Here is a 55926-nt window from a genome sequence, read left to right as displayed (position 1 = left end):
AATAGCCAGTCAGCCCTAGGTTTATACTATGGTGATATGACCAATCGATGAACGCTAGGTTTAAAATTATATGCAATCAATTTGTATTTTTTGTGGCTCTTCCGCAGGTAATGACCCTGTTTATCTTCAAGTTGCACAATCTGTAGGTGAAGTTCTGGCAAAAAAAGGTCTGACGCTGGTCTATGGCGGCGGTAAAGTCGGGCTCATGGGCGCAGTTGCCGATAGTGTACTGGCGCATGGTGGGAAAGTGCTAGGTGTGATGCCTAAACATCTGGTTGATCGGGAAATTGCCCATAATGGCATTACCGAACTCTATGTTGTCGATAACATGCATGAACGCAAACAAAAAATGGCCGAGTTGTCTGATGGTTTTGTGGCATTAGCAGGCGGTGCAGGTACATTGGAAGAAATTTTTGAACAATGGACTTGGGCGCAATTAGGGATTCATCAAAAACCTTGTGCCTTTTTGAATACCAAAGGCTATTATGATCCATTGTTACAGATGATTGAGCATATGGTAGATAAACAGTTTACCAAAACACGCTATGCTGAAATGTTAACGCAATCTGATGATATTGAAGATATTTTAAAGGCTTTTGCCAACTATCAGCCACCCGAAGCAAAATGGCAAAATAGCAATGTCCAACCGTAATACGATTACTGTCGCTTCTGCCATTATTGCCAATCAGCAAGGACAATTATTGCTAGTGCGGAAAAAGAATACCCGTGCTTTTATGCAGGTTGGTGGCAAACTAGAAGTCGATGAAGCGGCAGAGCAAGCCTTGAAACGGGAAATTCTGGAAGAAATCGGGTGTGAGGTTTCGCAGTTGCGCTTTCTTCAGACCTATCATACACAGGCGGCCAATGAGCCTGATCATCAATTGGTGAGCCATACTTTTTTGGTCACGATCAAAGGTGAACCGAAAATTCAGGCAGAGCTGGCAGAAATGTTATGGCTGGATATAGAAAAACGTGATGATTATCCGCTGGCACCGTTAACCAAAGAATTGATTATTCCATGGTGGCAAGCTCAGTGTACTGCATCACATAAGCACATTGACTGAATCTGGCTACAGCCCAATTGTTCAAGTTGTTGCTGTAATGCAGCCAGACTGGCGCCGGTGGTGATTACATCATCCAGCATTAATACATGCTTGTAACGGCAGTGTTCGGTATTCAAATAAAATTGATCAAGCAGATTGCTCAGTCGGTCTGCACGGGATAAGCCGCGCTGCGCATGACCATCATGACGTGACACTGGTTGCCAGATTGGAATTTGCCAGTGATGCGATAAGGCTTTTGCCAATAGATAGCTAGGATGAAAACCACGCTGAATGAGTTTTTCGGTGGCAATCGGCATTGGTACAATCGCCTGAACCCGAGGTTTTGGCTTTTCTAAATAACATGCAGTTAAAAGTTCAATAAATTCAAATTTTCCCTGTTGTTTGAATTGATGGATGATACGATTGATCGGAAAGTCATAGTGACAACTGACAAAACATTCGATGTCATGTCGATGGATGTGCTGTTTTTGCCACGGCAAACCATCCCAGCACTGCTGACATACGCTATGCTGTATTGCACGCGATTCACCGCATAAACAACATGGCGCATACCTTTTCCAGTCCAAAAAACTTAAGTTAGACAAATGCATAACGTGGTGCTTCCGGTAACCAGCGTTGAATTAATGCTTCGGCTTTGTCCGGTGTTTGCTGAATCATCTCTGAAGCAATCTGATGTGCTTTGACCAATAAATATTCATCACGTTGTAGATCGGCAACTTTAAAATTCAGATTACCGGTTTGTTTGGTGCCGAGAATATCACCCGGACCCCGCAATTCCAGATCACGTTCGGCAATTTCAAAACCATCATTACTTTGTCTTAAAATATCCAGACGCGCCTGTCCGTTTTGTGAAAGCGGTGATTTATACAGCAATACACAGAAACTTTGTTGTGAACCCCGACCGACACGTCCCCGCAATTGGTGCAATTGTGATAATCCCAGCCGCTCGGCATTTTCAATCACCATAATTGAGGCATTGGGAACATCTACACCGACTTCGATTACTGTCGTGGCAATTAACAGTTGTAATTCATTGTTTTTAAACTGCTGCATGACGGCTTGTTTTTCTTCGGGTTTCAGTTTGCCATGTGCCAAGCCAATTTTTAAATCGGGAAATTTTTCTGTCAATTCATTGAAAATCACTTCGGCTGCCTGTGCATCCAGACTTTCCGATTGTTCCACCAATGTACAGACCCAGTAAGCTTGTTTGCCTTCTACGCAATTTTGATAAATACGTTGTAACACTTGCTCGCGTTTATCAAGTGGCATGGCAACGGTTTGAATCGGTGTTCGACCAGGGGGTAATTCATCAATGATTGAGGTATCCAGATCACCATACGCACTCATGGCAAGCGTGCGGGGAATCGGTGTGGCGGTCATCACCAGTTGATGCGGTGTCAGACCCAGATTACCCTTATCGCGTAAAGCCAATCGTTGATCCACGCCAAAGCGATGTTGCTCATCAATAATCACCAAGCCAAGTTTTTGAAATTGTACCTGTTCCTGAAACAGGGCATGTGTGCCGACCACAATTTGCGCTGTTCCGTCATTGATCTGTGCCAGCGCTTTATTTTTCTCTCGAGTTTTAAGTTTTGAGGCCAGAAACACCACATCAAACCCCAAAGGCACAAACCATTTGGCAAAATTGATAAAATGCTGTTCTGCTAGAATTTCGGTAGGTGCCATAATAGCCACTTGCCAGCCTTCTTCCAGTACATGTGTCGCTGCCATGGCAGCAACCGCGGTTTTTCCGGCCCCCACATCGCCCTGTACCAGACGCAGCATGGGTTTATCTTTTTGTAAATCGGTCAGAATTTCCTGTGTCACCCGACTTTGGGCGGCAGTGGGTTGAAAACTTAATTGTGCCAGAAATTGTTTTAGGATGGCTTTGCTGGGTTGTATTTTGGCAGCATGGATCTGCTGCATAAAATGCCGTCGTTGTAATAGGCTAAGCTGATGTGCAACCAGTTCCTCAAAAATTAAACGCTGCTGGGCGGGATGGCGGGCTTCACGTAATTGTTGTACGTTACTGTTGACTGGTGGATGATGAATATAGTCAAGTGCCAGTTTTAAATCATATTTTTTTGCCAGGCCTTCGGGGATGAGTTCTGGTAAATCATTGGCATAGTGTTTTAGGCAATAATCAATGATTTGTCGTAATTTTTGCTGTTTTAAACCGTCGGTGGTGGGATAGATCGCAGTGAGTTGCTGTTTGGGTTGCGGTACCTGATCATTGATGTTCTGGATTTCCGGATGGTAAATTTCCAGTCCACGCGATCCCAGACGTACCTCGCCAAAAACTCGGACAATATTTCCCATGGCGAGTTGGTCCATCAATGCCTTATAAAAATGGTAAAACCGTAGGGTAATCTTGCCGGTACCATCTTGTAGTAGTACCGCCATGGATTTACGTTTTCCTGCCGGAAAATCGACTGATTTGACTTCACCCTGTAATAATACAGTGCGTCCAACATGTGCTTGTTGGATATTGATAATGGTGCTGCGATCTTCATAGTCACGGGGCAAATGAAAAAGTAGGTCGTGTGATGTCAATAAATTTAATTTTTCTAATTGTTGGGCGGCTGCTTCGCTTACGCCAGAGATTTGGCGAATCGGAATATTCATAAGAGTTTCAATTCCATGCAGTTTTGGATCAACGCAGTTCAGGCAAATTTTATCTATTACTATACTACAAAACAGATTTCAAGGATTATTGAATATTGTCACATTAAATGCTGTAGGAAAAGCCAATTGATGCTGCAAGTTTTAAGGTTATTATTGTTTAAATACTACACGAAAGTGAATCAAGGAATAGGTTTACTGTACTGTGTTTAAAGAAAATTCGGCATTTCGCCATAATAATCATAAGTTGATGGAGCTGGGAATCATATTCAATTTAAAGGGAAGATTAATGATTAAGCGAAAGTGGCAGCTTGGTACAATGCTAATCATGATGGTGATCATGCAATGTATCCATGCAAAGGAGGTGACATGGTGCGTCTATGATGTTGCCGGAAATCGTGGGGATACCATGCAATTGATGAAAGACTATGTCATTGCAGCAAAGTCGTGGAATATGTCGATTGACGCCAAAGTCTATCAAAATGAAGAACAGGCTGTGCAGGACTATAACAATAAAAAATGTGATGGTCTGGTTGCATCAACTTTTATTACCAAATCATTGAATAATTTTACTGGTTCAATCGGTGCAGTGGGTTTAATTCCCGATAATCAGGTGGCCAAAAGTTTATTTATGACGCTGGCTAGTCCCACAGTTGCCAGTTCCATGTTGCAAAATGGCCATGAGGTGGTGGGCTGGATGCCGCTAGGTAATGCTTATTTTATGGTGAAGGACAATCGCTTAAACTCGATTACCCAGCTTGCAGGGCGGCGTTTGAGTGTCTTGAAATACGACCTTTCCCAGCAGCGCATGGCAAAACGGGTGGGTGCGCAACCTGTGGTGATTACATTTGATAATGCAGGGCAGAAGTTTATCAATGATGAAATTGATATTTTGGCTGCACCCATCTATGCCTACCAGCCTTTACAATTGAATCAGGCTTTGGGACATCGGGGCGGCGTCATTAATTTTCCGGTTTCTTATATATCCATGAATTTTATCATTCGGCAGGCGGCTTTTCCAACTGGTTATGGACAAAAAAGTCGTGACTGGTTTAAGGCACGAACACCACGCATGATGCAAAATGTTGTGCAATGGGAAAGGACATTACCCAATAAATATTGGTACGATATTCCCGCTGCGGATCGTAGTGCTTATCAACGTTTGCTGGTACAACTGCGAAAGGAATTTATCAATAGCAGCGTGTATGATCCGGCGTTAATCAATATAGTATTTAGGATTAATTGTATGTTTAATCCGCAGTATTTTGAATGCAAATTAAAATAAATCAATCGCTTAATTTTTATGGTTGATTGAAGCTGACACAGGCTGTGTCATAAAAACAAAGACAGATAGGGAGTAACAATAATGAACGGGTATCAATCTATCCTCATCGGGCTGATGGTAACGATGAGTGCCTCGGCATATGCTGCGCCAATTGATTTATGCGTTTATGACATTATGGGGGCAAATGGCGATACCATGGCTGTTGCAAAAGATTATGCACTGGTGGCGAAACAGTGGGGCGTCGAAATTCAGGCTAAAGTTTATCTCAATCTTGAAGCGGCCCAATCCGATTTTGAGCAAAAAAAATGTGGTGGTTTGGTGGCGGATAATTTTGCCACTAAAAAATATAATAACTTTATGGGAACTGTCGGAGCCATTGGCGCAATACCAAATTATAGCATTGCCCAGAAAGTGCTTAGTGCCCTTGGTAGCCCCAAGCTGGCAGCAAAACTTAAAAATAAGGATTACGAGGTGGTAGGCTATATGCCATTTGGTCTGGCATATTTTATCAGCAAGGACCGCAGTATTGATTCCTTGCAAAAACTCAATGGCAAACGTCTGGGTGTACTTGCTTCAGATCCGTCACAACGCCGTATGGCTCAAAAGGTCGGAATGAAGCCGGTATTGATGACCTTTGATAATGCCGCATCAAGATTCCGTGCAGGAGAGTTTGATATTGTGCCGGCTCCTCTTGTGGTATATCAGCCCTTTGAGGTTGAAAAAGTATTGGGTTCAGGTGGTGGGATTGCCAATTATCCTTTGGCATTTATGTCGATGAATTTTATTCTTGCCAAAGGGGATTATCCGGAGAATTTTGGTCAAAAAAGCAGACAATGGTTTTCAGAGAAATCGGGACAGTATATGAAAACCGTACTGCGCTGGGACAGTACTGTACCCAAACGCATGATCTATGAAATTCCAGAGATTGATCGTTCCGGTTATGATCTATTGCTATCACAAATGCGTAAAGAGTTTGTTGACAATAAAACCTATGATCCGTCAATGATTGTCTTGATCAGACACTTGCGTTGTGCACAGGACCCAGCATTTATCGAATGTAAAAAATGATGTTCAAGATGGAAGGATTTTTTGTTATTGATTTTGGATAGATATTTAAAAAAGCGGCAAGTTTTTCACTGCCGCTTTGCATTTATGCTTATTTGGCTTTTTTACGTAAGCGCGACGATTTTTGCCGGGCAAGCGCATCTAAGGCCTGTTTCAGTTCATCATCATCAAAGGTGGTGATATGTTCCAGCATATGCAAGGTATCTTCATCCAGAATTAGATGTGCATCCTGTGCGATATTACTTAAACGATCATCAAACTCAATCATGCCTTCCTGATTGGTGCAGATAATGCCTTGTTGGGTCAGTACTTTGAGGAAACTTTGGAATAATGCCTTATCAAAAAATTCAGGTGAATTGAATTCATAAAGCACAGATAGACGTTGTCCCAATAAATGACTTAATTCCTCGACCTGTCTGGCGGAAATTTTGCCACTACCACGCTGGTTAATTAATGCCAGCGTCATAAAATAACGCTCAAGACTTTGTTTGACTGGTGTTGCCAGCACAAGCAGTTGTTTATGTTGCTCGCTATTTGGGGTTGGGCTATATAAAGTATTGCGACCATCATCGAGAATGAGTTTCGCCTCAATCAGTGCATCACAATATTGCTCAATCACCGGATCAAGCGCCTTAATATCCCACTTTAAAAATAATTCTGCTTTGAGGAAAGGATAAAGTGCCCGGATGACATTGATCAGATCATCACGTAATAAACGACCATTATGTTCAACCAGTGCTGCAATCAATGAAGGCAGAATAAACAAATGCAAAATATTATTGCGGAAATAGGTCAATAACACCGCTTGCTGATCTTCAATGGCAATAATATCGCCTAGCACATGTTTAATGCGTTTGATCAGTTTGAGTTTTAGACCGTAAGCAATAATTTCCTTGCCGGACAATGGCGTAATTTCGGTACGCTCATCATAAGGTAAAGCTTTGCTCAATGCCTGATAGGTTTCCAGTTGTGAAATACAGGCATCTTCGTCCAGTGTATGTTTGGGCGTAGCAAGAAGGATTAAAGACAATAACGACACCGGATTGATGATCGCTGCCCGGTTAATATTTTCCATGATGCGATGCGCGGCAATATTGACTGCTTCAGAAACTTCTGGCGGTAAGGCATCCTTGTTGGATTTAATCTGCACATCTTCGACATGTTGCTGTTTTAGAATTTCATCAAGAAAGACTGGTTCACCAAAATTGACGTGGACTTTACCGAAAATACGTTCAATTTTACGCAAAGTTTTGATGATACCAAAAATGGATTCGGCTTCTTTGGGTTGTCCCTGCATTTCGCCGACATAGGTTGCACCTTCCATCAGGCGTTCATAACCAATATAGGTTGGAATGAATACAATCGGTTTACCACGACCACGTAGATGGCTGTGGACAGTCATGGCAAGCATGCCGGTTTTTGGTGGCAGCAAGCGTCCTGTGCGTGAACGTCCACCTTCGATAAAGTATTCCAGTGGCGTATTGCGCGATAAAATACTATATAAATATTCTTTAAATACAGTTGTATAAAGCTGTGCACCAGAGAATGAACGGCGAATAAAGAAGGCGCCACCACCACGCAGAATTTGCCCGACAAATGGCAGGTTCAGGTTATCACCGGCAGCAATATACGGTACCATCAAGCCACGTTTAAAAATCACATACGACAGCAGTAAGTAGTCGATATGGCTACGGTGACAAGGCGTATAAATAATTTCATACTTATCTGCCAATTCCCGAACGGTACTGAAATTATGTACATCAACACCGTCATAGAGCTGCGTCCACAAACGGGTTAAGGTACTTTCGGCAAAACGTACAGTAGAATAAGAATAATCGGATACGATCTCATTAAGATGACCAATGGCACGGCGTTCTGCTTCTTCAACGCTGATTTTGCTACGGATACTTTCTTGTAGAATGGCTTCTTGTACATCACGGGATTTAATCAGACTCTGCATCACATTACGGCGGTCAGAAAGGTCTGGGCCAAGGACAGCTTCCCGTTTGCTATCTAGATATTGATTAAGATTACTGACCACATAGGTTGCAGGTGACAGATTTGGATAATGCACTTTGGCATATTGGGTTAATGCTCTTAAGGATTGTGCTTCATGGAATTCAATATAGGTCTGACGGCCATGTACACCGATATTCACCAGTTGCTTGATTTTACCCGGTGTTGACCAAGAATCTGTAAAGAGCAGTTTTAACCATGAATCTTCTTTATCCGGTTCACGTCCCCACAAAATAGTCACAGGAATCAATTCGACATCCAGTTCGGGATGTTGATCCAGTGCTTCAATTAACCGCAATAAACGTGGTGGCAGGGTATGTGCAGGCGGATTTAATAAATTATTCTGGTTGCGATGTTGCAGGAAAATCACCGACTTTTTTTCTTGTAGATCAGCAAGCTTAAGCGGATGTAAGGCACGCGGCAGATTTAACCGTTTGGTTTCATTATCCAGTAATACTGCATTACTACGGGAATAATTCTGTAACACATACAAGGTAATTTTTTGCTGTGGTGCTTGAGTTTGCTCGGTTTGTGTATTGTCTACGACAGCGAGTTGTGATGTAACTTTTGGTGGTTCGCCGAGTAAATGTGGCTTGACCACAAGATCAAGTAATTTACTTGATAATCGACGTGATAGTTTTGAAAAACCAGAGTTATCCACCAGCGGACTCCTTGTATCTACACAGTGTAAATGATGAAAAGCATATTTTGCCGAGTTTAACTTAAAACCGAATGCTGTTTTATGCCAATTAAGGACAATATATGTTGCCAGCAATATGCTGTGCGATTATATAAAACTTCTATTCCTTATGGGGATTTATTCTTACTGACTTTTACAATTGTCAAAAAAATACTGCAATCTATGCAATTTGTGGCACAATAAAACGCATCTCGTCCACAGTTGCAGTGCTGCAATAGCATTAAAGGTGATTTATGACTTCACTTACCCAAGAGTTGATCGACTTACTGACATTAGAACGAATAGAAGATGGACTATACCGAGGACAAAGCAAAAATCTAGTAGGTAAACGTGTATTTGGTGGTCAGGTCCTTGGGCAGGCTTTACAGGCAGCAGCTTATACCACTGATCGACCTGCACATTCATTACATGCCTTTTTTTTATTTGGCGGTGATGTCAATGCGCCGATTGTTTATCAGGTTGAGCGTTTACGCGATGGCAAGAGTTTTGTCAGTCGCAGTGTCAAAGCCATTCAGCATGGACGTACCATTTTTCAGGCCATGGTATCGTTTGCCCATGAAGAAGAAGGCTTGAATTATCAGATTGCAGAACCAGAATATCCAAAACCGGAGCAGTTAAAATCGGAAGAAGAACTAAAATCTTCCATGATCAATTTTGTTCCGGAAAATTATCGACAGGCATTCTTACGGCGCCGCCATATTGAAATCACTCCGATCAATGCAACCAATCCGTTTGATGCACAGCCCGAAGCACCTTCACAGGCACATTATTTGCGTACATGGGACAAAATTACTGGTGAAGATGATCAAATTGCGATGCATCAGGCGATTGCTGCTTTTTGTTCGGACTTTACCTTGATGACAACTTGTCTACGTCCACACGGGCTATCGTGGATTTCACCTAGTTTGCAGGTGGCAAGTATTGATCATGCCATCTATTTTCATCATCCTTTTCGGGTGGATGACTGGTTATTGTACGATATGGATGCAACTCAAACTGCATCTTCACGTGGCTTAAACTTTGGCCGTATGTGGCAAAATGGACAGCTGGTATGTAGTACAGTGCAAGAAGGTTTAATCCGGCTTAGAGAAATTGACTTAAGTCGGGCTTAAGCATATTTTGGATAACAATATAAAAATTCTTTTCAACGGCTTTATTTCACAGCATGTTATAGTGCGATAAAGCTCCAAAATCGTCTAAAAACAATCCTTATGCTGAAATCATTAAATACACAAATCCTTGTTGCGGCAGTACTCGGTATAGCCTTTGGCTGGTTACTTAGTTTATCGCCACAAAGTGACTGGTCAGGTAATAGCCTCTATGTATTATCCTTATTAAGTAGCTTTTTTATCGGGCTGCTAAAAATGTTGTTAATACCGCTGATTTTTTCATCAATTGTGGTGGGCGTAGCCAATCTTCAGGCGGTGGGCAATTTTGGCAAGGCTTGGAAAATCACGCTATTGTGTTTTTTTACCACGACTACTTGTGCATTGTTGCTGGGCTTGTTGTGTGCACATGTTTTTCAGCCGGGAGTTGGTCTGGACATTTCACTGTTTAAAGATGCGATGGATGCCCATCATACGCCTGACACCTTATCGCCCAGTGCATTCTTTACCAATTTTCTGCAAAACACACTGATTAATCCGTTTAAAGCCATGGCTGAAAATAATGTATTGGCTGTGGTGATTTTTGCATTATTGCTCGGTGCAATCATTGTGTCCGGGCGAGGTAAATTTCAGCAGGTGCATGATTTATTTCAGCAAGTATTCGATATGATGATGCAATTGGTGAAATGGGTGATGGTCATTGCACCACTGGGTATTTTTGCCTTGATGGCAAAATTGATTGCCACTGAAGATTTTGCTGTGCTGGGTAGTCTGGCAAAATTTGCCGCAGTGGTTACCGGTACAACAATTTTTCATGGTGTAGTGGTATTGCCTTTATTACTCTGGATTTTTGGACGAGTATCACCGCTTCGCTTTTTCCGGGTTGCCAGACCGGCATTGATCACGGCATTTGCCACCAGTTCCAGTTCTGCCACCATGCCATTATCAATGCAATGTGCACAAAACCTAGGGGTTCGACCACAAATTGTCGGTTTTGTGGTGCCATTGGGCGCGCAACTGAATATGGATGGTACGGCATTATATGAAGCCGCCGCTGCATTATTCATTGCCAATTTGATGGGATTGGAACTTTCGATTACCCAGCAATTTATTGTGTGTTTAACAGCAATGCTGGCATCGCTCGGTGCACCGGGGATTCCTAGTGCAGGTATGGTCACTATGATTATGGTATTGCAATCGGTAGGATTACCCGCAGAAGCAATTGCTATTTTACTGCCGATAGACCGTATTTTGGATACTGTCAGAACAGTCGTCAATGTTCAGGGAGATATCATGATTAGTGCCGTGGTACAGCATCATATCGGTGATGATGATTCTTCGCTACAAGCACCGACTTAATTTTTGCATATGCCCGACCTTGATCGGGCATTTTATTTAGATCTAGGCTGCGGCATGTGTGCCAGTTGATTCAGCCCGTTTTGCAGCTGGTGATTGGTTTAGGTATTCAATCGCAACCTCGGTATTGGCTTCATGTAATGGATTGTACCAAGGCATTAAATAACCGGCTTGTTGCGAGATCAACCACAATGGACTAGGTAATAATCCACCTTGACTACGTCTGGCAATTTTAAACCATTCACGCCAGATCCATGGTTTAAAAATGGCTGGTTTATGTTTTGCTAATCGTGGGTCTTGTTTCATAATATGCGCAGCACCATCTACCCAGATACCGAGTACACCGACAATTACCACCAGACTTAAATAATAACGTGCGATATAACCACCGCCCAGATGGCGATACAGGTCAAACGCCACTGTACGATGTTCAACTTCCTCGGCACCGTGCCACTTCACCAGATCGACCATTTCCGGATCGGCTTGTAATTGCTGCCATAAGGTATTTTCCAGAGCATATTTACCCATCACACAAGTCATATGCTCAACGGTGGCAATGATTCCCAAACGGAACAAATCCCATTGATCTTCTAGTGGTTTAGGTACATTTAAGCCAAGGGGTTGATCTGCCAGTAATTTGGTAAACAGAAAATCCATAATTTTGATGTTACGGTTGACATCAATATTGCGAACGCTGAGATATTCACCATTAGCAGATTGATGTGCTTTGGCATGCATGGCTTCCTGACGAATAAAGGCTTTTACATCTTCTTTAAGCTTTTCGTCGGTGATTTGTGGTAAGACTTTATTATAGAGTCGGCAAAACCAGAACTCGCCTGCCGGAAGAATCATATTAATTTCATTAATAAAATAACTGGCAAAAGGCTCATGCGGAATCCAGTCCACAGGTGTATCTTGCCATTCAAACTTTACTTTACGCGGTTTGATATGGTAAGAAATTGAAGAGCCAATGGTTTTTTTCTTGAACCAGGACAATATACCCATTCTGATCACCTAATATTTTCGATTATTGTATCCATAAATTTATTTAACGATGATTCCGGTCAAATTCAAAAGGAATAGGGGACAGGAGTTATCATTATGGGACGAGATGATTTCCAGATTGAAAAATCGTTCAGGAATCATGCTGTTCATCACGAGGAGATGCTGATGGAATCGCAGGCTCGGGTTGTTCTTGATCAGTCAATGGTAAGGTGAAATTCAGTCGTCCTGCCATAACCCCTGCCAATTCGGCCAAACCCTGTTTATCCAGTGAGGAAAATAGTTGAATTGAAAAATTCAGTTTAGATTGTTTTAGTTCTTTTTGGACCTCGAGTAAGACTTTATTGGCTGGACCGCGGTTCAGCTTATCTGCTTTGGTCAGCAAAATATGCACAAAGAGATTACGTGAATGTGCCCATTCCAGCATCATACGGTCAAAATGCTGTAAAGGATGACGAATATCCATCAACAGGATCAAGCCTTGTAGACTTTCACGGTGAATCAGATAATTTTCCAGCTCTTTTTGCCATAGCAGCTTCATATCTTCCGGTACAGCCGCATAGCCATAACCGGGCAAATCCACCAGTCGCTGATTGGGATTCCCCAGACTAAAAAAGTTAATCATCTGGGTACGGCCAGGACGTTTTGATGCCCGTGCCAATTGTTTCTGATTGGTGAGGGTATTAATGGCACTGGATTTGCCAGCATTGGATCGGCCTGCAAAAGCAATCTCATACCCTGTATCTTCGACACAAATTGATAGCTTGGGCGCACTCATTAAAAATTCAGCCTGACGTAACCAGTTTAATGCCTGTGCTGTATAAAGACTGGTGGCATCAGAGGTTTTTTTCTCATAGCTGATTTTTTGTTTCGGTGCTAGCTTGGCTTTGGTGTCTTTCGATTTCTGGTATTTGTGCATATCATCAATACAAATAAATTAAATAAGGCAGTAACTATTATAGGTCAATATGGGATAGGTAGCGAATGGCAATTCTGATTAGCTGATATTAATCGCCTTGATTTCGGCAAAATCTTTATCTTTAGTCAAGCTATATAATACGGGGTGATGCAATGCATCTTGTAATTGGTATTGATTTAAATATTGGTAAAACTGCTCAAGGGCCTGATCCAGTACCGATTTCAAACCACAGCTAAAGCGTAAAACACAAGCAGGTTCCAGACAGTTAATGGCTTTTTCATCATGTTCCAGCGTACGGACAATTTCACCAATGGGCAGCGTGAGTGCCTGAGGTGCCAGACGGATACCACCACCTTTACCGCGCGTGCTGATAATCCAGCCTTGTTTTGCCATAAAATGCGTGACTTTCACCAAATGATTTTCCGATATTTTAAGCACGTGCGCCGCCTGAGCGATGGTCACTACACCATCACTCGGTTGTAAAAGGTACATTAATAGGCGTAAACCGTAATCGGTAAATTTATTGAGTTGCATATAGTGATTATAAGCCATTTAAAACAAAAAGAGTGCCGAATAGCACCCTTAAATAGAGCCAGTACAGTTTAATGATAACTTAATGGTGCGGTGACTTGCACTGTATCTCCGACTTGTACATGCTCAAGAAGAGCATTTGATACAGAGGGGACATCTGCATCAACCAATTCGCGTTTAACCTGAATATTATATTCAGCATTATCTTGGGCCTGTTCAAAGCTAAACTGTTGTGGCTGTTCAATACCCTGATCGGCAATAGCAACTTTTACCGAGATAAATGCGCCAGTTTGTGCTGGTGTAATCGCAAGTCCATCTGTTGGGATTAGAGTAAATGTCGTGTGCTCACCATCTTGTTGTTTGGCACTGACTTTAAATGCTCTCCAGCCAGACCAGCCACCTTCTTTGGTTGCAACTTCGTGATAAAGCTCTTTTTCACGATTAATCAGAATATCGGCCAGTTGTCCATATGCCTGCTCCCATGCGATGATGACATCATGATCCATCGGTAATTCTAGTACTTCACTGATTGAGTGTAATAAATTCGTACCGACAATGGCATATTGGTCGGGATGAATATCTAGTGAAACATGCTTAATGGCAATCCGATCTACGGCTTTTAACAACTTGCTTGGGTCTTCAATATTTTCTGCATACGCCAGAACTGCTGCTGCCAATGCCCGTGGCTGACGACCTGTGGCTTGATGGCTTAAATTAAATACATTTTTAAGTTCAGGGTGATTTCCCAACATACGTTTATAGAAATAACTGGTCAGTGCCACCCCATTTTCACGGAGGACAGGGACAGTGGCTTTTACAGTTGCAATGGCTTGCTCATTCATGGCTGGCACCTTTGGTTGTTGGTTATTAATAAGATGTATTTAAAATACATCTTTAAAGGTGTATTTGCAATATATCTTTAATTTATGCGGAGGATTTTATTTTAAGAGTTTGAAAAGTATAGCTTTATTTTTAAAGTGAAGATGAGTTTAAGGAAATATTAATCAAATAAATTATTTATTGGAAAAGGATAAAATAAATACTATCTCACCAATGGTTTTATCATTGGCAAGATAGCAAACATACTATAAAAGTTTTTCGATTTCCTCTTTTGGTAGCATTCCACCTCCAGTTGCCCAAACAATATGGGTTCCCTGTGCAAATTGCTGTGCCGTAATATCTTTAAGCAACCCTTGTTGTTGTAAGCGGGCAAAACCGACACTGCCTGCGAGCGCAGAGGGTTCCAGAATGATATTTTCAGTCTTATATAGTTGTCGCAACCAATACAACATTTCATCATCGGAAAGGCTATAAAGAAAATCTATGCTACGTGCCAAGGCATGTCCAACAAAACCAGAAGCACGACCTACTGCCAGTCCATCAGCAATGGTTAGGTTACTTAATCCAATGTCCTGTACCGAGATATCATGATGTAAACTGGTGTACATTCCAAGTAGCATACAAGGCGAATTGGTGGGTTCGGCAAAAATACATTTAACATGATCACCAAAAGCATGCTTTAAACCAAATGTAATACCACCTGGTGCGCCGCCAACCCCGCAAGGTAAATAGACAAATAAAGGATGTTCAGCATCGACAATAATATGCTGTTGTTCGAGTTGCTGTTTTAAACGCTGACTGGCAACTGCATAGCCGAGAAAGAGCGATTGCGAGTTTTCATCATCAATAAAGTAACATTTTGGATCGGCATCGGCTTCACGGCGTCCTTGCAAGATTGCCTGTCCATAATCGCCCTGATGTTCGATGACATTCACGCCCATACTGCGTAATTTGTCTTTTTTCCATTGCTTGGCATCATGTGACATATGCACACTGCACTGGAAGCCTAGTGTGGCTGCCATAATGCCAATGGATAAACCTAAATTACCTGTAGAGGCGACAGCAATTTTATATTGAGCAAAAAATGCCTGCAATTCAGGTTCGGCAAGTTTAAGATAAGAATCTTCAAGCGTAATTTTATGCTGTTGTAATGCCAGTTGTTCGGCATGATAAAGCACTTCATAAATGCCACCACGGGCTTTGACTGAACCTGAAATCGGCAAATGACTGTCTTTTTTTAGATAAAGTTTTGGCGTGATGTCGACTTGAAATGCGTCTGCCATAGTTTTGGCAAAGCTAGGTATTGCCACTAGTTCGGATTCGATTAAACCCTGTGATGCTGTGGTTTCAGGGAATTTAAGCGCAATATAGGGTGCAAAGCGTTGTAACCGCTGTGCTGCATCTTCAATATCCGCGCGATTGAGCGTTGTATCATGTTGCGCTTGGTCAAAGCTGACCACATGCGGATTTTCCCAACTCACTTCACGTTGTGCAGCAAGTGCCTGTAAAATTTCATCATGCTGTAAAGCATTTTGAATTTGATTAAATTGCATAAGGATGTCCTAACGTTTACCAAAGAGAGAACCTAAAATTCCACGAACCAAAGTTTGACCTGTTTTTCCACCCAAAGAGCGGGCAGCACTTTTTGCAAAGGTGCCGACCAGATCCTGTGTCAGTTTTTCACGTTCTTTCTGAGCTTTATCTGCTTGCTTCTGTTGTTCTCTAGCCAGACGTTCTTGCTCCTTGGCTTGTTGTTTTGCCAAGGCTTCTTGTTCTTTGGCTTGCTGTGCAGCTTGTGCTTCTGCCTGTTTTTGCTGTTCACTTTCGCTGACCTTGCGTTGCAACATTTCGTAGGCACTGTCACGATCAACTTCATTTTCATAGACACCGGCAACAATGCTTTGCTGCATTAATGCTTGACGTTCTTCCGGTGTCAAAGGTGTAAATGATGAGTAGGGGGGCATCACCCAACCACGCTCGACAATTTGCGGTGTTCCTTGTTCATCAAGGCAACTGATTAATGCCTCCCCAACGGCAAGCTGGGTAATGACTTCTGCTACATTAAAATTAGGATTGGCGCGGAATGTGTCTGCTGCGGTTTTAACTGCCTTCTGATCTTTGGGGGTAAATGCCCGTAAAGCATGTTGTACACGATTTCCCAGTTGTCCAAGCACACTTTCTGGTAAATCCAGCGGATTTTGAGTGACAAAATAAATCCCGACACCTTTGGAGCGAATCAGACGCACGACTTGTTCAATTTTCTGTTGTAGTGCAGGGCTGGCATTATCAAACAGTAAATGCGCTTCATCGAAGAAAAATACCAGTTTGGGTTTATCCAGATCACCCACTTCAGGTAATTTTTCAAATAATTCTGATAGCATCCATAATAAGAAGGTGGCATAAAGTTTTGGTGTGTTCATCAACTTGTCGGCAGCAAGCAAATTAATATAACCATGCCCGTTGCTATCAGTCTGTAAGAAATCCAATATATCCAGACTTGGCTCACCAAAGAACTTTTCGCCACCCTGATCAGCCAGTGCCAGTAAATTACGTTGAATCGCACCGAGACTGGCAGGTGACAAATTGCCATATTCATTTTTAAGACTGGCAGCATTTTCACTGACATAGCTGATCATGGCCTTTAAATCTTTAAAGTCAATCAGCAATAGTCCCTGATCATCAGCGACACGAAAGACGGCGGATAACACACCTTCCTGTGTATCATTTAAATTAAGGATACGGGCTAATAATAAAGGACCAATTTCCGAAACAGTGGTGCGAATCGGATGTCCTTGTTGACCAAACAGATCCCAGAAGGTCACAGGGGATGCAGCAAAAGGAACGCTATCAATGTTGAGCATTTTCAGCCGTTCTTCAAACTTTGCATTGCTGCTTCCGGCTTTGGCAATACTAGAGACGTCACCTTTGGCATCTGCAAGAAATACTGGAACACCAATACGCGAGAAATTCTCAGCCAGTACCTTTAAGGTGACGGTTTTACCTGTTCCTGTTGCACCTGCAATGAGGCCGTGACGGTTGGCAAGTTGAGAATATAAAACAATTTCTTTTGTAGTATCGGTACTTTGTTTGGCAATAACGAGTGGTGTTCCCATAAAATCCTCAAAGCCTGTTTTGATGTGTTTATAACATACTGCAAAGTTTTAGCTTATTCCATGTACATGGATAAAAAAACTGTTTAAAACTTAAAGCTGGGCAAGGGCTTGTTGAATATCCTCAATTAAATCTTCTGGTGATTCTAAACCGATACAAAAGCGTACCAGCCAGCCGTCAGCCAGATGAGCGGTTGAGCATTGACGCATCTCTTTGAGATTGTAATACATCACCAGACTGGTTGGACCGCCCCAGCTAAATCCCAAACGGAATAGCTTTAAGGCATTGCAAAATTGCTGAATTTTTTTCAAATCGTATTCTGTTTTAAAGATCACACTGACCAGACCTGCACCTTGCCCATCTTTACAAATGTGTTGCCAATACGCATGACCTGCATGATTGCTGAGTGAAGGATGTAGAACCTGTGCAAATTCGGTGCAGGCCACAAGGTAAGTGAGAATCATTTGTGTATTGTTTTGGTGCTGTTGATAACGCAACGACATACTAGGCAGGCTGCGATTAATCTGTGCCACATCATCCCCAGACACAGAAATACCCTGTAAAGCATGCATATGTAAAAGCTGTTGATGTAAAGTTCTGTTTTTGGTGCAGATACTGCCCATTAATATATCACCACCGCCACTTGGATATTTGGTGAGCGCATGCACACTGATATCGACTGCCAGATGCTGATCATCCAGATCAAATGCACAAAATGCCAGACCGGCACCCCAAGTATTGTCCAGTGCAGTGAGAACCTGATGTGCTTGTGCTTTTTTAATGATACCAATGACATCGGGAAATTCCAGCGTAACCGAACCCGCGGCTTCAATCCAGATCAGTTTAGCCTTGTCGCCAAATTCGATACTATCAACATCAGTTGGTGTATAAACCTTTAAAATAATGCCATATTTTTTATTCAGCGCATTTAAGTGTGCATGGTTTGGATCGTAAATATTATCCGGAATCCAGACTTCATCACCAGAATCGAGTAAAGCGCTATTGACCAGATTGATGGCAGATAAACCACTGGGTGCCAGTAAACAGTGATCTGCGCCTTCTAATAAGGCAATTTGATCGGCCAGCGTATAAGTGGTCGGTGTGCCATGTGTGCCATAACTATAATCATAATCATCGGTCCAGTGGCGTTGGGTGAGGGCATCGGTATTTTTGAAAATAATGGTTGATGCCCGATAAACCGGTGCTTGAACAGTAGGAATATATTGTGGTGCCTGACGTATAGGCTGGCTAAAAAGTGTCTGTTTTTGCAAAGAAGTTTTGGGCATTGTAAAACCATGTCAATAGATTATTTCATAATGTTATTAAACAATATTTTTCTAAAAGAAAAACATGAGTTGGCTTCAATTTTGCAATCCTTTTGTAAACTGAATTATAAACGGAAGATTACAATGAAACCGCATCTTAGAGTGCATTATTTTCAGCATATCGCAGGTGAAGGATTCGGCAGTTGTGAACATTATTTACGTGAACATAAAGCACAAATCACTGCGACAGAATTTTTTGCCTTGCCGCCTGAACAGAAACTAGATATTGAGGCTTTGCCCCACGTCGAGGATATTGACTTGCTCATTATTATGGGTGGGACGATGAGTGTCAATGATGAAGCAATATACCCGTGGCTTGTGACCGAAAAAAGATGGTTGAGACGATTTATCGCACTGGGGAAACCTGTCATTGGCTTATGTCTGGGAGGGCAAATGATTGCCAATGCCCTAGGGGCAAAAGTGACCCAAAATCCTGAGAAAGAAATTGGCTGGACACAGGTTCTTGCAGTTGATCCTTATCCCGAGCAATGTTTTCAATTGCCCAAAACATTTGAAATCATGCAATGGCATGGTGAAAGCTTTAGTTTGCCTAAAGGTGCAAAATTATTGGCAACAAATGCAGCTTGTGTGAATCAGGCCTATCAAATTGGGCGCAATATCATTGGGTTTCAGTTTCATCCAGAAATTACACCACATGCGCTTAGTATTTTCTTAGAAGATGATGAAGAAATATTAAGATTCACAGGGCAAAATGCAAATCTGAAAGATGACTTGACATTGGCAACGCTGCCAGTCGAAGCACACCGCTATAAAATGGGGAATGATATTTTAAATCGTGCTATCGATTATGTTTTAACAAATCAAATAGATATACCAGAAAATATAGAAGATGATTTAAAATGGGTGGCGCATGGATAGTGGTGTTGAGAAAATAATCTGTCGAATAAATAATATTCGATTTCGGTAGTTGCTTTAGTGTGCAATGGTCGCTATAATAAGCGACCTTTTTAATTTAGAAGGTCATCGCACACAATATTCAACCAAATATGGTTGGTGTGGATGAATCGTGACAGTCGTGGCATCGATCATGACCTTAGTGATTTTCACTGCCCTTGACACTTGCCAATAGGTGAGGTGCGTCATGGGTGATTCTTTATATTTTAAGCTTGGAGTTTACTGGTATGTCTAACCAGAGAATCCGTATCCGTCTTAAGTCTTTTGATCATCGTTTAATTGATCAATCTGCTCAAGAGATCGTAGAAACTGCTAAGCGTACAGGCGCACAAGTGTGTGGTCCTATTCCGATGCCTACTCGCATCGAACGCTTTAACGTTTTAACTTCACCTCACGTGAATAAAGATGCACGTGATCAGTACGAAATTCGCACTTATAAGCGTTTGATCGACATCGTGCAACCAACAGACAAAACTGTTGATGCATTAATGAAGTTGGATCTTGCAGCGGGTGTTGACGTTCAGATCGCATTGGGATAAGGCTTGTCGGATGATTAAATCCCAAAAAGATTTAGTCAGCTGTATTTTAAGAGGTTTACACATATGGCTATTGGTCTAGTCGGTCGCAAGTGCGGTATGACCCGCATTTTCACAGAAGCCGGCGTCTCTGTGCCAGTCACAGTGATCGAAGTCGATCCAAACCGTATTACACAAATCAAAACACTTGAGACTGATGGTTATCAAGCAATTCAAGTGACCACTGGTGAACGTCGCGAATCTCGCGTAACAGGTGCACAAAAAGGTCATTTTGCTAAAGCTGGAGTTGCTGCTGGTCGTTTAGTGAAAGAGTTTCGTGTAAATGAAGCGGAACTTGAAGGTCGTGAAATTGGTGGTACGATCGGTGTTGATTTGTTCGCAGTGGGTCAAGTTGTTGATGTCACTGGTCAATCAAAAGGTAAAGGTTTTCAGGGTGGTGTGAAGCGTTGGAATTTCCGTACGCAAGATGCTACGCATGGTAACTCTGTATCTCACCGTGTATTAGGTTCTACAGGTCAAAACCAGACACCTGGTCGCGTGTTCAAAGGCAAAAAAATGGCTGGTCACTTAGGTGATGAACGCGTAACTGTGCAAGGTCTTGAAATTGTATCTATCGACACAGAGCGTTCTGTTCTGGTTGTTAAAGGTGCTATTCCTGGTGCAACTGGCGGTGACGTAATTGTACGTCCTACCATCAAGGCCTGAGGGGAAATAACGTGAATTTAAAAACTGTTTCCGGCTCTGCGGTTGAATTGTCAGAAGTTGCTTTCGGTCGTGAGTTTAACGAAGCGCTTGTACACCAAGTTGTTACAGCTTACTTAGCTGGTGGTCGTCAAGGTTCTCGTGCACAAAAGTCACGTGCTGATGTATCTGGTGGCGGTAAAAAACCTTTCCGTCAAAAAGGTACTGGTCGTGCCCGTGCTGGTTCTATTCGTAGCCCAATCTGGGTTGGTGGTGGTAAAACATTTGCTGCACGTCCACAAGATTGGTCTCAAAAAGTTAACCGTAAGATGTATCGCGGTGCAATGCAATGTATCCTGGCTGAACTTGTTCGCCAAGAGCGTCTGGTATTGGTTGAAGACATTCAAGTGTCTGCACCAAAAACCAAAGAATTGCTTGCAAAACTGAATGACTTGAATGCAACTCGTGCATTGATCGTAACAGATGCTGTAGATGAGAATCTATACCTTGCAGCGCGTAACCTTCCGCATGTAGATGTGGTAGATGCAACTGCAATCGATCCTGTAAGTTTGATTGCGTTTGATAAAGTTGTCATGTCTGTTGCTGCTGCTAAGAAAATTGAGGTAGAACTCGGATGAACAACGAACGTATCTATCAAATCCTTAAAGGACCTGTATTCTCAGAAAAAGCACAAGTTTTAGGCGAGACTGCTGGTGTTCAAGTGTTTAAAGTTGATATTAATGCAACTAAACTTGAAATTAAAAAAGCGGTTGAAAAACTTTTCGGTGTTGAAGTTGTAAAAGTAAATACAACAATCACTAAAGGTAAAACTAAACGCTTTGGTCGTACATTAGGACGTCGTTCTGATGTGAAAAAAGCATACGTCACCCTGAAAGCTGGCCAAGATGTAGAAATGGCTGACTTGGGCGATACCGCTGAAACGACAGCGGAATAAGGACGAAAATTATGCCAATTCATAAATGTAAGCCAACGTCTCCAGGGCGTCGCTTTGTAGAAAAAGTGGTTCATAGCCACCTTCACAAAGGTAAGCCATTTGCAGCGTTGACAGAAGCTAAAAAACGTACTGGTGGTCGTAATAACAACGGTCACATCACGACTCGTCACGTTGGTGGTGGTCATAAACAACAGTACCGTATTGTAGACTTTAAACGTAATAAAGATGGTATCCCAGCGGTTGTAGAACGTATCGAATACGATCCAAACCGTACAGCTCACATTGCTTTACTTAAGTATGCTGATGGCGAGCGTCGCTATATCATCGCACCTAAAGGTTTACGTGCTGGCGATACAGTTCAATCTGGTAACGATGCACCAATTCGTACAGGTAACTGTTTACCACTTCGTAACATGCCATTAGGTTCTACTTTACATAACCTCGAACTTAAAATCGGTAAAGGCGCGCAATTAGCACGTTCTGCTGGTACATCTGTTCAATTGTTGGGTCGTGATGGCTCATATGCAATTGTTCGTTTACGTTCAGGTGAAATGCGTAAAGTGCATGTTGAATGCCGTGCTGTTATTGGTGAAGTTTCTAACCAAGAAAGCAACCTACGTTCATTGGGTAAAGCTGGTGCTTCACGCTGGCGTGGTGTTCGTCCTACCGTTCGTGGTATGGCGATGAACCCAATCGATCACCCACATGGTGGTGGTGAAGGGCGTAACAAAGGTATTCAACCTGTAAGCCCATGGGGTCAAAAAGCGAAAGGGTACAAAACACGTACCAATAAGCGTACGACTAAGATGATTATTCGCGATCGTCGCGTTAAGTAACAAGTAAAGGAATCTGACAATGCCTCGTTCTCTGAAAAAAGGCCCATTCGTCGATGCGCACTTGTTCGCTAAGATTGAAGCGGCTGTTGCTAGTAACTCTCGCAAGCCGATTAAAACTTGGTCTCGTCGTTCGATGATCCTCCCAGATTTTGTTGGTTTAACAATTTCTGTTCATAATGGTCGTAACCATGTTCCAGTTATTGTAACTGAGCATATGGTTGGTCATAAACTCGGTGAATTCGCGCCAACTCGTACCTATCGTGGTCACGGTGTTGACAAGAAATCTAAACGTTAAGGTGCTAATAATGGAAGTAACTGCAAAATTACGCGGTGCCGCCATCTCGGCACAAAAAGCACGTTTAGTTGCTGATCTTATCCGTGGTAAGTCAGTTGCGCGCGCGCTAGACATTTTAAACTTCAGTAACAAGAAAGCAGCTGTGCTGGTTAAAAAAGCATTAGAATCTGCAATCGCAAATGCTGAACACAATAACAGCTTAGATGTTGATGACCTTAAAGTCACTACAGTTTTTGTAGATGAAGGTATAAGTCTGAAACGTATCATGCCTCGTGCAAAAGGTCGTGCGGATCGTATCACTAAGCGTACTTGTCACATCACTGTTAAGGTAGGGGTTTGATATGGGTCAGAAGGTTCATCCAATCGGTATCCGCCTAGGTGTTGTGAAACGTCATAACGCTAACTGGTATGCGAATCCGAAACAATATGCTGATTATTTGCTTAAAGATCTTCAAGTTCGTGAGTTTTTAACTAAAAAACTTAAGAGCGCGATGGTAAGCAATATTCTTATCGAACGTCCTACTGGTGCTGCTAAGGTAACAATTAGCACTGCTCGTCCAGGTATTGTTATCGGTAAAAAAGGCGAAGATATTGAGAAATTACAGCGTGAACTTACCCAAATTATGGGTGTGCCAGCGCAAGTAAGTATCAACGAAATTGATCGCCCTGACTTGGACGCACGTTTGGTTGCAGAAGCGATTGCTTCACAACTGGAAAAACGCGTAATGTTCCGTCGTGCTATGAAGCGTGCGGTACAAAACACTATGCGCGCTGGTGCAAAAGGTATCAAAGTTGAGGTTTCTGGTCGTTTAGGTGGTGCAGAGATTGCTCGTACAGAGTGGTATCGTGAAGGTCGTGTACCTTTGCATACACTTCGTGCAGACATCGACTATGCAACTATGCGTGCAGAAACAACTTACGGTACGATTGGCGTGAAAGTGTGGATTTTCCGTGGTGAGATTCTAGGTGGCATGAAACAAGTCATGAACCCTGCTCCTGCTGAAGAACGTCCAGCTAAACGTGGTCGTGGTCGTGGTGAAGGTCAGGAGCGTCGTGGACGTCGTAATGACCGTGCTGCAGACAAGGGAGAATAATCCATGTTGCAACCTAAACGTACTAAATTCCGTAAGGTGCACAAAGGCCGTAACACTGGTCTAGCGCATCGTGGTAGCACAGTATCTTTTGGTACAATTGCGCTTAAATCGGTTGAGCGTGGTCAAATGACAGCGCGTCAAATTGAAGCTGCACGTCGTACCATTAGCCGTCGTGTAAAGCGTGGTGGTAAGATATTTATCCGTGTATTCCCGGACAAACCAATTACTCAAAAGCCTCTTGAAGTGCGTATGGGTAAAGGTAAAGGTAGTGTGGAATACTGGGTTTGCCAAATCAAGCCAGGTAAGATCCTGTACGAAATGGAAGGTGTGAACGAAGAATTAGCGCGTGAAGCATTCACTTTGGCTGCTGCTAAACTTCCGTTTAAAACCACTATCGTGACTCGGACGGTAATGTAATGAAAACTAAAGATCTACGTGAAAAATCGGTAGAAGAATTGAAAGCTTTGCTTGATGAGCAACAGCTTAACCAATTCCGTCTTCGCATGGCGAAAGCAACTGGTCAATTGGGCAAAACGCACGAAGTGCAAATTGCTCGTAAAGCAATTGCTCGCATCAAGACACTCCTTACCGAAAAACAGGGGAACGGACAATGAGTGAACAAACAGTCCGCACATTAACGGGTAAAGTTGTTAGCGACAAAATGGACAAATCTATTGTTGTTCTGATTGAACGTCGTGTTCAACACCCGTTGTATGGCAAATCAATCCGCCGTTCAACTAAGTTACATGCTCATGATGAGAACAACACCGCCAAACTAGGCGACGTTGTAACCATCAAAGAAAGCCGCCCAATTTCTAAAACTAAAGCTTGGACTTTAGTGGAAGTGGTTGAAGCAGCTGCTGAGTAATTCAACGTTCTTGTTGCATCATCGGTAAATTTCGAGTAGGATTTACGCCTTTCGAATGGGCCGATGATGCTCGGTTTTGGAGTAGGGCAATGATTCAAACCGAAAGTATGCTCGACGTAGCAGACAACAGTGGTGCCCGCCGTGTACAATGTATTAAAGTACTAGGTGGTTCACATCGTCGTTATGCTTCTGTTGGCGATATTATTAAAGTTACAGTAAAAGAAGCAATTCCACGTGGCCGTGTTAAAAAGGGTGACGTAATGAATGCTGTTGTTGTTCGTACCAAATTCGGTATTCGTCGTCCAGATGGTTCTGTGATCCGTTTTGATGATAATGCTGCTGTTATTCTGAACAACAACAAAGCTCCGATTGCGACTCGTATTTTCGGACCAGTGACTCGTGAACTTCGTACTGAACAGTTCATGAAAATCATCTCATTGGCTCCAGAAGTTCTATAAGAGGCAATCATGGCGAAGATTAAAAAAGGCGATCAAGTAATTGTGATCGCAGGTAAAGAAAAGGGCAAACAGGGTACTGTTCTGTCAGTTTCTGAAGACCGTGTTAAGGTAGAAGGCCTTAACTTAGTGAAGAAGCATCAAAAGCCGAATCGTGTAACTGGCGCTGAAGGCGGTATTGTTACTCAGGAAGCTTCGCTTCATATCTCAAACGTGGCAATTTTTAATGCTACAACCCAAAAGGCTGACCGTGTTGGTTACCAAGTTGATGAAAATGGCGCGAAAACTCGTGTTTATAAATCAAATGGTGAATCAGTGGCGGTAGCGAAGTAATAGGTTGATACGGCGATGGCCAGACTTAAAACACGTTACAATGAAGAACTTAAAGCTAAGCTCCAACAAGAGCTTAACGTTAAGAATGTGATGGAAATTCCTCGCATTACAAAAATTACCCTGAATATGGGTGTTGGTGCAGCTGCAACTGATAAGAAATTATTAGATGGTGCTGTTGCCGATATGACATTAATTGCTGGTCAAAAACCAGTAGTTACACTTGCACGTAAATCAATCGCAGGTTTTAAAATCCGTGATGGTTGGCCAATTGGTTGTAAAGTTACTTTACGTGGCGACCAAATGTACGAATTCTTAGACCGTTTGATCTCTATTGCTATTCCACGTATTCGTGACTTCCGCGGTTTTTCTGCGAAATCATTTGATGGCCGTGGTAATTACTCAATGGGCTTGAAAGAGCAAATCGTTTTCCCAGAAATCGATTTTGATAAGATTGATCGTATTCGTGGTTTGGATATTACCATTACTACGACTGCTCGCACCGATGACGAAGGCCGTGCGCTTATGCGTGCATTCGGCTTCCCGTTCAAATAAGAGGTCGATATGGCTAAGAAAGGTATGATTAATCGCGAATTAAAACGCGAAAAAACAGTTGCCAAATACGCTGCAAAACGTGCTGAATTGAAAGCTGTTATTGCAAACGTAAATGCATCTGAAGAAGAGCGTTTTGAAGCGATGTTGAAATTACAGGCATTGCCACGTAATGCATCTCCTGTACGTCTTCGTAACCGTTGTGGTTTGACTGGTCGTCCACATGGTTACTTCCGTAAGTTCGGTTTAAGCCGTAACATGTTACGTTTAACAGTAATGCAAGGTGATGTACCGGGCGTTGTGAAGGCAAGCTGGTAAGGAGCGACTAGATGAGTATGCAAGATACCGTTGCCGACATGTTAACTCGTGTTCGTAACGCACAAATGGCAAAAAAAGCAACTGTTGCTATGCCAAGCTCTAAACTAAAAGTTGCAATTGCAAACGTATTAGAGCAAGAAGGTTATATCTCTGATGTGGCAGTTTCTCAAGAAGAAACTAAAGCAACTTTGACTTTAACTTTAAAATATTTTGAAGGCAAACCAGTTATCGAAACTGTAAAACGTGTAAGCCGTCCAGGTTTGCGCCAATATCGTGGGAAAGATAACTTACCTAGCGTTAAGCAAGGTTTGGGTATTGCAATTGTTTCTACAAGCAAAGGCATCATGACTGACCGTGCAGCTCGCGCAGCTGGCGTTGGTGGTGAAGTTATTGCTTTTGTTTCTTAATAGGTGATTCCTCATGTCTCGTGTGGCTAAAGCCCCAGTAACTGTACCAAATGGTGTAACAGTTACTCAGAACGGCCGGCAGGTCGAAGTGAAAGGCAGTAAAGGTACATTGTCTTTCAACCTGCATGCGCTGGTCGAGCTAAAACAGGAAGAAGGCCAGCTTAAAATTGCTCCAACATCTGAATCAAAAGATGCTTGGATGCAAGCTGGTACTGCTCGCGCTGTTTTAAATAACCTTGTAAAAGGTGTTAGTGAAGGCTTCGAACGTAAGTTGCAGTTGATTGGTGTTGGTTATAAAGCTGCGGTTAAAGGTACAGTTGTAAACCTTAACCTCGGTTATTCACACCCGATCGACTATGCTTTACCTGAAGGTGTATCTGCTGAAACGCCAACTGCGACTGAAATCGTGTTGAAATCAGCAAATAAACAATTGTTAGGTCAAGTGGCAGCGGAAATCCGTGCATATCGTTCTCCTGAACCATATAAAGGTAAAGGTGTTCGCTATTCGGATGAAGTTATTCTTCGTAAAGAAGCTAAGAAGAAATAAGGCGCGAGGTTCTTATGAACGAAAAGAAACAATCCCGTTTACGTCGTGCCAAAAGCACACGTTTGCACATCCGTGCATTGGGTGCGACTCGTTTGTGTGTAAACCGCACGCCGCGTCACATCTATGCGCAAGTTATCTCAGCAGATGGTGGCAAAGTTTTAGCGCAAGCTTCAACTTTGGATGCAGCCTTGCGTTCTGGTACTACAGGTAATGTAGAAGCAGCAACGAAAGTAGGTGCTTTAATTGCTGAACGTGCCAAAGCAGCTGGTGTAACCAAAGTTGCATTTGACCGTTCTGGTTTTAAATATCATGGCCGTATCAAAGCCTTGGCTGATGCTGCCCGCGCGGGCGGTTTGGAGTTCTAATCATGGCGAAAGTTGAACAAAACGAAGGTCTCGTTGAAAAGCTGGTTGCCGTTGATCGTGTAGCCAAGGTTGTTAAAGGTGGTCGTATTTTCTCTTTCACAGCATTAACTGTGGTAGGTGATGGTAACGGTCGTGTGGGTTTTGGTCGTGGTAAGGCACGTGAAGTTCCAGCTGCTATTCAAAAAGCATTGGAAGCTGCACGTCGTAACATGATTACAGTTGATCTGAAAGGAACAACTTTACAACATCCTGTGAATGCACGTCATGGTGCAAGTCGTGTTTATATGCAACCTGCTTCTGAAGGTACCGGTGTAATTGCTGGTGGCGCGATGCGTGCTGTTTTAGAAGCTGCTGGTGTACAAAACGTACTTGCTAAATGTTATGGTTCTACGAATGCTGCTAACGTAGTAAACGCTACCTTCAATGGTTTGCGTGATATGACTTCTCCTGAGAAAGTCGCTGCGAAACGTGGTAAATCAGTAGAAGAAATTCAAGGGTAATCAATCATGAAAACGATTAAAGTTACCCAGACTAAATCTTCAGCGCATCGTTTAAAGAATCATAAACTTTGCTTACAAGGTTTAGGTCTGCGTCGCATTGGTCACACAGTTGAGGTGCAAGATACACCTTCTAACCGTGGAATGATCAATAAAGTCTACTATATGGTTAGTGTAGAGGAATAATGCCATGACTCTGCGTTTAAATGAACTAGCACCTGCTGAAGGTGCAAAGCGCGATAATCTGCGTGTCGGACGTGGTATTGGTTCCGGTGTCGGTAAGACAGGTGGTCGTGGTGTTAAAGGTCAAAAATCACGTAAAAGTGGTGGTGTACGCCCTGGCTTTGAAGGTGGTCAAACAGCGATTTATCGTCGTTTACCAAAATTTGGTTTTACTAGCCAAATCGCATTGAAAACTGCTGAAGTACGTTTGTCTGAGCTGAATAAAGTGGAAGGCGATATTATTAGTCTTGAAACCTTGAAAGCAGCAAATGTGGTACGTCGTGATCAACTTCGTGCACGTGTTGTACTTTCTGGCGAGGTTACTCGTGCATTTACCGTACAAGGTATTGCATTGACTAAAGGTGCGAAAGCTGCGATTGAAGCAGCTGACGGTAAAGTCGAGGAGTAATCATCTGTGTCTATGTCTCCTAGTTCTTCTGGTCACGTTCATGAACAAAAAGGGCAACCTTTTTATGTGAAATATCGTGAGATTATTCACCGTCTAATGTTCCTGATTGGCGCATTACTGGTGTTTAGGCTGGGAGCACATATACCAGTACCTGGTATTAATAATGCCGCACTTGAACAATTATTTAATGCGAATCAAGGGACTATCCTTGGTTTGTTTAATATGTTCTCGGGTGGTGCATTAGAGCGTATGTCCATCCTTGCACTGGGGATCATGCCGTATATTTCGGCATCGATCATCGTGCAGTTAATGTCTTCTGTTATTCCATCATTAGAAGCATTAAAGAAAGAGGGTGAGCAAGGTAAACGCAAGATCAACCAATATACACGGCAAGGAACATTGTTTTTAGCACTGGTTCAGGCTGTCGGTATGTGTGCTGGATTGATCAGTCAGGGAATTACTTTGACATCAGGTTTGGCTTTTTATATCCCTGCTGTAACTTCTTTGGTTGCAGGAACCATGTTTTTAATGTGGTTGGGTGAACAAATTACCGAACGTGGTGTGGGTAATGGTATTTCCATGATTATCTTTGCAGGTATTGTGGCAGGCTTACCAAATATTGTGATGCAAACATTCTCTTCGATCGAAAATGGTCAAAGCAGCTTAATTGGCATCTTGGTGTTTGGCGTACTGTCTATTATGGTACTTGCAGCGATTGTGTTTATCGAAAAAGCGCAACGTCGTGTTCCAGTTAACTACGCACAAAAACAGCAAGGTCGTCGTATTTTTACGGCACAACAAACACATTTACCATTAAAAATTAATATGGCTGGTGTGATCCCTGCAATTTTTGCGAGTTCACTTCTTTTGTTTCCTGCAAGTTTGGGACAATGGGTAGGAAGTGCGGATCCTAATGCTGGAATTATAAAAAGTTCGCTACAAGATTTGGCATTGGTATTATCGCCAGGACAACCACTTTATTTGGTGTTGTTTGGGGCATTAATTATCTTCTTCTGTTATTTCTATACGGCACTGGTATTCAGTCCAAAAGAAGTCGCAGAGAACCTTAAACGTAGCGGTGCGTATGTTCCGGGTATTCGTCCAGGTGAGCAGACAGCTCGTTATTTAGATCATATTCTTAATCGTTTGACATTTATCGGTGCGATGTACATTACCATTGTGTGTTTGATGCCAATGATTTTACAAAGTTCTTTTGGAATACCCTTTCACTTGGGTGGTACGTCATTGTTAATCGTCGTGGTTGTTGTAATGGATTTCATGGCGCAACTACAGGCACATTTAACATCGCATCAATATGATAATCAGTCATTGATGAGAAAATCGACCGCTCATCCAAAAGGATAGTGCACATAGAGGTTTATCATGAAAGTTCAAGCTTCAGTTAAAAAAATTTGTGGTAGCTGTAAAGTTATCCGTCGTAATGGGGTGATTCGCGTAATTTGTAGCGCAGAGCCTCGTCATAAACAGCGTCAAGGTTAATCATAATCAAAGACCTGTTGATTTATTAGGTCAATTGGGTTAATATCCGCCCCTCAAGATTTTTGTGGGGCGGTTGATTATCTCAACTGCCTTGTTGGAGAAAAGTCAATGGCTCGTATTGCCGGTGTAAACATTCCGGATAACAAGCATGCTGTTATCTCTCTCACGTATATCTTTGGTATTGGTCGTTTCACTGCTAAGAATATCTTAGCTGCTGCAAACATTGCACCAACAACAAAAATTCGTGAACTTGATGACGCTCAGCTTGATGCGATTCGTGCAGAAGTAGCTAAGGTACATACCGAAGGTGATCTTCGTCGCGAAATTTCCATGAACATTAAACGTTTAATGGATTTAGGCTGCTATCGTGGTCTTCGTCATCGTCGCAGCTTGCCTGTCCGCGGTCAACGCACCAAAACTAACGCACGTACCCGTAAAGGTCCGCGCAAACCGATTAAAAAGTAAGATTTCTGGAAGCTAAAAGATGGCTAAAGATACTCGCACACGCAAGAAGGTCTCTCGTACCGTCTCTGAAGGTGTTGCACACATTCACGCGTCTTTTAATAACACCATTGTAACGATTACCGATCGTCAAGGTAATGCATTGGCTTGGGCCACCTCCGGTGGACAAGGCTTCCGTGGATCACGTAAATCAACTCCGTTTGCTGCTCAGGTAGCGGCTGAAGTTGCTGGTAAAGCAGCTTTAGACTACGGTTTGAAAAACTTGGACGTCCTTGTAAAAGGTCCTGGTCCTGGTCGTGAATCTGCGGTTCGTGCATTAGGTGCAGTGGGTTATAAGATTAACAGCATTACCGATGTGACTCCAATTCCTCACAACGGTTGCCGTCCACCTAAAAAACGTCGCGTGTAAGGAGAAACATTCATGGCTCGTTATATTGGTCCAAAATGCAAACTCTCTCGCCGCGAAGGGACAGACCTGCAATTAAAATCTGGCGTTAAACCATTTGACGTCAAAACTAAAAAACACGCGAAAGCACCTGGTCAACATGGTCAGTCTCGTGCCAAGCAATCTGAGTATTCACTACAATTACGTGAAAAACAAAAAGTACGTCGCATGTACGGTGTGTTAGAGCGTCAATTTAGTAATTACTATAAAGAAGCTGCTCGTGTTAAAGGCGCAACAGGTGAAAACTTGTTGAAATTACTTGAAAGCCGCTTAGATAACGTTGTGTATCGTATGGGCTTTGGTTCTACTCGTGCAGAAGCTCGTCAGCTTGTAAGTCACCGTAGCATTACTTTAAATGGTCGTCGTGTTAATATCGCGTCTATCCAAGTTAAAGCAGGTGATGTAATTGCAGTTCATGAGGGTGCAAAACAACAACTGCGTATCAAAAACGCAATTGAGTTGGCAACACAACGTGGTCTTCCAGCTTGGATCGAAATCGATCACGGCAAAATGGAAGGTACGTTCAAGTCTGCACCGGATCGTTCTGATCTACCAGCTGAAATTAATGAAAGCTTGATTGTAGAATTGTATTCTAAATAATCCTTGAGGTAGCAATATGACGCGTACTGCAAACGAGTTTCTAACTCCGCAAGCGATTAAGGTCGAAGCGGCAAGCGGAACCTCGGCAAAAGTAATTCTTGAGCCTTTAGAGCGTGGCTTTGGTCATACTCTCGGCAATGCTTTGCGTCGCATTCTATTGTCTTCTCTACCTGGCGCAGCTGTGGTAGAGGTAGAGGTAGAAGGTGTTGAGCATGAGTACAGTACTTTAGAAGGCTTGCAGCAGGACATCGTCGAGCTCTTGCTGAACCTAAAAGGATTGTCAATTAAACTGTTCGATCAAAACGAAGCATATTTAACATTGGATAAACAAGGTCCTGGCGAAGTTACTGCCGCAGATCTGCGTTTACCGCATAATGTTGAAATTGCAAATCCAGAGCATTTAATTGGTACTTTGAGTGCAAATGGTCATTTAAAAATGCGCCTGAAAGTTGCTCAAGGTCGTGGTTATGAACCATCTGATGCGCGTTTCCCGGAAGGTGAAACTCGTCCAGTAGGTCGCTTGCAGCTTGATGCAAGTTATAGTCCAATCAAACGTGTATCTTACACGGTTGAAAGTGCGCGTGTTGAACAACGTACTGATTTGGATAAACTTGTAATTGATCTTGAAACCAATGGTACTGTTGATCCTGAAGAAGCAATTCGCAAGGCAGCAACTATTTTGCAACAACAGATCGCGATTTTTGTTGATTTGCAAAAAGATCAAGCACCTGTAGCGCAAGAACCACGTGAGGAAGTAGATCCAATCTTGCTTCGTCCAGTGGATGATCTAGAGCTTACCGTTCGTTCGGCGAACTGTTTAAAAGCAGAAAATATTTACTACATTGGTGATCTTGTTCAACGTACAGAAGTTGAGTTGTTAAAAACTCCAAACTTAGGTAAAAAATCGTTGACTGAGATTAAAGATGTGTTGGCTTCTAAAGGCTTACAACTCGGCATGCGTTTGGAAAACTGGCCACCAGCCAGCTTACGCATGGACGATCGTTTTGCCTATCGTAGCCGTTAATTGAGTAGGACTATTCACCATGCGTCATCGTAATAGTGGTGTGAAATTAGGCCGTACTAGCAGCCATCGTAAGGCGTTGTTCCAAAACTTAACGAATGCTTTAGTTGAGCATGAGTTGATTAAGACGACGTTGCCTAAAGCGAAAGAACTTCGCCGTGTTGCTGAGCCTTTAATCACTTTAGCTAAAAACGATACTGTAGCAAACCGCCGTTTGGCATTTGCTCGTACTCGTAGTGCAGCAACAGTTGGTAAATTATTTACCGTTCTTGGCCCTCGTTACAAAGAACGTAACGGCGGTTATTTACGAGTTCTTAAAGCAGGATTCCGTGCTGGCGATGCCGCACCGATGGCTTTTGTAGAGCTTGTTGATCGTGAAACAAATACTGCTGAATAATATTCAGTCTGTACTAAAAAAGACCAGTTTATCTGGTCTTTTTTTATTTTTGTCATTTTATAACAAATTTTTTTAAAAACAGCCTAAATTGACATGGCGTATTGTCAGTTTTATGGTACATTGCAAAAAAGGGACGCAAGGTATGAAAACAATGACACAACATATTAATACGCTGGTTATCGGCGCAGGGATTTCAGGCATCGGTGTAGCAGTTCATATGCAGCAAAATTGCCCACAGCGAGATTTTATTATTCTTGAACGTCGTGATCGTATCGGTGGAACATGGAGTTTATTTAAATATCCTGGCATTCGTTCCGATTCTGATATGTCAACGTTTGGCTATAAATTTAAGCCTTGGCGTGAAGATAAGGTGCTGGCAGAAGCAGGTGCCATCTGTAATTATCTACAGGAAACCATAGACGAATATCATCTCCAGCCAAAGATTAAATTTAACCACGCAGTCAATGCTGCGAACTGGAATACAGAAAAACAGCTTTGGGAACTGGAAATTGATAATAATGGCTCAGTTGAACAATGGACAGCAAATTTTGTGATTGGCTGTACTGGCTATTATAACTATGATCATGGCTTCCAACCGAAGTATGTTGATCAGGATAAATTTAAGGGTCAATTGATTCACCCACAGCATTGGCCGGAAAATCTGGATTTTGTAGGCAAAAAAGTAGTGATTATTGGGAGTGGAGCAACAGCTATCACGCTTGTGCCTGCTCTGGCAAAACAGGGTGCAATTGTTACCATGTTACAGCGTTCACCGACTTATATTGCTTCCATTCCATCGATTGACTTTGTCTATAATAAGCTTAGAAAAATTTTGCCAGAAAGTGTGGCTTATAGTTTAACCCGTAAACGTAATATCGGTTTTCAGCGGGCAATTTACAAGTTTTCAAAATCAAATCCAGAAGCAGTGAAAAAATTATTGCTGGCTGGGGTAAAAATGCAATTAAAAGGTAAAGTGGATATGAAGCACTTTACCCCAAATTATAATCCATGGGATCAACGTTTATGTGTGGTACCCGATGGAGATCTATTTAAAGTATTACGTGAAGGTAAGGCCTTTATTGAAACGGATCATATCGAAAAATTTGTTGCACAGGGGATTCAATTAAAATCCGGTAAAGTGCTGGAAGCTGATATTATCGTATCGGCAACGGGACTGGAAATTCAATTATTAGGCGGCTTAAATGCCTCAATTGATGGTAAGGCGATTGAAACCAAAGAACATTTGATGTATCAGGGATCGATGATCAGTGACGTACCAAACTTTGCCTTGATTATTGGCTATACCAATGCTTCATGGACTTTAAAAGTTGATATTGTTGCAGAGTATCTATGTCGTTTATTTAACTATATGGATAAGCATGGTTTTGCTACAGTCATACCTGAAGGTGATGATTCGGCAAAATCGACGGATAGTTTGATGGGGAGTAACTTGACCTCTGGATACATTAAACGTGCCGAACAGGTAATGCCTCGTCAAGGTTTAAGAGATCCGTGGGTAGGCCGTGCCAGTTATTATGCAGATCGTGATGCGTTGCAAAAAGCCAATTTTAAAGATGGTATTTTAAAGTTTGTAAAAAGTCATTCTACAAAAGTAGTGAAAAAGCGTAGAAAACTTTTTGGTTAATGAATTGTTATTGTTTAGATAAAAGCCACATGCGCTAAAACGTATGTGGCCTTTTTATGTTTGAAACTTAGCACTAGCTATATTACAGCGATTGAAATCAATAAAAATTAACGTATACACGCTGTAAGATAGGCTTATTTTTTTTCAGTATGTTCAATAAGTGGTACTTCTGTCTGTAGTTCTGTTTCCTGTAATTTTTCCTGTAGCCATTCACGCCAGCATGCCAATAATACAGCAAGAATTACTGGACCGATGAATAATCCAACCAGACCAAAACTACTGATACCACCTAGGACGCCAAACATTATCAATAAAAAAGGAATTTTGGTGGCACCGGAAATTACCAGTGGACGAATGACATTATCTGCACTGCTAACAATTACCACACCCCACAATACCACGCCTATGGCTTCTACAGTGTGTCCTTGCGAAAACAACCATAATGCCACACCACAATAGGCAACTGGGGTTCCAAAGGGAATTAAGGCCAGTACAAAGGTCACAATCGTCAACACCATTGGGTTGGGAACACCCGCAACAAAATAGCTGGCACCCGCAAGTAATGCCTGAGCAACTGCCGTTAAGCCTACACCGTAGACAACAGCACGGGTAGTTTCCGAAATGGTTTCAAAATAATGATGGATACGTGCACCAATCACCATTTCAAAGGCACGTTGTACTTGAGCCAGAATGATACTGCCATCACGATAGAAGAAAAATAAAGAGAGAATCGCAAACACCAGTTTGATTAGATTGCGACTGATTTCTGTCAGGACTAAACGACCATAACCCAGATGGCCTTGAATCCACATACCGATGTTATGTGTTGCTGCCTGAGGATTCTCATTAAAATCTCGAATAATACGCTCAATTTCATTGCCGACAACAGGAAGCTCATTGACAAAATCTGGAAGTGTTAATTTGCCGGAATAGAGCTGATGTTGTAATTCAAAATATAAATTGCGCCCTTCATGCTGTAAGACAAAAATGCCAATAATGAAGGGAATGCCGACGACCAAAACCACAATTAATGTCATCAACAGCGCACTTAAATTTTTACGTTCACCAGACCAAGCATAGATTCGCCGATAAACCGGCCACGTCATATAGGCGATAATCGTGGCCCAGACAACAGGCACGATAAAGTACTTTAATATTTCAAAGCTTAGTAGAATTAAGCAAAAAAATAATCCAAATAATAAGAGACGTTGCAATATAGGCGCATTTTCTTGCACGTTGTCGCATCCATGTTCGAAGCAAAACTTGCCTCATCTTAGCCTAAAATGACAGAAACTAGAACCAGTCTTGTTTATCTTGACCAACATTTTGACCAAGTAGTTGTTTTAGAATAGGTTCCCATTGTTGCTGAATAATTAAAAACTGTTTCTGATTTTTATCAAATACACTTAAGCCCTGCATGGCCAGTTGTGCATAGGCACTGCGTTCATTGATCCAGGCAATTGGTTGTTGCTCGATTTTATCAAAAAATTCCTGAATCTGCGTTTGACTGGAAGCGCCGGTCTTTACTCGATTGGCAAGTAACTGGATTTCAACTTTTCCTTTGCGGATACGTTTGATATCTTCAATTTGTTTTAAAAAGCGTCGTGTACTATCAATGTCAAAGAAAGATGCCTGTAGTGGAACAATCAACGCATGACTTTCGGCGATTAATTGTTGTGCTTGCTCGCTGGATAAGGCACCGGGTGCATCAATAATAAGCCAGTCAACTTTTTTGGGCGATTCGCCAATGGATTGTTCATCACGCCAATCGACGGGAATGATGGAAGGGGCAGTTGTGGGACGAAGTTTTAACCATTGCAGACTGGATTTTTGTTGATCGGCATCGGCAAGAGCAACTTTATAACCTTTATTGGCAAGGGCAGAAGCTAAGGTAATTGCAGTTAAAGTTTTTCCACAGCCACCTTTTTGATTTGCAATTAACAGCGTTTTCATGCTTTACCTTAAAAAATGAATGATATTCTTTCCCAAGCATACCATTTTATTATGACAGTAGAATGACATAATCTATAATAATGTGCTGTTTTTATTTAAAATATATTTAATGCATCACATAATCGAGCCATGATGTCTTTTAAGGCAGGTTTTATCAACCAAAAAAATAAAAAAGGTGTAATGTTGATAAGCATACCCTTTATCTCGCCTAATAGTTTATGCTAATAACAGTTTTGTGCGAATAATACTTTATGATATTAATGAGTGTCTTATGTCCGTTCCTGTTGCCCTGTTGATTGGTATGATGGTGGGGATTCTGTTTAGCAGTGTGTGGTTTTTCTTTGGTCGGCTACAACAATTAAAAGCAGAACATCAATATGAAATGAGTGAGCTAATGCGTGAGCATGATGCGGCATTGACATTGGCAAGAAAGCGTAGTGTCAATACCAGTCGGGCAGTGTTAAAAGGTAAGATGGCAGAGCAATTTGCTCCCTTATTTCCAGAGTTTGACTATTTGCCTAGTGATGCCAAATTTTTGGGTGATCCGGTCGATTATGTGGTGTTCTCTGGCTACAGTGAATATCGGGAAGGCTTGTGTGATGCTGAAGATATCGAAGTGATTTTTATTGACATTAAATCGGGTCAAGCTCGGTTGACCAAAGGGCAGCAAGCGATTGCCCAAGCGATTGAAGAAGGTCGGGTCAGATTTGAAACGGTACGAATTGAGTTTGAGGAAGAATAGAAATATTTTATTTTTGTAAAGATGGTTACAAAAGTTTAATCCTGACCGACAAAACCTGCGTTTCGATGCAAATCGTTTTACCAAAAACTAGCATAGTTTCTGCTGGAATCTTGCAAAATAACATCATTGTTTTATTGTCTATTGAGAGGATTTGCAGATGTTAATCAGAAAGATGGCATTACTTTCTTTTTTTGCTTTTGCAATGATTCCGGCCTATGCCAGTTATGCAGAATATAATGTTGCCCACGGTTTGCCCCCTGTAGAAGGGCAGTCTATTTCGGTATTACAGCCATTTTATGGTGATTTTCGCATTCTAGGCTATAAAAATTATGATGATGATGAACAGGCAAAATTTTCCCCGGTAGATTTTGCGGTGAGTTGGGGATTATTTGCTTATCCGGAAATTGCTTCACAAATTTCGGTGAAACAATATGACCGTTATTTGAAATGGAGTATTCAAAAATTACCTGTTCCTGCCGAGCAAGCCATGCAAATGGTGTCGAATATCCATATTATTCCGGCTAATCCACAAATTGCACAGGAAATTAAACAGGTCAATCGTGGTGATTTTGTCCGTTTAAAGGGTGATCTGGTCGAGATCAAGGATAAGGATCTGGTGTGGAAATCATCGCAGCGTCCGGATGATGTGGGCGATGGTGCTTGTGAAGTATTTCGGGTCAGTTCGATTGAGTGGCTGGAAAAAAGCACAAGTTAAGATAGGAGACCATTTTGCTTTATGGCATGATAAATTTCGTTTACTGACAATAGAGAGAAGGTATAAATGAATATATTAAAACAATTGGCGACAATCGTAGTATGTGGTGGATTCATGGTGGGGTGTGTACAGATTCCAAAATATGAGCAAACACAGGTGAAACAGAACTTCCATTTAGGTGAGGCTTGTCCTGCCAACTTAAGTTTGGCTATCGGTGAAAAGATCGGTTTTAGTGCGCCAGAAAATGCAACAACCGGCTATCAATGGCAACTGAAAAATCCTTTAAATCATCTGAGTGCAACATCATATTATGTAGCAGATGCCAAAGATCAGACTGTGGTGGGAAGTGGCGGGATTCGTCATTTTGAATTTTCGGCAAAAAAAGCAGGGACTGAAACGATCCAGTTAGATTACGTTCGTACTTGGGAAAAGGATAAACCAGCAGAATCATGGCAATGCCAGGTCAGTATTAAATAATGTATTGACTGCTGTCATAGACCAGTTTAATTAAACCATGATGATGTCTGTACATGACTCATCATGGTTTTTTTATTAGCATTTTTTATAGTGGTAAGCATAGGTTACATAAGGGAAATCAATTGTATCCTGTAAACCTTTGTTTAAATGCTGCTCAACGATTTTAATCAGGCCTTGTCGTATTCTCTCTTTTTCCTGTACTGGTGCCGCAGAAATAAAGCTAGTGGATAAAATACGATTAACCACCACCTGTTCCACGCTGCCGCGATGTAGTAACTGGAATTTTTTGATCGATTGCAATTGAAATGAATGTTGATGTTCAAAGATATTCTGCCATGTCCCACGATAAAAACGTGGAGTATCGCCTTCAAGAGGCGTAATCAAATCGGTAATTGCTTTGATCCATGGAAAGGAAATATCACGTTGATTCCAGATTAAACCCAATGCTGCATGGGGCTTAAGTACGTGATAAATTTCATCAAGTGATTCGGCATTGGCAAACCAGTGAAATGATTGTGCACAAATCACGGCATCAATACTATTGGAAGGTAAGGTAATATTTTTACTATCGGTCTGAATATTATGAATATCTGGATGTTTTTGAATCAGTTGATCCAGCATTTCTGCAATTGGTTCAATTGCAAAAATATGCGGGGTGACTTGTTGCAAATAAGGAATAAATTTTCCTGTACCTGCGCCAAGATCAACCACTTTACTTTTACCATTTAATTGTAGCTCTTGCTTTAACCAGTCGACCACCTCGTTCGGGTAGTTTGGACGCGACTGTTGATAGAGTTCTGCGCCCTGACTGAAACCTTGTTGTGCAGCAGGATGAAGTAGATTCGACATTGTTTTGTTCTTTCTAATAAATAATATCTAGCTTAAAAGAAACAGAATCGACTTCAAGTGATGCTGTGTAAATAAAAAGCCATCTGACGATGACTTTTTAAACGAATTTATGCTTAGTTTTTTCTTTATTCACATATACAAATAGGAATAGTGAATAAAAATATAGACTTAGGCTTCTGCATTGAGTCGGCTTAAAGCATCGCGTACACCTTGTGCATAGTCTGGATGACATTTCTCGCAGTTATCAATGTGGCGTTGTTTGATAAAGTCGAGGGCATCACCCAAGGCACGGGCAGTATTATCAAATAAAGCCTGTTTTTGTTCATCATTCATCAATTCGAACAAGGCACGTGGCTGGCTGAAGTAGTCGCTATCATCTTCACGGTAATTCCAGAAATCGGCATCACCAGTGATTTTTAGTGGTGGTTCCTTGTATTCTGGTTGTTCAACCCATTGATTAAAACTGTTAGGTTCGTAATGTGGTAAAGAACCATAGTTGGCATCAATACGTCCCTGACCATCACGATGGTTACTGTGTACCGGGCAACGTGCTTTGTTGACTGGGATTTGCTGATAGTTTACCCCCAGACGGTAGCGCTGTGCATCTGCATAGTTGAACAAGCGGGCTTGTAACATTTTATCTGGAGAAACACTAATCCCTGGAACTAGATTGCTTGGCGCAAAAGCAGATTGTTCTACATCTAAGAAGAAGTTTTCAGGATTACGATTCAGTTCAAATTCACCGACTTCGATCAATGGATAATCTGCATGTGGCCAGACTTTGGTTAAATCAAACGGATGGTAAGGCACTTTTTCTGCATCTTGTTCCGGCATGATCTGTACAAACAGTGTCCACTTCGGATAATCACCACGTTCGATGGCATCATATAAATCACGTTGGTTGCTTTCACGATCTTTGGCAATGACAGCCTCGGCTTCGGCATCGGTCAGATTTTTAATGCCTTGCTGGGTTCTAAAGTGGAATTTCACCCAGAAGCGTTCATTGGCTGCATTGATAAAGCTATAGGTATGACTACCAAAACCATGCATATGACGATAGCTGGCTGGAATACCACGATCAGACATGACAATTGTCACCTGATGGAATGCTTCGGGTAACAGTGTCCAGAAATCCCAGTTATAGGTTGCACTACGTAAGTTGGTCCGTGGATCACGTTTTACCGCTTTGTTTAAATCAGGGAACTTACGTGGATCGCGTAAAAAGAATACGGGTGTATTATTTCCTACCAGATCCCAGTTGCCTTCTTCGGTATAGAATTTTAAGGCAAAACCGCGGATATCACGTTCGGCATCAGCTGCGCCGCGTTCACCGGCAACCGTGGTAAAACGGGCAAACATTTCGGTTTTTTTACCAATTTCACTAAAGATTTTGGCTCTCGTATATTGAGTAATGTCGTGGGTTACAGTAAACGTACCAAATGCGCCAGAACCTTTGGCATGCATACGACGTTCTGGAATGACTTCTCGGACGAAATTGGCCAGTTTCTCATTCAGCCAAACATCCTGTGCCAATAATGGACCACGCGGACCGGCGGTTAAACTGTTTTGGTTATCGACAACTGGTGCACCAAAGTCGGTAGTTAAATGGCTATAAGGACATTTTTTGTCGGTCATGGCTATCTCCTGTTTTTTATGAAGTTGGTAAATGGGGTTGATTTAATGGATAAAACAATATGCAACCAAATATTGTTGAATGATATTAAAGTTCGAGTTACGTTGTTTTGGATAGTGCTGATCTATATGCATCATAACCTCTACATTAAGCCAATGAAGTGCTTGAATCTGTTTTTTAGTATAAAATAATTACATCATTTGTAAAACAGATTAAATTTCTAATAGTGATTTGTTTTTTAGATTATTGTGGTACTAGGGTTGATATTTAAACCGTATTAACTAACTGATTTTATATATTTTAATCTTTTCTTGTTGTAATAAAAGCCAGACTTGCCGTAATAATATCCTGTTGCAAATTTTCCCAATCCCGAAAATCCGGCTGAATGAGTAAGCTTTGCATGACAAAACCATAAAGGATCCGATGTAAATTCTGCGCCGCGCGTTGTTTTTTTACTGGTTGAGGAAAATAGAATGTAATTAAAGTCTGCCAGTGCTGCGTCATAAGTTCATAATGTTTTTGATAAATTTCGACGCTTGAAAGTTGTCGTTCAAGTAAAAAAATCGTTGCCCAGATACGCTGTTCCTGTTTGATCATTAAAATTTGCTGTTCGATAAGATAACGTAAATAGGGCGCTATGTTTAAGTCGTGGTGATCTGATAGATATGCTGTTGCCAGTTGCTGAAGTTGTTGAATATTCATTTTTATGTATTGGTGAATGATTAAAGCAATCACATCTTCTTTCTGACTGAAATATTCATAAAAGGTGCCCAAACCAACGCCAGCAATTTCAGTGATTTCCCGAATGGTGATTTCATCAAAACTTTTTTCCCGCAAAAGCTGAACAGTGGTTTCCAGCAAAGCCTGCTGTGTAAATTTAGCTCTGGATTGCCTTGGTTTTCGGCGTACATTTATGGATGCTTGAGCCATCACGAAAATCCGAACATGGGAATAATAGGAATCTTTTATACTTGAAAAGTGCTTTTAAAATAACACATGAGGGAACATAGATGACAACAAAATGGCTTACCCATCAGATCAGTAATCAGTTTGATGAAATTCAGGATTATAATTTATTTGATACGGATTTGATTTTACAGCAAATTTTAAAGCATTATGGTAGTCAGGATCAGCCAGTATTGCATACTTTTGGTCAGGTGGTAGGTCGTTCAGCATTCTACAATGCTGCGGAATTGGCTAATCGGCATACACCGGAATTACATGCTTTTGATGCCCGTGGACGACGTATTGATTTTCTGGAATTTCATCCTGCCTGGCATCAATGGATGGGCTTAAATCGGCAATATGCTGTACATGCTTATCCATTTATTACGCAGCATAAATCCAGTGCATGGGTAGATTGGGCCAGTCGTTTTTATCTGTCTGGACAGGTTGAAAGCGGTAATTTATGTCCGAATGCCATGACACTAGGCAGTATTCCACTGTTACAGCGAGAACCCGTCTTATGGGCTGAATTGGGCGATAAATTGCTGTCCACAGAATATGATGAGCGTGATATTCCCATTCAGGATAAAAGGTCGATCTGGATTGGCATGGGCATGACCGAAAAACAGGGTGGATCAGATGTACGTGCCAATCAAACACTGGCAAAACCAGTAAATCAGACTGGACGAGGGCAGGAATATTTACTGACTGGCCATAAATGGTTTTTTTCCGCACCGATGTCCGATGCACATCTGGTTGTTGCACAGACCGAAAATTCCGGATTAGGCTGTTTCTTTGTACCACGCTGGTTGCCGGATGGCAGCAAAAATCGGGTTAATATACAGCGTTTAAAAAGCAAGGTCGGCAATTGCAGTAATTCCAGCAGTGAAGTGGAATTTCAGGATGCATGGGGCATCATGATTGGTGAAGAAGGGCGAGGTATACCAACCATTATTGAAATGGCAGGCTATACCCGTCTAACCTGTTCGGTTGGGAGTAGTGCCATCATGCGTCAGGCATTGGTGCAATGTTTGGCATATACACGGCAACGTCAGGCTTTTGGTAAAGTGCTGGCGGATCAACCTCTGATGCAATCGGTTCTGGTCGATCTGGCACTGGAAACCGAAGCAGCATTGCAATTGAGTATGCATCTGGCTTGGCACTATGGACAAGATCAACAACACCAACATCAGCTTGATAATCAATTCGCACAGGCATGGACTCGGATCATGACTCCTGCGGCCAAATTCTGGATTTGTAAACGTACGGTTGAGTTAACCGGCGAAACCATGGAGGTATTTGGTGGGAATGGTTATGTCGATACGGGCATCATGGCACGTTTATTTAAGGAAGCACCGGTGAATTCTATCTGGGAAGGTTCTGGTAATGTAATGTGTCTGGATGTCCTGCGTGCGATTCAACGAGAACCGGAACTAATCGAGATATTATTAAACTCATTTGATGCAGAATGCCAGCAGGTTGAGCAATTAAAGGTTGCACGGGCCGAGTTATATGCTTTATTGCTGCAATCAGCCCATGATTTACAATTCTCCGCACGAAGTCTGGTAACACGACTGGTGTTGCTGGCGCAGGCGGTATTATTACTGCGATATTCTGAACCTTTTGTGGCGGAGGTATTTATCCAGACACGTTTTAACGCATTGCACGGGCGCGTGACTGGACTTGTTACTGCACAGGGGATTGATGTGGCACGGATACTTGAACGGGCATTGCCTGCATAATTTTTAAAAAGGAATGGAATATGGATATTCAAAATACCGCCGATCAGATTTTTAAATCACAACCTTTTAGCCAGTTTATGGGTGCAACCTTAAAAGTCATTTCAGAGAATGAAGTTGAAATAGGCATTGTATTAGGTGAGCAGCATCGACAACAGCATGGTTTTGCTCATGGTGGGGTATTAAGCTATCTGGCGGATAATTCCATTACTTTTGCTGGCGGCATTGCGTTAATGGGTGATGCGCTAACGTCCGAATTTAAGATTAATTATGTTAAGCCTGCGCAAGGTGAACGCTTGATTGCAAAAGCCATTGCAAAAAGTGTTGGCAAAAAACAGGCCGTCTGTGTGGCTGAAATTTATTGTATCCATCAAGATCGGGAGTATCTGTGTGCCATCGCACAGGGCACTGTGATCAAGATATAATTTCTTTGATTGATCATTGATCTATTTTGTTATGATCAATGATCGATACTATATAGAACAGATATAGTTATTTATTTTAAATGAGATTTAAACAATTAAAAGAGTTTTAGGCTTTGTTATAAGGGGGAGTTTACTTAAAAATATTCCACATCCAGCGAAAGAAAAGAGAGATCAAATTTGGGAAAAGATAACCGATAAAGGAACAGGTCAAGGCTGTGAAAATAATAATGTATATTGAATTTATTGTCGTTAAAACGCCATAAAGAGAACAGTATATTGCAATTACAATACCCAGTCCTATACCTGTTAGCGCATATAAAATACAGCTAATCAATCGATCTGATTGATCCATTTATTATTTTCCTTGTTGAATGGTAAAGGGCTAAAAGAAACACTTGTCTTGATACCAAAGCTGTAATAGATACAGCCTTGAAATCAATTTTAAACAGTTACAGTCCGATTGGATTTCACCATATCCGCCAGTCCATGAGTTCTAAAATAATGTTCAATTAAGCTTTTAATCATCAACGGATTGTTGAGTTTTAAAACTTGCTCTAACAAGTCTTGTGCATCTGTCATCGGTACATGGCAGATGGCCTTACGCACACGCAGGATATTACTAGAGCTCATTGACAGGGTATTAAAGCCCATCGCCATCAATAAGATTGCAGTAAGTGGGTCACCTGCCATTTCACCACAAAGGCTAATGGGTTTGTCATATTGATGACATTCTTTGACCAGTTTGGTCAGTGCCCGGAGAATTGCTGGATGAAAGTGCGAATAAACACTGGCAACGCGGGGATTGTTTCGGTCAACCGCGAGTAAATACTGAATGAGGTCATTTGAACCGACAGAGAAGAAATCGACCAGTTCGGAAAATTCGTCAATTTGCAGCAGAATACTGGGAACTTCAATCATGATCCCAACTTTTGGCCGGGTGATTTTGACTTGTTCTTCTTCCTGAACTGCACTTAAGTCGCGGTCAAGCAGATAGAGTGCTTCTTCAACTTCACTAACGCTTGTGATCATTGGCAATAGAATATGCAGATTATTCAGACCAATACTTGCCTTGAGCATGGCACGGATTTGTGAAGAAAAAATTTCCGGATGATCCAGCGTGAAACGGATACCTCGCCAGCCCAACGCCGAGTTTTCTTCTTCAATCGAAAAGTAAGGCAAATCTTTGTCGGCACCGATATCAAGCGTACGCATCACCACAGGTTTATTGGCAAAGTGACTCAGTTGTTGGCGATAAATTGCACGTTGTTCTTCTTCACCGGGAAAACGTTCCCGTAGCATGAACGGAATCTCACTGCGATAGAGCCCGACACCTTTGGCACCACGTTGTACACCACGAACCACATCAATCATTAGACCGGTATTAACAAACAGCGGCATAGCAACACCATCAGGCGTAATGGCGCTTTTGGTTTCATACTGTTTTAGGTCTTTGGCGATCTGATCTTCGTCTTTTTTAATTTCTTTATAACGGGTACGTAAACGTCGTGGTGGATGTACAAACACCCGACCTTGATAGGCATCGACGATAATCTCGGCATCGTCCAGCGTACTGATTGGTAATTCAGTCACACCAACAACAGTTGGAATACCCAGTGCCCGTGCGACAATTACCATATGCGAATTGGCTGCACCTTCAGTGGTGACAATTGCGGCAATGTTACCAATCGGCATTTCAACCAGCGCCGCGGTACTGATTTCTTCACCAATTAAAATGGTATCTTCGGTAATTTCCTTGTGGCTGGTATCGGCAGTTTGTAGATGAGCAAGAATACGTCGACCGAGATCTTTAAGATCGGATACTCGTTCACGCAGATAACCATCTTCCATTTGTGCAAAAATATTGACATGCTTTTCGATCACCCGACGCACAGCACCTTGTGCCCAATGACCCTCCCGAATCAAAGCGCTGATTTCGGCAGGCAGTGCATTGTCATCGAGCATACGTAGAAATACGCTGAATAAAGCACGTTCTTCTGACATTAGGGAATCCTGCATTTTTGCATCAAGATTTTTAATGTCTTCACGTACCGCAAAAACAGCTTTACCTAAAAGTTCCAGTTCTATACTAATGTCTTCTGCTTCACGGTCTGGAATTGAGTTAAGATCTGCGGCAGGATAAAGAATGACAGCACGACCTAGCGCAATCCCATCTGCACCGGCAACGCCTTGATAAGTTTGATAACTTGGTCCACTGGACGGTTTGCGAAAAACATCAATATTGCCAACCACATGGGCATGGGCAATAACACCGGAAAGTTGCGCACATAAGGTGACCAAAAAGGATTCGGCAGCTTCACTAAAATGCTGGCTTTCCTGATTCTGAATTACCATCACGCCCATGACTTTGCGGCGATACATGATGGGCACACCTAAAAATGAATTAAAGACTTCTTCACCTGTTTCGGGTAAATAAATAAAGCGTTCATGTTTTGGTGCATGTTCCAGATTGACAATTTCTTCGCGTTGTCCAACTAAGCCGACCAGCCCTTCACTGGTATCTAAAGAAACATTGCCTACAGCTTCAAGTTTTAAACCGTGGGATGCCATGAGTACATAGCGATGGTTACGTTCGTCAAGTAAATAGACCGAGCAAACATCGGCATCCATGGCTTCTGCAACCTGATTCACCATCACATCAAGCGCTTCATGCAAACTTGGCGAGGCATCGACCTCTTGCACGATACGTCTTAAGGTTTCAAGTTGCATTGTATTTGCCATGAATTTATTCCCTGATTAAATGTGCTGTTCCTAAGTAAATCAAGATGAGTGCCGAAAAGGTAAGTGCAAACAGAGTTCGGACAGTGCTCGTCGGTAAACATCTCGTTTAAAATTTACCACTTGTCCAAGTGGATACCAGTAACTTACCCATTGCCATTCGTCAAACTCGGCAGGATCTGTGGTCTGTAAGGAAATATTTTTTTGCGTACCTACAAGGCGCAATAAAAACCATTTCTGTTTTTGTCCAATACATACAGGATTGGAGTCTGTTCGAATGTAGCGATATGGCAAACGATACCTTAGCCAACCTCGGGTTTGTGCAATAATTTCCACATGCTCCGGCAGTAATCCAACTTCTTCATATAATTCCCGATATAAAGCCTGTTCAGGAGTTTCACCATATTGGATGCCTCCTTGTGGAAATTGCCAAGCATTGTGTCCAATGCGTTTTGCCCATAGTACTTGTCCAGCGTCATTTGCCAAGATGATCCCGACATTGGGTCGGAAACCTTCAGAATCGATCATTTGGCACCTAAATATTTATCTATGTTATGGACTTTGCGAGCAGGATGAGTTGCTATATCATGCTCATCGAGTAATCGCGAAGTCAAAGCAATTGAAATTGTTATGATCTTAACGAATTTCTGCTCTTTGCGGTAACAGAATTACATTTTTTTTACTAAATTATTGAAGGTTTGTTAATATTTTATCTATTTATAAAGTAATTAATAAACCCTACTAAATCTGAGGCTTTTCATGAAATTGGCGTTGTTTGATCTGGATCATACTCTACTAAATACCGATTCGGATCATTCCTGGGGAGAGTTTCTGGTAAATGAAGGGCTGGTCGACCCGGTATATCACCGCCAAATGAATGATAAGTTTTATCAGGATTACAAAGCAGGGCAGCTTGATCCGATAGCCTATAATGAGTTTGTGTTTGATTTTCTGACCCGGCATGACAACCATTATTTAAGTGCTTTACATGATGTGTTTATGCAAAAAGTCATTCGACCACAGATGCGTCCCAAGGGCTTTGCAGCCATCAAAAAACATCAGGATCTGGGGCATGAAATTGTGGGGATTACAGCGACCAGTGATTTTATTACGGCACCAATTTTTCGCGCGTTTGGTATTCACAATATTATTGCCACCAATGCAGAAGTCATTGATGGAAAATATACTGGCAAAGTCGCTGGTTTGCCGTGTTATCAAACAGGTAAATTAAAACGGTTGGATCAATGGTTAAATGGACGGCCTGTATCTGAATCATGGGCTTATTCCGATTCGATTAATGATCGTTTTTTATTGGAATATGCAAACCATGCCATTGCTGTTAATCCGGATGATCGTCTGGAAAAACTGGCACAGGCACAACAGTGGGATATTCAGGACTGGTCGATTTAAACAAAGAATAAGATGATAGGAACTATTGCTGGTCTACGATATAAAAAAAGCATGGCGTGGTTTCTATCACATAGATTTAAAATATGTGGTTTTTAGCATAGCTGTCTATTTAGTGTAGCTGTCTATATTAGTATCGTGATAAAAATTACAGATTCAATGTTTTATTTTTTTAGTGGATAAGTGATGTCGAATAACATCATCTTCAATTTTACTACATGATTTAACTCTAAGATCATAAAAATAAATTTACACCAAAAGAGAAATCAATGGTTGGTTTTAATGTATTTAGGCTCATATGCGTACTATTTTTGCTGGGGAATATAGCGGGCTGTCAGATATCCCCTTCGATAAAACAAGCAACAACTCAGGATTCTAATCCAGTAGTGGTACAACAAAGTACTGATGCCGAGCAGCTTTATGATTTGTATGAACAGGCCAATACTGCGGGTGATCAGGTTCAGGCATTGCAATATTTAACACAGGCAGCCAAACAAGGTCATTTGTCTGCAATGGTGCATTTGGCCGAAGCCTATCAGGATGGACGTTATGGGATAAACGATGATGCACAGGCATTAACTTTATTAAATACTGCTGCCGAACAGGGTTCGGTACGTGCCATGACCGACCTAGGGATTACTTTTTTCAAGGGGCTGGGTGTTAGTAAAGATCTGGTAAAGGCACAAGATTGGTTTCAACGTGCCACAACATTAGGTGACATGAAGGCACCCCGTTATTTGGGCCAGATTTATCAGCAGGAAGGCAAGTTACAGAATACTGCAAAGGCTTTTCAATATAATCAGCTTGCTGCCAATCGTGGCGATATTACTGGCGCATATCAACTGGCCACTTTATATGAACAGGGTATTGGTGTAAAACAGGATTATCAGGCAGCGTTGCAATGGTATGCTGTTTCAGCACAGCGTGGAGATATTATTGCAGCACCAGCCATGCTTGCTTTGGGGCGTATGTATGAACATGGTCTTGGCGTAACTCAAGATTTTCAACAGGCGCTATTATGGTATCAAAAAGCCGCACAGGCAGGGGATTCGACGGCACAGGAAAAACTGGCAATCTTGGCTGAGCATCACTAATACATTTTTAGATAAAACTGATTTTAAATTTGAAAGATTTTATAAATATTTAGACGTATAGAACGAGGTTGAGATGAATAAGACGCTGTTAAATAGTTTAATGATTCTGGGTATGGGGATCGGAAATATCTCTTTAGCTCAGGCTGAAACGGGATCGGTACAGATGCAGGCAGAGATACCAAATGGTACGAATAATAAAAAATCAGGTGGTATGCAGGATTCTGTCTTTTATAGCGAGCATATTCGCGCTGTTACTGCAGTAACAGAAGTATTTGGTGATGGTCAGCGTACTACTGCTGTTATTGTTGAATATGATGTGCCGATTAAAAATAAATCGTTAACGACCCATACCTTTAGTGTGTCCAACCATAATATCACAAAAGTTTATGCGAGTGATTGGGCTGAGAAAAATAGTATTGCCAAAGATGGTCGTTTTGTCATTATTGAATTGAATGTCAATGATGAAAATGCAAGTACTTATAATGCTCAAGGTCCTGTACTTAGTCAGGCTTCCGTGGTGGTCACTCAGGCAGAAAAAATTACCACAGTCTCGGGCAAATCCTATACACCACCAGCAAAACCATTATCCAATACACGTCAAAGTAATCTGATTGTTGATGATTTTAAACAGTTTAAATTTACTGATCCGGAAACTGGATTAACGCTGGATTATAATTTATATGTACCAAAAGATTATGATGCCAATCGTCAATACCCGCTGGTTTTGTTTATGCATGATTTGGGTGTGACAGGTCCAAATCCATATGCAACATTGGCACAGGGTCTAGGTGCTACAGTCTGGGCCAGTCCAGAATCCCAAAGCAAGCATGCCGCTTTTGTGCTGGCACCGCAATATCCGGTTGCTTTGGCAAATGACAATGATCAAACCTCGGTATATGCAGATATTACGGTCCGCCTGCTGCAAGCATTGCAAAAACAATATTCGATTGATCACAATCGTTTATATACCACAGGTCAATCAGGTGGCTGTATGACCAGTATTGCATTGAACATTAAATACCCTGATTTATTTGCAGCCTCTTTTCTGGTGGCGGGACAATGGGATGCCAATAAGACTATACCCATGGCAAAAAATAAATTATGGATCGTTGTTTCCGAAGATGATAGCAAAGCGTATCCGGGTATGAATGCCATCACGCAAACTCTCGCACAAAATGGGGCTAAAGTGACCCGTGCAGTATGGGATGCCAATGCCGATGCAGCCCAGTTTGATCGCGATGTCAAAAATATTCAGCAATCAGGCCCTGACAGTAATGTGTATTATGTTGCTTTTAAAAAGGGTACAGTCATTCCTGCGGGTCAAAGTACAGCGGGTGCTGCGGGCCATCGTAATACATGGCGTATTGCTTATACCATTGAGGGTATCCGTGACTGGTTGTTTCAGCAACACAAATAATGATAGTAGTCGCTTTGTGAAAGTACCCGAATAAAACTGATGTGGTTGAATTCGGGTACTACATATCATAGCTATTGAATTTATTGAAATTGCAAGTTCTGCTGTATGAGATTAATCAGGGTTTGAGCTGCTTTGGATTGGTTTCGTTCGGGATGCCAAACCAAACCCAATTGACGTTTTAACTGTAAATTTAGATCCAATACTTTTAGATCCTGATTGATTAACGTCTGTGGTAAAACCGACCAGCCTAAACCAATGGATACCAACATACGAATCGATTCCAGCGGATTGGTACTCATGGAAGCTTGTAGTTTTAAGCCACGTTTTTCAAATTCTGCCAAGGTGATTTGACTGGTATAGGTATGTGCAGAAGGTAGTAAACTTGGGTAGTTGATTAAATCATTTAGGGTGAGTTCCTGTTGTTGTGCCAATGGATGAAAGGGTGCAACAACAAAAGTGAGTGGATCTTGCCATAAGGGTTGATAATGTAAACGGATATCGGATTGCGGCGGCAAAGTTAAAAAGGCAAGCTCAATTTCTCCCGCTAAAACCAATTGGTGTGCCTGTTCTGAATCAACAAATTGTACCTCTAATTCAACTTGCGGATAGTCCTGTGCAAAAGACTTTAAGTATTTTGGCAGATGATGTAAGCCGATGTGATGGCTGGTACCGATTTTGAGTTTACCTTGTATTCGGTCCTGTGACTGACTAATATCACGTTGAATATCTTCGAGTTCACTTAACCATTGTTTGATGCGGGGTAAAATATGGTATGCTGCTTGTGTAGGCTGAATACCACGTCCCACAGATTCAAATAATTTAATGCCTAGATAATTTTCCAGACCATGAATACGTTTGGTTACTGCTGGCTGGGTTAAATACAATTTTTCTGCGGCAATAGAGATTGAACCGGTTTCCATGACTTTGATAAACGCGCTAAACGTGGCAATTTTCATAATTTAAAAGAAATAATTTTTGGCTGTATTTATAGGATCATCTAATGAATTTGGAAGAAAGGCAATCTAAAAATTCCAGATTGCCTTTTAAGTTAAAAAAAGAGAGACAACAGATATCACAGTATTTTAGTGTTGCGTGATCATGTCCTGTTGATTGGGTATTTGTTCCGTTTTGGCAGGTTTGATTGCCCATACTTTCTCATGAAAGAAAAATGCAACTGCCTGAACGGTAGGTTCAAGTAAACTTAAAGTCATGGCGATCCACAGATTGCCTGTGACAACATAAGCGACTAACATTGCAATGCTAATGTGCATGATGTAATAGCTTAAGGTCTTTTTTAAGGTACGCTGATTATTCTGAATAAAATGCTGAATATGTGCCATGATGTTTCTCTCCGCAATGATCTGTTGATAAAGGGAAATATAAGGCCAGTTGAATAATTTTAAAAACCGATAATATTAATGTTTTTTATTTGAAAAATAGATTGATTATCATTTGTGTGATACAACTGGTATGTATATTCAAGATAATTTTCATCAAACAATTGATATTTTTAATAATTCATAAAAATATCATCATCTATATAAACAAGCAGCGCGAAGATCTAAAGCCTGTGCAATTTTCGATACCATTAGAAAATCAGCACCTGTTTCCCTCGCTTCTATTGATTTGTTGTGAAATTGACTAATGATTTAGAAATATATTTCAAAAAGTTTTTTAATACATAAAAATGATAAATTAGTTTTATGTTTTTAAATCCTCTATACTTCATAATCATAAAATATATACCCAGTCCGATGTAGCACAATGGAGGCGACGATATGGCAGGCAAAACCTTATATGACAAATTATGGAATGATCATTTGGTCAAACAACGTGATGATGGTTCAAGTCTGATTTATATCGACCGCCATTTATTACATGAAGTGACTTCACCACAGGCATTTGAAGGATTAGAGCTTGCCGGACGCCAACCATGGCGGTTAAGTGCCAACATTGCTACCCCTGATCATAATGTTCCAACGTCTAAAAAAGAACGTGAACAGGGCATTGCCGGGATTGAAGATGATACATCCCGTATTCAGGTACAAACACTGGATGATAATTGTAAGACATTTAACATTGTTGAATTTGCCATTAATGATATTCGTCAAGGGATTGCACATGTGGTTGGACCGGAACAAGGTTTGACTTTACCGGGAATGACAGTTGTTTGTGGGGATTCACATACTGCGACACATGGTGCTTTTGGCTGTTTGGCACACGGGATTGGTACATCTGAAGTTGAACACGTCTTGGCAACCCAGTGTCTGGTTCAGAAAAAAATGAAAAACATGCTGGTGCGTGTTGATGGCAAACTGGGTAAAGGTGTGACATCAAAAGATGTGGTGTTGGCTATTATTGGCAAGATTGGTACCGCAGGCGGAACAGGACATGCCATTGAATTTGGTGGTCAGGTATTCCGCGATATGTCGATTGAAGGACGCATGACCGTGTGTAATATGGCGATTGAAGCTGGTGCGCGCGTGGGTCTGGTTGCTGTTGATGAAAAAACAATTGAATATGTAAAAGGTCGTCCATATGCACCGAAAGGTGAGGACTGGGATAAGGCTGTTGCTTATTGGAACACATTGCATTCTGATGAAGACGCAGAATTTGATACTGTGGTGGTGTTACAAGGTGAAGAGATTGAACCGCAAGTGTCGTGGGGCACTTCACCAGAAATGGTGATTCCTGTATCACAAGCTGTTCCTACTTTGGAACAGGCCAAAGATGACGTGCAGCGTAATGACTGGACACGGGCTTATCAATATATGGGCTTAAATGCAGGTCAGGCCTTGGCAGATATTCAACTGGATCGGGTCTTTATCGGTTCCTGTACCAATTCCCGTATTGAAGATATTCGTGCCGCTGCCGAAGTCGTGAAAGGCCGTAAAGTTGCGGGTAGCATTAAACAGGCAATGGTTGTTCCGGGTTCTGGTTTGGTAAAACAACAGGCAGAACAAGAAGGTTTGGATAAAGTCTTTTTGGAAGCGGGTTTTGAGTGGCGTGAACCGGGCTGTTCGATGTGCTTGGCAATGAATGCTGATAAATTACAGCCGGGCGAGCATTGTGCCTCAACATCTAACCGTAACTTTGAAGGTCGTCAGGGCAATGGTGGTCGTACCCATTTGGTTAGTCCAGCTATGGCTGCTGCGGCAGCGATTGCGGGTCATTTTGTTGATGTTCGGACATTCTAAGGGAACAAAACCATGAAAGCATATACAGTTGAACAAGGTATTGTTGCACCATTAGACCGTGCCAATGTCGATACCGATTTAATCATTCCAAAACAGTTTTTAAAATCGATTAAACGCACTGGTTTTGGTGATAATTTATTTGATGAGTTGCGTTATCTGGATGAAGGTTATCTGGGACAGGATATTTCTAAACGTCCTAAAAATCCGGATTTTGTATTAAATCAGCCGCGCTATCAAGGTTCAACCATTCTTTTGGCGCGTACCAATTTTGGTTGTGGTTCGAGTCGTGAACATGCGCCTTGGGCATTGAGTGAATATGGTTTCCGTACTGTGATTGCGCCAAGTTATGCCGATATTTTCTTTAACAACAGTTTTAAAAATGGCATGTTGCCAGTCATTTTGACTGAAGCTGAAGTTGATCAGTTATTTAAAGAATGTGAAGCGACAGAAGGTTATCAATTGACTGTTGATTTGGCTGCACAGGAAGTTCGTACCCCATCTGGACAAGTATTTACTTTTGAGGTTGATCCATTTCGCAAACATTGCTTGTTAAATGGTTTGGATGATATTGGTTTAACCTTACAGGATGCAGATGCGATTCGTGCATTTGAAAGTCAGGCCAAACAGTCACGCCCATGGGTATTTCAGGAAATTCAGGACTAAAGAATTTGTAAACAGCGTGCGGCAAGCATAGCTATCCGAAACACATCTTGATAAGATGAGCGTTGATATTTAAAAGTCCAATGCTACACATGAGTAGGATACACATGATGCGTGTCGCATATTTCACTGCGTGGTTTTTAGGTGCAATGATGTTACTTACTGGATGTCAAAGCACAAATACGGTGGTGGATGCCTATAAAATCTTGCAACAGCCACATTCAGAGTTAAATACGCTGTATTTATCTTGTGCAGCAGCACAAGGCTGTGATTTTGCAAGAGTGGATGATGTGACAGTCATCGATGAGCAAACCCATCGTCCAACTAAGCAGGCGATTGAACGAGGTATGGTTCGTTTGGAAGGTTCAGTCTTTTCCACTAATCACCAATATGCGCTTTCCCTGATTCCGGGAGAGCATGAGGTGGCGGTAAGATTTTATCCGGTTTCGAATCAGCGAGCAGAAAAGTTTCACTTGATCCACAGTTTTTTGGCAGGTCATGAATATAAGTTAATGATGTTCCGCCAAAAGGCTGTAAGTAATGGTTCCTTGCTTAATGTCGCAATGCCTGGTGCGCTTTGTGTCGACCTCTTACAAGACAATATTGCCTTACGACGTTTCTGCCGACCATTTAATGTGGTGAC

General features: G+C 41.8%; 66 protein-coding genes (1 of these 66 only partly in view). 47 read left to right on the top strand and 19 right to left on the bottom strand.

Annotated features, from left to right (window positions below; all coding sequences use genetic code 11):
- The first annotated feature begins 70 nt into the window (after nucleotides 1–70).
- Nucleotides 71–652, top strand: a complete 582-nt coding sequence (locus tag CAP51_RS04320) for an LOG family protein (RefSeq protein ID WP_087619502.1) — start codon at nucleotides 71–73, stop codon at nucleotides 650–652.
- Complete coding sequence (locus CAP51_RS04315) at nucleotides 639–1064, top strand: NUDIX hydrolase (RefSeq protein ID WP_087619501.1); 426 nt, start codon at nucleotides 639–641, stop codon at nucleotides 1062–1064. The genes CAP51_RS04320 and CAP51_RS04315 overlap by 14 nt, the downstream gene beginning before the upstream one ends.
- On the opposite strand, the gene CAP51_RS04310 is transcribed toward CAP51_RS04315, so the two are convergent.
- Together CAP51_RS04310 and recG are read right to left on the bottom strand one after the other, a co-directional pair.
- Entirely contained in the window at nucleotides 1031–1654 is a 624-nt protein-coding gene (locus CAP51_RS04310; RefSeq protein WP_087619500.1) for a ComF family protein, read from the bottom strand. The genes CAP51_RS04315 and CAP51_RS04310 overlap by 34 nt on opposite strands.
- Complete coding sequence (recG, locus tag CAP51_RS04305; protein WP_087619499.1) at nucleotides 1641–3689, bottom strand: ATP-dependent DNA helicase RecG; 2049 nt, start codon at nucleotides 3687–3689, stop codon at nucleotides 1641–1643. Before recG ends, CAP51_RS04310 begins: the two co-directional genes overlap by 14 nt.
- 286 nt (nucleotides 3690–3975) lie before the next feature.
- Here recG and CAP51_RS04300 point away from each other — a divergent pair, with 286 nt between their 5' ends.
- Entirely contained in the window at nucleotides 3976–4971 is a 996-nt protein-coding gene (locus CAP51_RS04300; RefSeq protein ID WP_087619498.1) for a putative solute-binding protein, read from the top strand.
- A gap of 81 nt (nucleotides 4972–5052) precedes the next feature.
- Nucleotides 5053–6039, top strand: a complete 987-nt coding sequence (locus tag CAP51_RS04295) for a putative solute-binding protein (RefSeq protein WP_087619497.1) — start codon at nucleotides 5053–5055, stop codon at nucleotides 6037–6039.
- An 88-nt stretch (nucleotides 6040–6127) separates the two neighbouring features.
- On the opposite strand, the gene plsB is transcribed toward CAP51_RS04295, so the two are convergent.
- Nucleotides 6128–8713 (bottom strand): glycerol-3-phosphate 1-O-acyltransferase PlsB, encoded by a 2586-nt coding sequence (plsB, locus tag CAP51_RS04290; protein ID WP_087619882.1) that lies wholly within the window; start codon nucleotides 8711–8713, stop codon nucleotides 6128–6130.
- Between the two features lie 272 nt (nucleotides 8714–8985).
- On the opposite strand from plsB, the gene CAP51_RS04285 reads away from it, so the two are divergent.
- Together CAP51_RS04285 and CAP51_RS04280 are read left to right on the top strand one after the other, a co-directional pair.
- On the top strand, nucleotides 8986–9864 hold the full coding sequence (locus tag CAP51_RS04285) for an acyl-CoA thioesterase (protein ID WP_087619496.1): 879 nt from the start codon (nucleotides 8986–8988) through the stop codon (nucleotides 9862–9864).
- Between the two features lie 99 nt (nucleotides 9865–9963).
- The gene (locus CAP51_RS04280; RefSeq protein WP_087619495.1) at nucleotides 9964–11217 is read left to right on the top strand and encodes a dicarboxylate/amino acid:cation symporter; all 1254 of its coding nucleotides are present in this window, start codon (nucleotides 9964–9966) and stop codon (nucleotides 11215–11217) included.
- A gap of 42 nt (nucleotides 11218–11259) precedes the next feature.
- Here the strand turns inward: CAP51_RS04280 and CAP51_RS04275 are convergent, their stop codons facing one another.
- From CAP51_RS04275 to CAP51_RS04245, 7 genes are all read right to left on the bottom strand, one after another.
- Nucleotides 11260–12219, bottom strand: a complete 960-nt coding sequence (locus tag CAP51_RS04275; RefSeq protein ID WP_087619494.1) for a metal-dependent hydrolase — start codon at nucleotides 12217–12219, stop codon at nucleotides 11260–11262.
- Nucleotides 12220–12349: 130 nt separating this feature from the next.
- A complete protein-coding gene (gene yihA / locus CAP51_RS04270; protein WP_087619493.1) occupies nucleotides 12350–13135 on the bottom strand; it encodes a ribosome biogenesis GTP-binding protein YihA/YsxC in 786 nt (261 codons plus the stop codon).
- Nucleotides 13136–13213: 78 nt separating this feature from the next.
- On the bottom strand, nucleotides 13214–13669 hold the full coding sequence (locus CAP51_RS04265) for an RrF2 family transcriptional regulator (protein WP_087619881.1): 456 nt from the start codon (nucleotides 13667–13669) through the stop codon (nucleotides 13214–13216).
- 68 nt (nucleotides 13670–13737) lie between these two features.
- Complete coding sequence (locus tag CAP51_RS04260; protein WP_087619492.1) at nucleotides 13738–14508, bottom strand: globin domain-containing protein; 771 nt, start codon at nucleotides 14506–14508, stop codon at nucleotides 13738–13740.
- A 243-nt stretch (nucleotides 14509–14751) separates the two neighbouring features.
- A complete protein-coding gene (locus CAP51_RS04255; RefSeq protein WP_087619491.1) occupies nucleotides 14752–16059 on the bottom strand; it encodes a D-serine ammonia-lyase in 1308 nt (435 codons plus the stop codon).
- Nucleotides 16060–16068: 9 nt separating this feature from the next.
- Nucleotides 16069–17619 carry a helicase HerA-like domain-containing protein gene (locus CAP51_RS04250; protein WP_087619490.1) on the bottom strand — a complete coding sequence of 517 codons (1551 nt, stop codon included), beginning with the start codon at nucleotides 17617–17619 and terminating at the stop codon, nucleotides 16069–16071.
- A 90-nt stretch (nucleotides 17620–17709) separates the two neighbouring features.
- Nucleotides 17710–18903, bottom strand: a complete 1194-nt coding sequence (locus CAP51_RS04245; protein ID WP_087619489.1) for a PLP-dependent transferase — start codon at nucleotides 18901–18903, stop codon at nucleotides 17710–17712.
- Between the two features lie 123 nt (nucleotides 18904–19026).
- Between CAP51_RS04245 and CAP51_RS04240 the strand changes: the two genes are divergently transcribed.
- The 30 genes from CAP51_RS04240 to CAP51_RS04095 all read left to right on the top strand — a co-directional run bounded on the left by CAP51_RS04240 (nucleotide 19027) and on the right by CAP51_RS04095 (nucleotide 35294).
- Nucleotides 19027–19821, top strand: a complete 795-nt coding sequence (locus CAP51_RS04240) for a type 1 glutamine amidotransferase (RefSeq protein ID WP_087619880.1) — start codon at nucleotides 19027–19029, stop codon at nucleotides 19819–19821.
- Nucleotides 19822–20084: 263 nt separating this feature from the next.
- On the top strand, nucleotides 20085–20396 hold the full coding sequence (rpsJ, locus tag CAP51_RS04235) for a 30S ribosomal protein S10 (protein ID WP_000070912.1): 312 nt from the start codon (nucleotides 20085–20087) through the stop codon (nucleotides 20394–20396).
- A 63-nt stretch (nucleotides 20397–20459) separates the two neighbouring features.
- Entirely contained in the window at nucleotides 20460–21098 is a 639-nt protein-coding gene (rplC, locus tag CAP51_RS04230; protein ID WP_087619488.1) for a 50S ribosomal protein L3, read from the top strand.
- An 11-nt stretch (nucleotides 21099–21109) separates the two neighbouring features.
- Entirely contained in the window at nucleotides 21110–21712 is a 603-nt protein-coding gene (rplD, locus tag CAP51_RS04225; protein WP_087619487.1) for a 50S ribosomal protein L4, read from the top strand.
- The gene (rplW, locus tag CAP51_RS04220; RefSeq protein WP_087619486.1) at nucleotides 21709–22029 is read left to right on the top strand and encodes a 50S ribosomal protein L23; all 321 of its coding nucleotides are present in this window, start codon (nucleotides 21709–21711) and stop codon (nucleotides 22027–22029) included. Before rplD ends, rplW begins: the two co-directional genes overlap by 4 nt.
- A gap of 11 nt (nucleotides 22030–22040) precedes the next feature.
- Nucleotides 22041–22865 (top strand): 50S ribosomal protein L2, encoded by an 825-nt coding sequence (gene rplB / locus CAP51_RS04215; protein WP_087619485.1) that lies wholly within the window; start codon nucleotides 22041–22043, stop codon nucleotides 22863–22865.
- A gap of 19 nt (nucleotides 22866–22884) precedes the next feature.
- The gene (gene rpsS / locus CAP51_RS04210; protein ID WP_070070493.1) at nucleotides 22885–23160 is read left to right on the top strand and encodes a 30S ribosomal protein S19; all 276 of its coding nucleotides are present in this window, start codon (nucleotides 22885–22887) and stop codon (nucleotides 23158–23160) included.
- Nucleotides 23161–23170: 10 nt separating this feature from the next.
- Complete coding sequence (gene rplV / locus CAP51_RS04205; protein WP_087619484.1) at nucleotides 23171–23500, top strand: 50S ribosomal protein L22; 330 nt, start codon at nucleotides 23171–23173, stop codon at nucleotides 23498–23500.
- A 1-nt stretch (nucleotide 23501) separates the two neighbouring features.
- Nucleotides 23502–24254 carry a 30S ribosomal protein S3 gene (rpsC, locus tag CAP51_RS04200; RefSeq protein ID WP_087619483.1) on the top strand — a complete coding sequence of 251 codons (753 nt, stop codon included), beginning with the start codon at nucleotides 23502–23504 and terminating at the stop codon, nucleotides 24252–24254.
- A 3-nt stretch (nucleotides 24255–24257) separates the two neighbouring features.
- Entirely contained in the window at nucleotides 24258–24671 is a 414-nt protein-coding gene (rplP, locus tag CAP51_RS04195) for a 50S ribosomal protein L16 (protein WP_087619482.1), read from the top strand.
- The gene (rpmC, locus tag CAP51_RS04190) at nucleotides 24671–24868 is read left to right on the top strand and encodes a 50S ribosomal protein L29 (protein WP_087619481.1); all 198 of its coding nucleotides are present in this window, start codon (nucleotides 24671–24673) and stop codon (nucleotides 24866–24868) included. The genes rplP and rpmC overlap by 1 nt, the downstream gene beginning before the upstream one ends.
- Nucleotides 24865–25122 carry a 30S ribosomal protein S17 gene (gene rpsQ / locus CAP51_RS04185; protein WP_087619480.1) on the top strand — a complete coding sequence of 86 codons (258 nt, stop codon included), beginning with the start codon at nucleotides 24865–24867 and terminating at the stop codon, nucleotides 25120–25122. The genes rpmC and rpsQ overlap by 4 nt, the downstream gene beginning before the upstream one ends.
- 89 nt (nucleotides 25123–25211) lie before the next feature.
- Nucleotides 25212–25580 (top strand): 50S ribosomal protein L14, encoded by a 369-nt coding sequence (rplN, locus tag CAP51_RS04180; protein ID WP_004725701.1) that lies wholly within the window; start codon nucleotides 25212–25214, stop codon nucleotides 25578–25580.
- Between the two features lie 9 nt (nucleotides 25581–25589).
- Nucleotides 25590–25910, top strand: a complete 321-nt coding sequence (gene rplX / locus CAP51_RS04175) for a 50S ribosomal protein L24 (RefSeq protein ID WP_087619479.1) — start codon at nucleotides 25590–25592, stop codon at nucleotides 25908–25910.
- A 15-nt stretch (nucleotides 25911–25925) separates the two neighbouring features.
- Entirely contained in the window at nucleotides 25926–26462 is a 537-nt protein-coding gene (gene rplE / locus CAP51_RS04170) for a 50S ribosomal protein L5 (protein ID WP_087619478.1), read from the top strand.
- A gap of 9 nt (nucleotides 26463–26471) precedes the next feature.
- A complete protein-coding gene (gene rpsN / locus CAP51_RS04165; protein ID WP_070070485.1) occupies nucleotides 26472–26777 on the top strand; it encodes a 30S ribosomal protein S14 in 306 nt (101 codons plus the stop codon).
- A gap of 11 nt (nucleotides 26778–26788) precedes the next feature.
- Nucleotides 26789–27184, top strand: coding sequence for a 30S ribosomal protein S8 (gene rpsH, locus CAP51_RS04160; protein ID WP_087619477.1), 396 nt, complete (start codon nucleotides 26789–26791; stop codon nucleotides 27182–27184).
- Nucleotides 27185–27197: 13 nt separating this feature from the next.
- Nucleotides 27198–27731 (top strand): 50S ribosomal protein L6, encoded by a 534-nt coding sequence (gene rplF / locus CAP51_RS04155; protein WP_087619476.1) that lies wholly within the window; start codon nucleotides 27198–27200, stop codon nucleotides 27729–27731.
- 14 nt (nucleotides 27732–27745) lie between these two features.
- Nucleotides 27746–28096: a 50S ribosomal protein L18 gene (gene rplR / locus CAP51_RS04150; RefSeq protein ID WP_087619475.1), complete on the top strand. Its 351-nt coding sequence runs from the start codon at nucleotides 27746–27748 to the stop codon at nucleotides 28094–28096.
- A gap of 2 nt (nucleotides 28097–28098) precedes the next feature.
- Nucleotides 28099–28596 (top strand): 30S ribosomal protein S5, encoded by a 498-nt coding sequence (gene rpsE, locus CAP51_RS04145; protein ID WP_087619474.1) that lies wholly within the window; start codon nucleotides 28099–28101, stop codon nucleotides 28594–28596.
- A 6-nt stretch (nucleotides 28597–28602) separates the two neighbouring features.
- The gene (gene rpmD / locus CAP51_RS04140) at nucleotides 28603–28779 is read left to right on the top strand and encodes a 50S ribosomal protein L30 (RefSeq protein WP_087619473.1); all 177 of its coding nucleotides are present in this window, start codon (nucleotides 28603–28605) and stop codon (nucleotides 28777–28779) included.
- A 4-nt stretch (nucleotides 28780–28783) separates the two neighbouring features.
- Complete coding sequence (rplO, locus tag CAP51_RS04135) at nucleotides 28784–29224, top strand: 50S ribosomal protein L15 (protein ID WP_087619472.1); 441 nt, start codon at nucleotides 28784–28786, stop codon at nucleotides 29222–29224.
- A 12-nt stretch (nucleotides 29225–29236) separates the two neighbouring features.
- Complete coding sequence (secY, locus tag CAP51_RS04130; protein ID WP_087619471.1) at nucleotides 29237–30589, top strand: preprotein translocase subunit SecY; 1353 nt, start codon at nucleotides 29237–29239, stop codon at nucleotides 30587–30589.
- An 18-nt stretch (nucleotides 30590–30607) separates the two neighbouring features.
- Complete coding sequence (gene rpmJ, locus CAP51_RS04125; protein ID WP_000867907.1) at nucleotides 30608–30724, top strand: 50S ribosomal protein L36; 117 nt, start codon at nucleotides 30608–30610, stop codon at nucleotides 30722–30724.
- 108 nt (nucleotides 30725–30832) lie between these two features.
- Complete coding sequence (rpsM, locus tag CAP51_RS04120; protein ID WP_087619470.1) at nucleotides 30833–31189, top strand: 30S ribosomal protein S13; 357 nt, start codon at nucleotides 30833–30835, stop codon at nucleotides 31187–31189.
- Nucleotides 31190–31208: 19 nt separating this feature from the next.
- Nucleotides 31209–31595 carry a 30S ribosomal protein S11 gene (gene rpsK / locus CAP51_RS04115; protein ID WP_004641037.1) on the top strand — a complete coding sequence of 129 codons (387 nt, stop codon included), beginning with the start codon at nucleotides 31209–31211 and terminating at the stop codon, nucleotides 31593–31595.
- A 12-nt stretch (nucleotides 31596–31607) separates the two neighbouring features.
- Nucleotides 31608–32231 carry a 30S ribosomal protein S4 gene (gene rpsD / locus CAP51_RS04110; protein WP_087619469.1) on the top strand — a complete coding sequence of 208 codons (624 nt, stop codon included), beginning with the start codon at nucleotides 31608–31610 and terminating at the stop codon, nucleotides 32229–32231.
- 16 nt (nucleotides 32232–32247) lie between these two features.
- Entirely contained in the window at nucleotides 32248–33255 is a 1008-nt protein-coding gene (locus tag CAP51_RS04105) for a DNA-directed RNA polymerase subunit alpha (protein WP_087619468.1), read from the top strand.
- A gap of 19 nt (nucleotides 33256–33274) precedes the next feature.
- Nucleotides 33275–33649 (top strand): 50S ribosomal protein L17, encoded by a 375-nt coding sequence (gene rplQ / locus CAP51_RS04100; RefSeq protein WP_087619467.1) that lies wholly within the window; start codon nucleotides 33275–33277, stop codon nucleotides 33647–33649.
- A 151-nt stretch (nucleotides 33650–33800) separates the two neighbouring features.
- A complete protein-coding gene (locus tag CAP51_RS04095; RefSeq protein ID WP_087619879.1) occupies nucleotides 33801–35294 on the top strand; it encodes a flavin-containing monooxygenase in 1494 nt (497 codons plus the stop codon).
- 134 nt (nucleotides 35295–35428) lie between these two features.
- Here CAP51_RS04095 and CAP51_RS04090 read toward each other — a convergent pair whose 3' ends face one another.
- Both CAP51_RS04090 and CAP51_RS04085 read right to left on the bottom strand, forming a co-directional pair.
- Complete coding sequence (locus tag CAP51_RS04090) at nucleotides 35429–36529, bottom strand: AI-2E family transporter (protein ID WP_087619466.1); 1101 nt, start codon at nucleotides 36527–36529, stop codon at nucleotides 35429–35431.
- A gap of 58 nt (nucleotides 36530–36587) precedes the next feature.
- Nucleotides 36588–37247, bottom strand: a complete 660-nt coding sequence (locus CAP51_RS04085) for a ParA family protein (protein WP_087619465.1) — start codon at nucleotides 37245–37247, stop codon at nucleotides 36588–36590.
- A gap of 271 nt (nucleotides 37248–37518) precedes the next feature.
- Here CAP51_RS04085 and CAP51_RS04080 point away from each other — a divergent pair, with 271 nt between their 5' ends.
- The 3 genes from CAP51_RS04080 (at nucleotide 37519) to CAP51_RS04070 (ending at nucleotide 39181) form a co-directional block, all read left to right on the top strand.
- Entirely contained in the window at nucleotides 37519–37989 is a 471-nt protein-coding gene (locus tag CAP51_RS04080; protein WP_087619464.1) for a Holliday junction resolvase-like protein, read from the top strand.
- A 172-nt stretch (nucleotides 37990–38161) separates the two neighbouring features.
- Entirely contained in the window at nucleotides 38162–38704 is a 543-nt protein-coding gene (locus tag CAP51_RS04075; protein ID WP_420535149.1) for a hypothetical protein, read from the top strand.
- A 66-nt stretch (nucleotides 38705–38770) separates the two neighbouring features.
- Entirely contained in the window at nucleotides 38771–39181 is a 411-nt protein-coding gene (locus tag CAP51_RS04070) for a protease inhibitor I42 family protein (RefSeq protein ID WP_087619462.1), read from the top strand.
- A 75-nt stretch (nucleotides 39182–39256) separates the two neighbouring features.
- Here CAP51_RS04070 and CAP51_RS04065 read toward each other — a convergent pair whose 3' ends face one another.
- From CAP51_RS04065 to CAP51_RS04055, 3 genes are all read right to left on the bottom strand, one after another.
- A complete protein-coding gene (locus tag CAP51_RS04065; protein WP_087619461.1) occupies nucleotides 39257–40030 on the bottom strand; it encodes a class I SAM-dependent methyltransferase in 774 nt (257 codons plus the stop codon).
- A gap of 168 nt (nucleotides 40031–40198) precedes the next feature.
- Nucleotides 40199–41665 (bottom strand): catalase, encoded by a 1467-nt coding sequence (locus CAP51_RS04060; protein WP_213062670.1) that lies wholly within the window; start codon nucleotides 41663–41665, stop codon nucleotides 40199–40201.
- 298 nt (nucleotides 41666–41963) lie between these two features.
- On the bottom strand, nucleotides 41964–42593 hold the full coding sequence (locus CAP51_RS04055) for a TetR/AcrR family transcriptional regulator (protein ID WP_087619459.1): 630 nt from the start codon (nucleotides 42591–42593) through the stop codon (nucleotides 41964–41966).
- Between the two features lie 80 nt (nucleotides 42594–42673).
- Between CAP51_RS04055 and CAP51_RS04050 the strand changes: the two genes are divergently transcribed.
- Nucleotides 42674–44350, top strand: a complete 1677-nt coding sequence (locus CAP51_RS04050) for an acyl-CoA dehydrogenase family protein (RefSeq protein ID WP_087619458.1) — start codon at nucleotides 42674–42676, stop codon at nucleotides 44348–44350.
- 20 nt (nucleotides 44351–44370) lie between these two features.
- On the top strand, nucleotides 44371–44772 hold the full coding sequence (locus CAP51_RS04045) for a PaaI family thioesterase (protein WP_087619457.1): 402 nt from the start codon (nucleotides 44371–44373) through the stop codon (nucleotides 44770–44772).
- Between the two features lie 441 nt (nucleotides 44773–45213).
- Here CAP51_RS04045 and ptsP read toward each other — a convergent pair whose 3' ends face one another.
- Nucleotides 45214–47511: a phosphoenolpyruvate--protein phosphotransferase gene (gene ptsP / locus CAP51_RS04035; protein ID WP_087619455.1), complete on the bottom strand. Its 2298-nt coding sequence runs from the start codon at nucleotides 47509–47511 to the stop codon at nucleotides 45214–45216.
- A gap of 39 nt (nucleotides 47512–47550) precedes the next feature.
- Nucleotides 47551–48036, bottom strand: coding sequence for an RNA pyrophosphohydrolase (locus tag CAP51_RS04030; RefSeq protein WP_087619454.1), 486 nt, complete (start codon nucleotides 48034–48036; stop codon nucleotides 47551–47553).
- Nucleotides 48037–48267: 231 nt separating this feature from the next.
- Here CAP51_RS04030 and CAP51_RS04025 point away from each other — a divergent pair, with 231 nt between their 5' ends.
- The 3 genes from CAP51_RS04025 (at nucleotide 48268) to CAP51_RS04015 (ending at nucleotide 51426) form a co-directional block, all read left to right on the top strand.
- Nucleotides 48268–48918 (top strand): HAD family hydrolase, encoded by a 651-nt coding sequence (locus tag CAP51_RS04025; RefSeq protein ID WP_087619453.1) that lies wholly within the window; start codon nucleotides 48268–48270, stop codon nucleotides 48916–48918.
- A 308-nt stretch (nucleotides 48919–49226) separates the two neighbouring features.
- Nucleotides 49227–50009, top strand: coding sequence for a tetratricopeptide repeat protein (locus CAP51_RS04020; RefSeq protein WP_171294722.1), 783 nt, complete (start codon nucleotides 49227–49229; stop codon nucleotides 50007–50009).
- Between the two features lie 73 nt (nucleotides 50010–50082).
- Nucleotides 50083–51426, top strand: a complete 1344-nt coding sequence (locus CAP51_RS04015; RefSeq protein ID WP_087619451.1) for an alpha/beta hydrolase-fold protein — start codon at nucleotides 50083–50085, stop codon at nucleotides 51424–51426.
- A gap of 80 nt (nucleotides 51427–51506) precedes the next feature.
- Here CAP51_RS04015 and CAP51_RS04010 read toward each other — a convergent pair whose 3' ends face one another.
- On the bottom strand, nucleotides 51507–52382 hold the full coding sequence (locus CAP51_RS04010; protein WP_087619450.1) for a LysR family transcriptional regulator: 876 nt from the start codon (nucleotides 52380–52382) through the stop codon (nucleotides 51507–51509).
- A gap of 126 nt (nucleotides 52383–52508) precedes the next feature.
- Nucleotides 52509–52766, bottom strand: a complete 258-nt coding sequence (locus tag CAP51_RS04005; RefSeq protein ID WP_087619449.1) for a DUF2061 domain-containing protein — start codon at nucleotides 52764–52766, stop codon at nucleotides 52509–52511.
- 438 nt (nucleotides 52767–53204) lie between these two features.
- Between CAP51_RS04005 and leuC the strand changes: the two genes are divergently transcribed.
- The 3 genes from leuC to CAP51_RS03990 all read left to right on the top strand — a co-directional run.
- Nucleotides 53205–54623 carry a 3-isopropylmalate dehydratase large subunit gene (gene leuC / locus CAP51_RS04000; protein WP_087619448.1) on the top strand — a complete coding sequence of 473 codons (1419 nt, stop codon included), beginning with the start codon at nucleotides 53205–53207 and terminating at the stop codon, nucleotides 54621–54623.
- Nucleotides 54624–54635: 12 nt separating this feature from the next.
- Nucleotides 54636–55286 (top strand): 3-isopropylmalate dehydratase small subunit, encoded by a 651-nt coding sequence (leuD, locus tag CAP51_RS03995; protein ID WP_087619447.1) that lies wholly within the window; start codon nucleotides 54636–54638, stop codon nucleotides 55284–55286.
- Nucleotides 55287–55390: 104 nt separating this feature from the next.
- Nucleotides 55391–55926, top strand: partial view of a hypothetical protein gene (locus CAP51_RS03990; RefSeq protein WP_087619446.1) — the 5' portion only. Its footprint extends 34 nt past the window's final position; 536 of the gene's 570 nt are visible here — the first part of the coding sequence; its start codon is at nucleotides 55391–55393; its stop codon lies beyond the right edge, outside the window.

Source organism: Acinetobacter populi (assembly GCF_002174125.1).
Taxonomy (GTDB): domain Bacteria; phylum Pseudomonadota; class Gammaproteobacteria; order Pseudomonadales; family Moraxellaceae; genus Acinetobacter; species Acinetobacter populi.
The sequence above is the reverse complement of the archived record's forward strand: the minus strand, read 5'-3'. Positions and strand labels throughout refer to the sequence as shown.

Excerpts from the sequence above, each read along its gene's own strand:
- rplN (WP_004725701.1), top strand. The coding sequence starts at position 25,212 with ATGATTCAAACCGAAAGTATGCTCGACGTAGCAGACAACAGTGGTGCC.
- recG (WP_087619499.1), bottom strand. The coding sequence starts at position 3,689 with ATGAATATTCCGATTCGCCAAATCTCTGGCGTAAGCGAAGCAGCCGCC.
- CAP51_RS04025 (WP_087619453.1), top strand. The coding sequence starts at position 48,268 with ATGAAATTGGCGTTGTTTGATCTGGATCATACTCTACTAAATACCGAT.
- rplR (WP_087619475.1), top strand. The coding sequence starts at position 27,746 with ATGAACGAAAAGAAACAATCCCGTTTACGTCGTGCCAAAAGCACACGT.
- CAP51_RS04265 (WP_087619881.1), bottom strand. The coding sequence starts at position 13,669 with ATGCAACTCAATAAATTTACCGATTACGGTTTACGCCTATTAATGTAC.
- rpsM (WP_087619470.1), top strand. The coding sequence starts at position 30,833 with ATGGCTCGTATTGCCGGTGTAAACATTCCGGATAACAAGCATGCTGTT.
- CAP51_RS04045 (WP_087619457.1), top strand. The coding sequence starts at position 44,371 with ATGGATATTCAAAATACCGCCGATCAGATTTTTAAATCACAACCTTTT.
- CAP51_RS04275 (WP_087619494.1), bottom strand. The coding sequence starts at position 12,219 with ATGGGTATATTGTCCTGGTTCAAGAAAAAAACCATTGGCTCTTCAATT.
- CAP51_RS04005 (WP_087619449.1), bottom strand. The coding sequence starts at position 52,766 with ATGGCACATATTCAGCATTTTATTCAGAATAATCAGCGTACCTTAAAA.
- CAP51_RS04315 (WP_087619501.1), top strand. The coding sequence starts at position 639 with ATGTCCAACCGTAATACGATTACTGTCGCTTCTGCCATTATTGCCAAT.
- CAP51_RS04095 (WP_087619879.1), top strand. The coding sequence starts at position 33,801 with ATGACACAACATATTAATACGCTGGTTATCGGCGCAGGGATTTCAGGC.
- rpsN (WP_070070485.1), top strand. The coding sequence starts at position 26,472 with ATGGCTAAGAAAGGTATGATTAATCGCGAATTAAAACGCGAAAAAACA.
- rplX (WP_087619479.1), top strand. The coding sequence starts at position 25,590 with ATGGCGAAGATTAAAAAAGGCGATCAAGTAATTGTGATCGCAGGTAAA.
- CAP51_RS04050 (WP_087619458.1), top strand. The coding sequence starts at position 42,674 with ATGACAACAAAATGGCTTACCCATCAGATCAGTAATCAGTTTGATGAA.
- CAP51_RS04065 (WP_087619461.1), bottom strand. The coding sequence starts at position 40,030 with ATGTCGAATCTACTTCATCCTGCTGCACAACAAGGTTTCAGTCAGGGC.
- leuC (WP_087619448.1), top strand. The coding sequence starts at position 53,205 with ATGGCAGGCAAAACCTTATATGACAAATTATGGAATGATCATTTGGTC.
- rplC (WP_087619488.1), top strand. The coding sequence starts at position 20,460 with ATGGCTATTGGTCTAGTCGGTCGCAAGTGCGGTATGACCCGCATTTTC.
- rpsJ (WP_000070912.1), top strand. The coding sequence starts at position 20,085 with ATGTCTAACCAGAGAATCCGTATCCGTCTTAAGTCTTTTGATCATCGT.
- CAP51_RS04240 (WP_087619880.1), top strand. The coding sequence starts at position 19,027 with ATGAAACCGCATCTTAGAGTGCATTATTTTCAGCATATCGCAGGTGAA.
- rpsE (WP_087619474.1), top strand. The coding sequence starts at position 28,099 with ATGGCGAAAGTTGAACAAAACGAAGGTCTCGTTGAAAAGCTGGTTGCC.
- rpsS (WP_070070493.1), top strand. The coding sequence starts at position 22,885 with ATGCCTCGTTCTCTGAAAAAAGGCCCATTCGTCGATGCGCACTTGTTC.
- CAP51_RS04250 (WP_087619490.1), bottom strand. The coding sequence starts at position 17,619 with ATGGGAACACCACTCGTTATTGCCAAACAAAGTACCGATACTACAAAA.
- CAP51_RS04310 (WP_087619500.1), bottom strand. The coding sequence starts at position 1,654 with ATGCATTTGTCTAACTTAAGTTTTTTGGACTGGAAAAGGTATGCGCCA.
- rplB (WP_087619485.1), top strand. The coding sequence starts at position 22,041 with ATGCCAATTCATAAATGTAAGCCAACGTCTCCAGGGCGTCGCTTTGTA.
- CAP51_RS04300 (WP_087619498.1), top strand. The coding sequence starts at position 3,976 with ATGATTAAGCGAAAGTGGCAGCTTGGTACAATGCTAATCATGATGGTG.
- CAP51_RS04260 (WP_087619492.1), bottom strand. The coding sequence starts at position 14,508 with ATGAATGAGCAAGCCATTGCAACTGTAAAAGCCACTGTCCCTGTCCTC.
- rpsH (WP_087619477.1), top strand. The coding sequence starts at position 26,789 with ATGAGTATGCAAGATACCGTTGCCGACATGTTAACTCGTGTTCGTAAC.
- CAP51_RS04295 (WP_087619497.1), top strand. The coding sequence starts at position 5,053 with ATGAACGGGTATCAATCTATCCTCATCGGGCTGATGGTAACGATGAGT.
- CAP51_RS04320 (WP_087619502.1), top strand. The coding sequence starts at position 71 with ATGCAATCAATTTGTATTTTTTGTGGCTCTTCCGCAGGTAATGACCCT.
- rplP (WP_087619482.1), top strand. The coding sequence starts at position 24,258 with ATGTTGCAACCTAAACGTACTAAATTCCGTAAGGTGCACAAAGGCCGT.
- CAP51_RS04245 (WP_087619489.1), bottom strand. The coding sequence starts at position 18,903 with ATGCCCAAAACTTCTTTGCAAAAACAGACACTTTTTAGCCAGCCTATA.
- CAP51_RS04075 (WP_420535149.1), top strand. The coding sequence starts at position 38,162 with ATGGCATTACTTTCTTTTTTTGCTTTTGCAATGATTCCGGCCTATGCC.
- CAP51_RS04055 (WP_087619459.1), bottom strand. The coding sequence starts at position 42,593 with ATGGCTCAAGCATCCATAAATGTACGCCGAAAACCAAGGCAATCCAGA.
- ptsP (WP_087619455.1), bottom strand. The coding sequence starts at position 47,511 with ATGGCAAATACAATGCAACTTGAAACCTTAAGACGTATCGTGCAAGAG.
- leuD (WP_087619447.1), top strand. The coding sequence starts at position 54,636 with ATGAAAGCATATACAGTTGAACAAGGTATTGTTGCACCATTAGACCGT.
- CAP51_RS04060 (WP_213062670.1), bottom strand. The coding sequence starts at position 41,665 with ATGACCGACAAAAAATGTCCTTATAGCCATTTAACTACCGACTTTGGT.
- CAP51_RS04070 (WP_087619462.1), top strand. The coding sequence starts at position 38,771 with ATGAATATATTAAAACAATTGGCGACAATCGTAGTATGTGGTGGATTC.
- rpmC (WP_087619481.1), top strand. The coding sequence starts at position 24,671 with ATGAAAACTAAAGATCTACGTGAAAAATCGGTAGAAGAATTGAAAGCT.
- CAP51_RS04280 (WP_087619495.1), top strand. The coding sequence starts at position 9,964 with ATGCTGAAATCATTAAATACACAAATCCTTGTTGCGGCAGTACTCGGT.
- CAP51_RS04105 (WP_087619468.1), top strand. The coding sequence starts at position 32,248 with ATGACGCGTACTGCAAACGAGTTTCTAACTCCGCAAGCGATTAAGGTC.
- rpmD (WP_087619473.1), top strand. The coding sequence starts at position 28,603 with ATGAAAACGATTAAAGTTACCCAGACTAAATCTTCAGCGCATCGTTTA.
- rplW (WP_087619486.1), top strand. The coding sequence starts at position 21,709 with ATGAACAACGAACGTATCTATCAAATCCTTAAAGGACCTGTATTCTCA.
- rpsC (WP_087619483.1), top strand. The coding sequence starts at position 23,502 with ATGGGTCAGAAGGTTCATCCAATCGGTATCCGCCTAGGTGTTGTGAAA.
- CAP51_RS04030 (WP_087619454.1), bottom strand. The coding sequence starts at position 48,036 with ATGATCGATTCTGAAGGTTTCCGACCCAATGTCGGGATCATCTTGGCA.
- rplE (WP_087619478.1), top strand. The coding sequence starts at position 25,926 with ATGGCCAGACTTAAAACACGTTACAATGAAGAACTTAAAGCTAAGCTC.
- CAP51_RS04010 (WP_087619450.1), bottom strand. The coding sequence starts at position 52,382 with ATGAAAATTGCCACGTTTAGCGCGTTTATCAAAGTCATGGAAACCGGT.
- rpsK (WP_004641037.1), top strand. The coding sequence starts at position 31,209 with ATGGCTAAAGATACTCGCACACGCAAGAAGGTCTCTCGTACCGTCTCT.
- yihA (WP_087619493.1), bottom strand. The coding sequence starts at position 13,135 with ATGCACAAATACCAGAAATCGAAAGACACCAAAGCCAAGCTAGCACCG.
- CAP51_RS04085 (WP_087619465.1), bottom strand. The coding sequence starts at position 37,247 with ATGAAAACGCTGTTAATTGCAAATCAAAAAGGTGGCTGTGGAAAAACT.
- CAP51_RS04015 (WP_087619451.1), top strand. The coding sequence starts at position 50,083 with ATGAATAAGACGCTGTTAAATAGTTTAATGATTCTGGGTATGGGGATC.
- CAP51_RS04255 (WP_087619491.1), bottom strand. The coding sequence starts at position 16,059 with ATGCAATTTAATCAAATTCAAAATGCTTTACAGCATGATGAAATTTTA.
- rpsQ (WP_087619480.1), top strand. The coding sequence starts at position 24,865 with ATGAGTGAACAAACAGTCCGCACATTAACGGGTAAAGTTGTTAGCGAC.
- CAP51_RS04080 (WP_087619464.1), top strand. The coding sequence starts at position 37,519 with ATGTCCGTTCCTGTTGCCCTGTTGATTGGTATGATGGTGGGGATTCTG.
- rplV (WP_087619484.1), top strand. The coding sequence starts at position 23,171 with ATGGAAGTAACTGCAAAATTACGCGGTGCCGCCATCTCGGCACAAAAA.
- rpmJ (WP_000867907.1), top strand. The coding sequence starts at position 30,608 with ATGAAAGTTCAAGCTTCAGTTAAAAAAATTTGTGGTAGCTGTAAAGTT.
- secY (WP_087619471.1), top strand. The coding sequence starts at position 29,237 with ATGTCTCCTAGTTCTTCTGGTCACGTTCATGAACAAAAAGGGCAACCT.
- rplQ (WP_087619467.1), top strand. The coding sequence starts at position 33,275 with ATGCGTCATCGTAATAGTGGTGTGAAATTAGGCCGTACTAGCAGCCAT.
- CAP51_RS04285 (WP_087619496.1), top strand. The coding sequence starts at position 8,986 with ATGACTTCACTTACCCAAGAGTTGATCGACTTACTGACATTAGAACGA.
- rplO (WP_087619472.1), top strand. The coding sequence starts at position 28,784 with ATGACTCTGCGTTTAAATGAACTAGCACCTGCTGAAGGTGCAAAGCGC.
- rplF (WP_087619476.1), top strand. The coding sequence starts at position 27,198 with ATGTCTCGTGTGGCTAAAGCCCCAGTAACTGTACCAAATGGTGTAACA.
- rpsD (WP_087619469.1), top strand. The coding sequence starts at position 31,608 with ATGGCTCGTTATATTGGTCCAAAATGCAAACTCTCTCGCCGCGAAGGG.